We start from the raw sequence: 57,671 nt of genomic DNA, 5'->3' as shown, positions 1-57,671 counted from the left end.
TCGGCCGAGGTCGCGGGTCCCACGTCGCATGAACTTGTCGCGATCTACTTCGACACGCCTGATCTGCGGCTGGCCGCCCGCGGGGTCACGCTGCGGCGGCGCAGGGGCGGCGAGGACGCCGGCTGGCACCTGAAACTGCCGAAGGCGAAAGGCGCCCGCGTCGAGATCGCCTACCCGCTTACACGCAGCGCCAAGGTCGTGCCCCTGGAACTGGTGGAACTGGTGCGCGCCTACACACGAGGCGCGGTTCTCCAGCCCGTCGCCGAGTTGAGGACGCGCCGCACGGCCATACGTTTCGTGGACGGCGAGGGCACATCGCTCGCGGAGGTGGCCGACGATCGGGTGAAGGGCACCGTGTTCGGCGACGAACCCTACGTCGACCGCTGGCGCGAGGTCGAGGTGGAGCTGCTCGGCGGCGACGGGACACTGCTCAACCGGATCGGCCGCAAGATCCGCAAAGCCGGCGCCGAGCCGGCGGGCGCGGCCAACAAGCTGCGGCGGCTGCTCGACGCGAGCCCCTCGGGCACGCTCCTGAAGGAGCGGCTCGCCCCGGACGAGGGATCCGCGGGCGGGGTGGTGGTCGCCTACCTGGCGTCGCAGCTCACCGCGCTGCTGGCCCAGGATCCGCGAGTGCGCCGGGCCGAGGACGACGCCGTGCACCAGATGCGGGTCGCCGCCCGCAGGTCGCGCAGTGCGTTCAAGGCGTTCCGCACGATGCTCGGCGACACCACAGCACTTCAGGATGAACTTAAGTGGCTCGGCACCGTTCTCGGTGAAGTGCGTGACCTTGAGGTGATCCGGGCGAGGTTCGCCAAGCGCCTCAAGACGCTGCCACCGGAACTGGTGGTGGGTCCGGTGGAGAGCCGCCTGGGCTCGGATCTCGAACAGCGGGAGCTCGCCGGCTATGAGCACATCCGCGAGGCCCTGTCGGGTGACCGCTACTTCGCCCTGCTCGACGCCTTCGACGGGCTGCTGGCCGAACCTCCGCTGACCGACAAGGCGTCCCGCTCCGCCGACAAGGCGCTGACCGCCGTCGCGGTGAAGGGCTGGCGGCGCGTGGAGCGGAAGTACGGCGAAGCACGGGCGGCCGAGGACCCGGAGCAGCGCGAGGTGCTCATGCACGATGTGCGCAAGGCCGCCAAGCGTGCGCGCTATACGGCCGAGGCGCTCTCGCCGGTGCTCGGCGGCACGCTGCCGGAGCTGGCCAAGCGGGCTGAGGCCGTACAGGACATCCTGGGGCTGCACCAGGACGGGGTCGTGGCGCAAGAGGTGCTTGAGAAGGAGGCACGGGCGGCTCGTGAGGCCGGGGAGGACACGTTCACCTACGGGGTGCTGACCGGGATCGAGCGGGAGGTCGCCGATCGGGCGCACAAGGACTTTCCACGGGTGTGGGAGGAGACGGTGGGCGTGGTGTCGGGGCTCCTCTAACGGGCGCCGCGGATCACCTGCCCGCCGCGGTGTGCCTTTCCACGCTGACGATCGACCCCCCGCTCCGGTGCAGTACGGCGAACGCCCCTTTCGCCAGCTCCGTGTCGTTCACGTTGCCGCCTTGGCGCCGCTCGGCCAGTCCGCCGATCAGGTCGGGCAGCACCTTGCCGTGTCCGCAGACCACGGCGGGGGTGCCGGTGTCGAAGAGGTTCAGCACCCGGTCGAGGGTGCGGGCGCGGTCGTAGCACTCCTCCAGCAGCAGATCGTCGAGGTGGATCTCCAGCTCGTGCCGCCGGGCGTAGGGCTGGAGGGTCTGCACACATCGCATGGTCGGCGAACTGACCAGTGACAGAGGGAGGAACCCGGTCAGCGCGTCGGCGATGATCTCGGCCTGGTGGCGGCCATTGCTGTCGAGCGGCCGGAGCGAGTCCTCTTGATGCCATTCGGCCCGTGTTCCGGCTGTGGCGTGCCTCAGCAGCACGAAAGGGGTGGTGATGAGCGGCGCCGAGGTCATCTCGCGGAGAAGGCCCGGATCCCACTCATACGTCAGCCGCCGGGCCGCCTCGCGCAAGGGCAGCCACACGATGTCGTCGACCTCGTCCCCGGGCTCGAACCCCCCGCCCGAGCCCGTGCCGTCGAGGATGGGGCGCGCGACCCAGTAGTCGACCCGCTTCAGCCGCGGCCCCTTCAGGTAGTGCACGGGCGTGAGGGGACGGCCGAGGCGTACGGCGATGCCCGTCTCCTCGGCCACTTCCCGCAGCGCGGCGGCGACGACGTGTTCACCCGGTTTGACCTTGCCCTTGGGGAATGTCCAGTCGTCATACCTCGGACGGTGAACCAGCGCCACCTCGGGGTCGCCGGGGTCGCCGCGCCAGATCACGGCACCCGCCGCACGTAAAAGCAGGCCGGGCGCGTTGCCCGGCCCACTGTCAATCGTCATCGATCGTCCTCCATCTCCGGGTGCCGATCAGGTGGCTGTGCACATTGAGATACCGTTCTCCGCCCGGACCTTGGTTGTGGCGGACCCACTCGCCGTCCGAATCGAGCCACCACGTGCTGGTGGTGTCGGCCATGGCGAGGTCGAACAGATCGCTGAGGTAGTCGCGGTGGTTCTGGTCGGTCACCTTGACGAGTGCCTCGACCCGGCGGTCCAGGTTGCGGCGCATGAGGTCGGCGCTGCCGATCCAGATCTCCGCGCGGCGGCCGACGCCGAACTCGTAGATGCGCGAGTGTTCGAGGAACCTTCCGAGGACACTGCGCACCCTGATGTTCTCCGAGAGATCGGGAATGCCGGGGCGGAGGGTGCAGATGCCCCGCACCCAGAGATCGACCTGCACACCCGCGCGTGAGGCCCGGTAGAGGGCATCGATGATCTGTTCGTCCACACACGAGTTGGTCTTGATGCGGATCCGGGCGGAGCGGCCGGCCTTCTGCTGGTTGATCTCGCGCTGGATGCGGGCGAGGATCCCCTCGCGCAGGGAGTGCGGGGCGACCAGCAGCCGCCGGTAGGCGGAGTGGTTGGAATATCCGGTCAGGTGGATGAAGAGATCGGTCACGTCCTCGCCGACCAGCGGGTCGGCGGTGAGCACGCCGAAGTCCTCGTAGAGCCGGGCGGTCTTGGGGTTGTAGTTGCCCGTGCCGATGTGGCAATAGGAGCGCAGTTCGCCGGACGACTCCTGACGCACCACAAGGGCCAGCTTGCAGTGGGTTTTGAGACCCACCATGCCGTAGACCACGTGGCAGCCCGCACGCTCCAGTTTGCGGGCCCAGGAGATGTTGGCGTGCTCGTCGAACCTCGCCTTGATCTCGACGACCACGACGACCTGTTTCCCCGCCTCTGCGGCGTCGATCAACGCGTCGACGATGGGGGACTCGCCGCTGGTGCGGTAGAGGGTCTGCTTGATCGCGAGCACGCTGGGGTCGGCGGCGGCCTGCTCGATGAACCTCTGCACGCTCGTGGCGAAGGAGTCGTACGGGTGGTGCACCAGCACGTCCCGTTCGCGGAGAACGGTGAAGATGTCATCGTCGGCGTGGATCGTTTCGGACGGCACGTACGGGCGGTAACTCAGTTCCCCGCGGTCCAGATCGGCGATCGCGTGGAGCCCGGTGAGGTCGAGGGGGCCGGGCAGTTTGTAGATCTCGTGGGGGGCCACGCCGAGCTCGTCCACCAGGAGGTCCAGCACCTCCGGGGTGATCGTGTCCTCCACCTCAAGCCGGACCGGCGGACCGAAGCGGCGGCGCAGAAGCTCGCGTTCGAGGGCCTGCATGAGGTTTTCGGTCACGTCCTCGTCCACGTCGAGATCCTCGTTGCGCGTCACCCGGAAGACGTGGTGCTGGACGATGTCCATGCCCTTGAAGAGCTGGGAGAGGTGGGCGGCGATGACATCCTCAAGGGGGACGAACCGCTCCTTGGCCGCGGCGACGAACCGGGGCAGCAGCGACGGCACCTTGACCCGGGCGAAGACGGTGTGCGACGTGGCCGGGTTGCGGACGAGGACCGCGAGGTTGAGGGAGAGGCCGGAGATGTAGGGGAAGGGGTGGGATGGGTCGACCGCCAGGGGAGTGAGGACGGGCCGGATGCGCTCCCTGAACAGCTTGCGTAGTTCGGTGCGTTCGTCCCGGTCGAGCTCCTCCCATCGGACGATCTCGATGCCTTCTTCGGCCAGTTGGGGGAGGATCCGTTCGTGGAACTGGGTGGAGTGCCGCTGGGCTAGATCGTCGGCGAGCGCTGCTATGCGGGCCAGCTCTTCACGTGGCTTCATGCCGCTCTTGGTGCGCAAGAGCAGGCCGGTGGCCATCCGGCGTTTGAGCCCCGCGACCCTCACCCGGAAGAACTCATCCAGGTTGCTGGCGAAGATCGCGAGAAACCGCACCCGCTCCAACAGCGGGAGGGACGGGTCTTCGGCCAGCTCAAGCACTCGTTGGTTGAACTTGAGCCAGCTCTCCTCCCGGTTGAGAAATCGATCTTGCGGTAGGGGGAGATCGACTCCTTGCTCAGGTCGTGCGAGTTCGGCGGACATATGACCAGAATGCCCGCCTTGATGGAATGTAGCGTTAACTAGGGCTCAACGGGCCGGGTAGTTTACCGAGTATTTTTCAACCGTTCGTGTGTCCGATCCTCGCTACTGGCCCGTAGTTGATGTGAGTGGTCACGCCTGAGGGTCGGTCTTGGGCTGGGTTTGCTCGGCCAGGCGGGCCTGACGCTCCGCCAGCCGGGCCTCGCGGGCTCGCAGCTTCTCCTCGCGTTTCTCCTGCTCGCGAAGGAGTTTCTCCTGCTCCTTGAGCTCCCGCTCGCGTGCCCTCTCCTGCTCCTTGAGCGCCTTCTCCTGCTCGCGAAGCTCGCGCTCCCTGGCCTTGCCCTGCTCGCGCAGAAGCCGTTCCTGCTCCTTCCGCTCGCGCTCACGGGCCTTCTCCAGCTCGCGGAGGTGGCGCTCGCGCGCCTTCTCCTTCTCCCGCAGCTCTTTTTCCGTCGGCCGGGGAAGTGGCTGTCTCAGCGGCGTTGAGGCGCTTGAGAGGTAGGCGGCCGGAGTGAGGCCGGGCGCCGGGTCCAGCCCGGTCAGGCCGTTCCAGGCGAGGTTCACGAGGTGGGCGGCGACCTCCTCGCGCCCCGGCCTGCGGACCTCCAGCCACCACTGGCCGGTGAGGGCGACCATGCCGACCAGCATCTGCGCGTACATGGGCGCGCGTTTGGGGTCGTAGCCCCGGCCGGCGAACTCGTCGGCCAGCACGTCCTCGACCTGGCTCGCGATGTCGCTGAGCAGGCTCGCGAAGGTGCCGGTGTCGGTCGCGGTGTGGGAGTCGCGGACCAGGATGCGGAACCCGTCGCTGTTCTCCTCGATGTAGCGCAGGAGGGCCAGAGCGGCCCGCTCGAGCTTGACCAGGGCGGGCGAGGCCGCGAGGGCCTCGGTGACCAGGCTGAGCAGGCGCTGCATCTCGCGGTCCACGACGACCGCGTAGACACCTTCCTTGCCGCCGAAGTGTTCGTAGACGACGGGCTTGGACACCATCGCGACGGCGGCGATCTCCTCGATGGAGGTGCCGTCGAACCCCTTCTCCGCGAAGAGCGCCCGGCTCACCTCGATGAGCTGCTCTCGCCGTTCCTTGGCGGACATACGCTTACGCGAACGGGGTTCGGTCACAGTCCCCATAATGGCGGTACCCGCCATAGAGGCGGGAACCGTTCCACTTGTGCTGCTTTGATCACCCAACGCGCTTCGCCGCCAGGCGCTCTGGTGTCGGCCACCGCACATCGGTGGCCCACCCGGCTTGCTCGAACCACCGGATCACGCGGGCGCTGGGGTCGATCTGCCCCTTCAGCGCGCCGTGCCGGGCGCAGGTCGGGTCGGAGTGGTGCAGGTTGTGCCAGGACTCGCCGAAGGACGGGATGGCCAGCCACCACACGTTGCGCGACTTGTCACGCACTTCGAAGGCCTCGTCGCCGAAGACGTGGCAGATGGAGTTGATCGACCAGGTCACGTGGTGCAGCATCGCGATGCGGACCAGGCTGCCCCAGAAGAAGGCCGTGAGCGCTCCCTCGATCGACCAGGTGAAGAGCCCGCCGAGCACGGCGGGGGCGGCGAGGGAGGCGAAGACCAGCCACTTGAAAGAGTGGTGGATCTTGACGATGTCCGGGTCGTTCAGCAGGTCGCGGGCATAGCGCGTGCGATTGGTGCGCTCGCTGGAGAACAGCCAGCCGACGTGGGCGAAGAAGAGGCCCTTGGTGAGAGCCTTCCAGTCGTTGCCGAAACGCCATGGCGAGTGCGGGTCGCCCTCCTTGTCGGAGTACTTGTGGTGGCGGCGGTGCGTGGCCACCCAGTCGATGACGCCCATTTCGAGCGACATGCTGCCGGCGACGGCCATCACGATCTTCAGAGGGCGGTTGGCCTTGAAGGAGCCGTGAGTGAAGTAGCGGTGGAATCCCACCGTCACGCCCAGGCCGGTGAAGATATAGAAGATCCCGCCGATGATCACGTCCGACCAGCCGAGGAAACTCCCCCAGGCCATGGGGATGGCCGCGAGCAGAGCCAGGAAGGGCAGGACGACGAACACGACCAGGAGGACGCGTTCGAAGTTGCTCTTCGGCTCAGGTTCGATCTCAGGCTGTGGGCCAGGGGTGGTGGAACCCTCGCGGTCTGTGGCGATGGTCATGGGCTACCTCGCGTGGTGAATGGTGTGATTGTCCGAGCTACGCAACCGTAACTTACGACAGCGTAAGTTCTGAATCGGCATGCCGCGAATGTGGAGAAGATGACGCTGAGTGGTGGATCCCGTGGTGGTTCCATGCCTTGCGGCGCGCCGAAGGCATCTGCTACGGCCGAAATCAAGGCGCACAGGACGATCGCGGGTCGGTAAGGTGAGGGGGTGACGCCGTCCGGAGAGCGCTTCCGGATGTCGATCCCGGATCGTCTAATTGGCAGGACAACGGGTTTTGGTCCCGTTTGTAGGGGTTCGAGTCCTCTTCCGGGAGCTCATGCAGATGGCAGGGGTGTCGCGCCCGGAGCGTTGGTCTCCGTTCAGCCGCCCGTGTGCCTGAGTCGCACCGGCTCCGCAGTGCTCCGGGGAAGGCGCGGCCCACTCGTCGGCTGTGCCACACTCTCATCGCTTGTCGGCGGCACCGTTTGCCGCACGCTCCCGCCCTCCACGCTGCGGTTTCTCCGGCGAGGCCGGGCTTTCGGGGATCTTCCCTACTACTCGGGCCGGGCACTGGTTTCCACTTCGAGGCAGCCAGGTATCCTCACGATGTCGGGAGGGTTGCGGTGTGCGGGCCAAGGCTGTGGCCGTGACACATCCTGACCAGCCTTCACATCCGCGACGCCGAGGGAGCCAGACGTCCGTGAGTGTGCCGCGCCCGGCCGCAGTCATCGTCCTTGCCGCTGGTGAGGGCAGCAGGATGAAGTCGAAGACCCCGAAGGTCCTCCACGAACTCTGTGGACGTGCCCTCGTCGACCACGTTTTGACCGCCGCCAGAGGCCTCGATCCCGGGCGCCTCCTCGTGGTCGTCGGCCATGAGCGTGAGCGGGTGCGCGCGCACCTCGCCGGCTCCAGCCCCGACGTGGAAACCGTTGTGCAGGAGGAGCAGAGGGGCACGGGCCACGCGGTCCGCATCGTGCTCGAACAGGCCGGGCCGCTCGGCTCCAAGCCCGCGGAGGCGGGGGTCGGCCGCACCGTCCTCGTGACATACGGTGACACCCCGCTGCTGACCGCCGAGACCCTGGCGGCGCTGCTGCGCATGCACGAGACCGATGGCAACGCGGTCACCGTGCTGACGGCGGTGGTGCCCGACCCCACGGGTTACGGAAGGATCATCCGCGACACCACCGGCGCCGTGCTGGAGATCGTCGAGGAGAAGGACGCCACGCCGAGCCAGCGGGCCGTGCGGGAGATGAACTCCGGCACCTACGCCTTCGACGGCGCGCTTCTCGCCGACGCGGTGAAGCGGGTGTCGACCGACAACGCCCAAGGTGAGGAATATCTCACCGACGTGCTCTCCATCCTGCGCGGCGACGGGCACCGGGTCGGGGCGTGCGTCGCCGACGACTACGTCGACGTCGAGGGCGTCAACGACCGTGTCCAGCTCGCCTTCGCGCGGGGAGTGCTCAACTCCCGCCTGCTGGAGCGCCACATGAGAGACGGGGTCACTGTCGTCGATCCCTCGAGCACCTGGGTCGACGTCGGGGTGACCCTTGAGCCCGACGTCGTGATCCACCCCGGCACCCAGCTCCACGGCCGCACCTCCGTCGCCTCCGGCGCGGAGATCGGCCCCGCCACCACGCTCACCGACACCGAGGTGGGCATGGGAGCGATCGTTCGCAACACCGTCGCCGACGGGGCGGTCATCGGCCCCGAGGCGGCAGTCGGTCCCTACTCATACCTGCGTCCCGGCACCGTCCTCGGCCGTAAGGCCAAGGCCGGGGCATATGTTGAAATGAAGAATGCGCAGGTCGGAGAGGGATCCAAGGTTCCCCACCTGACATATGTCGGCGATGCCACCATCGGCGTCGGCGCGAACATCGGCGCTTCAACGATCTTCGTCAACTACGACGGAGTCGAGAAGCACCACACGACTGTGGGCGATCACGCCTTCGTCGGGTGCGACACCATGCTGGTCGCGCCCGTGACGATCGGCGACGGCGCCTACACGGCGGCGGGCTCGACGATCACCGACGAGGTTCCTCCGGGAGCGATCGGGGTTGCCCGCGGCCGGCAGCGCAACATCGAAGGGTGGGTGACCCGCAGACGCGCGGGCACCGCCTCGGCCGAGGCCGCGCTGAAGGCGCGGGCTGAACAGGTCGAAGAGCAATAGGGGAGCACCGCGTGAATGCCAAGCAGAAGGTCAGTCAGAGAAAACTCATGTTCTTCTCGGGACGGGCGTATCCCGAGTTGGCGGAGGAGGTGGCGAGCAACCTCAGCATTGACACTACGCCCACCACACTCCGCGACTTCGCCAACGGCGAGATCTACGCCCGTTACCTTGAGTCGGTCCGCGGATGCGACGCCTTTGTGATCCAGAGCCACACGGCTCCCATCAATAAGTGGATCATGGAGCACCTCATCATGGTCGACGCGCTCAAGCGTGCGTCCGCCGACCGCATCACCGTGGTCATGCCGTTCTTCGGCTACTCCCGGCAGGACAAGAAGGGCAAGGGCCGCGAGCCGATCACCGCCCGGCTTATCGCCGACCTGTTCAAGCAGGCGGGCGCCGACCGGCTCATGTCGATCGACTTGCACACCTCGCAGATCCAGGGCTTCTTCGACGGCCCGGTGGACCACTTGTTCGCCATGCCGGTCCTGGTCAACTACCTCAAAGACAAGATCGACGCCTCGAACGCCATAGTGGTCTCGCCCGACACCGGCCGGGTGCGCCTCGCCGAGCGCTGGGCCGACACCCTCGGCACCCCGGTCGCGTTCATCCACAAGCGCCGCGATCTCGACGTGGCCAACCAGGTCAAGGTGCACGAGGTCGTCGGCAAGGTGCGGGGCCGCACCTGTGTGCTGATCGACGACATGATCGACACCGGTGGCTCCATTTGCAAGGCCGCCGACGCGCTCTACGAGCACGGCGCGACCAACGTCGTGGTGGCCGCCACGCACGCCGTCTTCTCCGACCCCGCGGTCGACCGCCTCAAGAACTCCAACATCTCCGAGGTGATCGTCACCAACACCCTGCCGATCCCGGGCGAGAAGCAGTTCGACAAGCTCACCGTGTTGTCGATCGCGCCGCTGATCGCGCGGGCCATCTCCGAGGTGTTCAACGACGGGTCGGTCACGAGCCTGTTCGAGGGGGACTCCTAGTCCGGTAGGCTTCGAGGGTTGTCCGCGCTCGTAACGCCTTCCGCTAGGGCGGGTGAGGGGGAGCGCGATCATCCTTAAGCCTCCCTAGGAGATGGCCATGGCCGAGGTCCGCATCAACGCCGAGCTGCGCAGTGAGTTCGGCAAGGGCGCCGCTCGCAAGATCCGCCGCGCCGACAAGGTGCCCGCTGTCCTTTACGGGCACGGCATCGAGCCCAAGCACCTGACGCTCCCCGGCCACGAGCTGCTGCTCGCGCTCCGCACGCCCAACGTGCTGATCCGCGTCGCCGGCAACGGTGTGGACGAGCTCGCGCTTCCCAAGGGTGTGCAGCGCGACCCGCTCAAGGGGTTCCTCGAGCACGTCGACCTGCTGCTCGTCAAGCGCGGTGAGAAGGTGACCGTCGAGATCCCGGTGACCGTGACCGGCGACGTGCACTCCGACGGTCTGCTCGACCAGCAGCTCGTCTCCGTGTCGGTCGAGGCCGAGGCCACCCACATCCCGCAGGGCGTCGAGGTCGACGTCGAGGGCCTTGAGGTCGGCACCGCGGTCACCGCCGGTGACCTCAAGCTGCCCAAGGGCGTGACCCTGCAGGCCGAGCCCGAGACCCTCGTGCTCCACGTCATCGCCAAGCCGACCGCCGAGCCGGTCGCCGAGGCCGAGGGTGTGGAGGCCGTCGAGGCTCCGGCCGCGGAGGCCGCTGCGGAGGAGTCCGCCGAATAGGTCGATCCTCGAACGGGGCGGCAGGTGGAGCTTCGGCCCGCCGGTCGCCCCTTCGGGCTTTAGAGCCCGCCCCCGGGTCGGCTTTAGAGCCCGTGCCTGGGTCGGCTTTAGAGGCGGCGTACCGGTCGGCTTTAGAGCTGGCGCGCGGGGTTCGCGGTGGTCCCGGGTGAGCGCCGCGCCGGGTCGTGCGGTAGAAGTCGTGCTGGAGGAAGCTCCGCCGTACCCCCACAAGCCGTGACCTTATAAGCGCCGTGACGCAGGAAAGCAGGGAGTCGTGGACCGCTGGCTGATCGTCGGACTGGGCAACCCGGGTGCCTCATATTCCGGCCACCGGCACAACGCCGGATTCATGGTGCTCGACGAGCTGGCCAAGAGGGCCGGCGCCGGTTTCAAGGTGCACAAGGCTCGCGCCGAGGTGCTGGAGGCGCGTGCCGCAGGGGTGCCCGCCGTGCTGGCCAAGCCGCTCACCTATATGAACCTCTCCGGCGGACCGGTCAAGGCGCTGGCGGATTTCTACAAGGTGCCCGCGGAGCGGGTCATCGTGGTGCACGACGAGCTGGACGTGGCTTACGGCGCGTTGCGCGCCAAGCTGGGCGGCGGCGACAACGGGCACAACGGGCTTAAGTCGATCAGCGCCTCGTTGTCCACCAAGGACTACCTGCGGGTGCGTTTCGGGATCGGCCGTCCTCCCGGCCGCATGGACCCGGCGAAGTTCGTGCTGCAGAACTTCGCGACCGCCGAGCGCAAGGACCTGCCCTTTCTGATCGACCGTGCGGCCGATGTGGTCGAGTCGCTGATCCAGCACGGGCTGCTGCCCACCCAGAACACGTTCCACGCGTCCGACCTTTTCGTGGCTCGCCCGCCCCGCTGACCTTACGGGGGCAACGGGTAAGGACGCGGGGAAAACGCTCACTCCGCGTGGTCGACGTCGCTACCATTCCATGACTGTCTGTTTACGGATGGTTACACGGAGGGTGCGTGAGTGGTCGCGAGGGGGCGACGGCTGCCCGGGTGGCGGGCCGTCCCCAGTGGGAGACCGTCGCCGTCTCGCCGGGGTGGGTGCGGCGTTACCGGATTCAGGCCGTCTGGGTGGACGTCGTGTGTGCTCTGGCCGCCGGGCTGTTCGCGCTTTTCGCGAGGTTCGGGCAGGTCACTCCGTACGTCACGCCCTATGTGGTGATAAGCGGGTGCCTGCCGGTGATGTGGGTCTATGCACTCTCGCTCGGCCGGGTCTACGAGCCGAGGCTGATCGGGGTGGGGCCGGAGGAGTTCCGCCGGGTCCTGCGGTGCGGGGTCACGCTGACCGCCGCGACCGCCGTCGGGGCCTACATGACCAAGATCGAGGTGGCCCGGGGCTATGTGATCCTCGCGTTGCCGCTGGCCACGCTGCTGACGTTGCTCGCCAGATATGGCCTTCGCCGCATGTTGCACGGCAGACGGGCCAGGGGAGCCTGCATGCGCAGGGTGGTGGCGGCCGGCCACCGGGCGTCGGTCACCGAGATCGTGGAACGATTCCGGCGCGAGCGCTATCACGGCATGGAGATCGTGGCCGTCTGCCTGCCGGGGCACGAGCGTGGCGACGTGGCGGGTGTGCCCGTCGCCGGCGATTTCAGCGACCTGCCGCTCGTGGTTGAGCAGGAGCGGGCCGACACGGTGGCCGTGCTGGCCTGCCCCGAACTCGACGGGGTCGCGCTCAGGCGGCTCGCCTGGCGCCTGGAGCGCACGCACACCGAGCTTGTGGTGGCCCCGGCGCTGATGGAGGTGGCGGGGCCCCGCACAACGATCCGGCCCGTCGCCGGCTTGCCGCTCCTGCACGTCGAGCATCCGGAGCTCACCGGCGGCAGGCAATATGCCAAGAACGTCTTCGACAGATGTGTGGCGGCGTCCCTCCTCGTGGTGTTGTCGCCGCTGCTCGTCGGCCTCGCGCTCGCGGTGCGGGCCTCGGGAAGCGGCCCTGTGCTGTTTCGGCAGACGCGTGTCGGGAGGGATGGAATGTTGTTCACCATCTTCAAGTTCCGCACGATGCGCGAGGGGGCCGAGCGGCAACGCGTCGAATTGGTAAGTGACGACGACGGGGTGTTGTTTAAGATTCGGAACGATCCACGGGTGACGCCATTGGGGGCTTTCCTGCGGCGCCATTCCCTTGACGAGTTGCCGCAGTTGATTAATGTGCTTCTAGGCCACATGTCGCTGGTCGGGCCCCGTCCCCCTCTTCCCGAGGAGGTGGCACGTTACGGCGACGACGTGCGCAGGCGGCTGCTGGTGCGACCGGGCATGACGGGGTTGTGGCAAGTGAGTGGCCGGTCTGATCTCTCTTGGGAGGAATCGGTACGGTTGGACCTGCGTTACGTGGAGAATTGGTCTCTCATGATGGATCTTCAGATCCTGTGGAAGACTTGGTCGGCTGTCGCGCGGGGAGCAGGAGCATATTGATGGGCATTGAGGACGATCACAAACTCGCCCGGGATCTGGCGACGGAGGCGGGTGACAAATTGCTTGCCCTGCGCAAGGAGGTCGGATTCGATGATCCGACCGCTTTGCGGAAGGCGGGCGACCGTTCCTCGCACGTTTTCCTCGTCGAGTCGCTGCGGAGGCTGCGCCCCGAGGACCTGATCCTGTCGGAGGAGGCCACCCGGGAGGAGCGGTTCGACGCGCGCAGGCAGTCCGCCGACCGGGTGTGGATCGTCGACCCGCTGGACGGCACACGCGAGTTCGCCGAGGAGGGCCGGGCCGACTGGGCCGTGCACGTGGCGCTGTGGCAGCGGGGCGAGCTCGTCGCCGGCGCCGTGGCGCTGCCCGCGCAGGGCCGCACGCTGTTCACCGGGAACCCGCCGACCCTCCCCACCGCCCCCGAGGGGCCGGTGCGCATCGCGGTCAGCCGCACCAGGCCGCCGGAGTTCGTGCAGCGGCTCGCCCAGGAGATCGGCGGCGTGCTTGTGCCGATCGGCTCGGCGGGCGCGAAGATCTGTGCGGTGCTGACCGGTGAGGTCGAGGCATATGTCCACGCCGGTGGGCAATACGAGTGGGACTCGGCCGCGCCGGTGGCCGTCGCCCAGGCCGCGGGGGCGCACGCGAGCCGTGTCGACGGCTCTGTGCTGGCCTACAACCAGGTTGACCCCTCACTGCCGGATATCCTGGTTTCCCTACCGGAGCTGGCGCCAACGTTGCTCGCCGGAATCCGCGACCGGCGTCAATGATCCAGGTCCCCCTGGCGCCGCCGGTCCGGGCGGGTGACGTGCCTCACCCGGTCGCCACGCGGCCCGGTGGCCCAAGGTCCGCGAAGCCGGCGCAAGCGCTCTGAGATCACCCAGGAGAAGCAGATGCTCCAGTGCGACTACACCACGTCGCAGCTTGACGTCCTCGAGGCCGAGGCGATCCACATCATGCGTGAGGTCGCCGCGGAGTTCGAGCGCCCCGTGTTGTTGTTCTCCGGGGGCAAGGACTCGATCGTGATGCTGCGCATCGCGGAGAAGGCGTTCTGGCCCGCGCCCATCCCCTTTCCCCTCATGCACGTGGACACCGGGCACAACTTCTCCGAGGTGATCGACTACCGCGACCGGCGCGCCGCCGAGCTCGGCGCTCGGCTCGTGGTCGCCTCGGTGCAGGACTCGATCGACGCGGGCCGCGTCGTCGAGGAGACGGGCCGCCGCGCGAGCCGCAACCGGCTGCAGACCACCACCTTGCTCGACGCGATCGAGGAGCACGAGTTCGACGCCGTCTTCGGCGGGGCTCGCCGCGACGAGGAGAAGGCCAGGGCCAAGGAGCGGGTGTTCTCCTTCCGCGACGAGTTCGGCCAGTGGGACCCGAAGAACCAGCGCCCCGAGCTCTGGAACCTCTACAACGCGAAGATCCGCAAGGGTGAGCACATCCGCGTCTTCCCGCTGTCCAACTGGACCGAGCTCGACGTGTGGGACTACATCAGGCGTGAGGGTATCGAGATCCCGTCCATCTACTACGCACACACCCGCAAGGTGTTCGAGCGTGACGGCATGCTCCTGGCCGACCACCCGGTGACCAACCGGGGCGACGACGAGCCGGTCTTCGAGACGGTCGTGCGTTATCGCACGGTGGGCGACATATCCTGCACCGGGGCCGTGCAGTCCGCCGCCGCGACCGTCGAGGAGATCATCACGGAGATCGCGGCCACCCGCATCACCGAGCGCGGTGCCACCCGCGCCGACGACCGCTCTTCGGAGGCGGCGATGGAGGACCGTAAGCGTGAGGGGTACTTCTAGCATGTCCCGTGACATTCCTCACATTCCCCCCTTCGCCCGACCTCACCTTGGAGATCTGTTCTGATGGACATCCTGCGGTTCGCCACAGCCGGATCCGTCGACGATGGCAAGTCGACCCTCATCGGACGGCTGCTCTACGACTCCAAGGCGATCTTCGAAGACCAGCTTGAGGCGGTCGAGCGCACCAGCCGCGACCGCGGCACCGAATACACCGACCTGTCGCTCCTCACCGACGGGCTGCGCGCGGAGCGCGAGCAGGGCATCACCATCGACGTGGCCTACCGCTATTTCGCGACGCCCAAGCGCAAGTTCATCATCGCCGACACACCCGGCCACATTCAGTACACCCGCAACATGGTCACCGGCGCCTCCACCGCCGACCTCGCGATCGTGCTGATCGACGCACGCAAGGGCGTGCTGGAGCAGTCCCGCCGGCACGCGTTCCTCACCTCGCTGCTGCGTGTCCCCCACCTGGTGCTCGCGGTCAACAAGATGGACCTCGTCGACTACTCGCAGGAGCGGTTCGAGGAAATCCGTGAGGAGTTCACCGCGTTCGCGGCGAAACTTAACGTCACCGACCTCACGTTCATCCCGATCTCGGCGCTCCACGGCGACAACGTCGTCTCCCGCTCGGAGAACACCCCCTGGTATCAAGGCACCTCCCTCCTGCACCACCTGGAGAACGTGCACATCGCCTCCGACCGCAACCTGGTCGACGTGCGTTTCCCCGTGCAATATGTGATCCGCCCGCACAACGCCACCGACCCCGGCCTGCACGACTACCGCGGTTATGCCGGACAGGTCTACGGCGGCGTGCTCAAGCCGGGTGACGAGGTGCTCCACCTGCCCTCCGGGCTCACCAGCCGCATCTCCTCCATCGACACCTTCGACGGGCCCGTCACCGAGGCGTTCCCTCCCATGTCGGTGACGATCCGCCTTGAAGACGACATCGACATCTCCCGCGGCGACATGATCTGCCGGCCCAACAACAAGCCGCAGGTCGCCCAGGAGGTCGAGGCGATGGTGTGCTGGATGTCGGAGGCGGCCAAACTCGCCCCTCGCACCAAGCTGACCATCAAGCACACGACACGCACGGCTCGGGCGCTTGTGCGTGACCTGCATTACCGTCTCGACGTCAACACCCTGCACCGGGACGAGTCGGCGTCCGCGCTCAGTCTTAACGAGATCGGGCGGGTGTCGTTGCGCATCACTCAGCCGATGTTCGTGGACGACTATGCTCGCAACCGGCTTACCGGGGGGTTCATCTTGATCGATGAGGCCACCCACAGCACGGTTGGGGCGGGGATGATTCTCGAGTCTCGATAGCCCGCGATACCTGATTTCTGCGCCGCCCGGCACTCCTGACGTCGGTCAGGGGGCCGGGCGGCGCTGTTTTTATGGCCCGGCTTCTTACGGCCCGGCCTTTTACGGCACAGCTTTTACGGCCCGGCTTACACACCCCAGCTCTTACGGCCCGCCTTTTACGGCCCAGCTTTTTTACGGCACAGCCGTCCGCCGGCCGGTGGAGTGGTCGGCCGCCCGATGTCCTCAGGCTGAGGATCGTTGCGAAGCTCGGGTGTGACGGCAGCCGAGGTCCGCATCGATGCCCGGGGAAGACACCCGGCCAAGTGCCGTGGCGGCGGTGAATCGGGCGGTAGCCGTACGGACCTTTGGTAGATCATTTAGCTTTCGTTGGCAGCGATGTGACTCTCCGCGCTAGCGTCGATACATTCCGTGTCCGCGACTTTGGGGAGCCGTGCTCGTGACCACCGTCATGTCGTCCGCACGGGTGATCTTCCTGGGCGGTCTGGGGCGCAGCGGCACCACCCTGCTGGAACGCATGCTGGGGGAGATGCCGGGAGTGCTCGCCCTGGGGGAGGTGGTGCACCTTTGGGCCAGGGGAGTGCTCGCCGACGAGAAGTGCGGCTGCGGAGAGGCGTTCAGCTTGTGTGAGCATTGGCGCAGCGTCGGTGAGCATGCCTTCGGACGGTGGTCCTGCGAGCTCGCCGAGCGGGTGACCGAGCTGCGCGAGCGGGTCGACCGCACCCGGCACATCCCCGCCCTGGCTCGTCAGTTGTGGCGGGTCGGCCGCAGTGGGCCGTCGTTTGAGCCCCGCTTTGAGGCGTGTTCTGAGCCGCGCTCCGAGCCCCGTTTCGAGCCGCGCTTCGAGCCGCGCCGTGCCCGGTCTGTTCCACCGGGCCGGGGCACTCGGCGCATCGGCCGGGCCGCGCCCCCCTGGGAAAGCAACCCCGACCTGGCGGAATATGCCGACATCCACAACCGGCTCTACAGCGCGGCGAGCATGGTCTCCGGGTGTCCCGTCGTGGTCGACTCCAGCAAACACGCCTCGTTGGCGTTCTGCCTGGCCGTCGGCGGGGTCGACCTGCATGTGGTGCAGGTCGTGCGCGATCCGCGGGCCGTCGCCCATTCCTGGTGCCGCAGGGTCGCGAGGCCCGAGGACGGCAGCCTGATGACACGCTGGGCGCCGGCACGCACCTCCGTGCACTGGGGGGTGGAGCACCTCGCCCTCGAACTACTCGCCCGGTGTGGGGTGCCGGTGACCCGCGTGCGCTACGAAGACCTGCTCGACGCCCCTCGCGACACGGTGAGCGGCCTCGCCACAGCCCTCGGTCTGCCCCGCAGGCTGGATTTCCTTGACGACTCCGAGCCCCGCCTGTCGGTGCGCCTGTCGGTGGCCCACACCGCCTCAGGCAATCCCATGCGCTTCACCGTCGGCCGCCTGCCGCTCACGCGCGACGACCGATGGCGCACCGGCCTGTTAGACCGCCACCGCCGCACGGTGACCGCGCTGACGTGGCCGCTGATGGCCCGCTACGGCTATGTCGAGGATGCGGCATGAGCCTTTCCGCGGGGGTGGTGATCCCTACGGTGGGCGACCGTCCCGACCAGCTCACCCGGGCTTTGCGGTCCGTGCTTGACCAGGTCTATCCGGGCCGGGTCGAGGTGATCGTGGTCGTCGACGGCGGCGAGGTTTCCACAGTCGCCCGGCACGTGGCCGACGTGATCGCGCCGTCCTGTCCGGCTGCGCCGTACTCCGCGGGTTCGGCTGTGGGGGTGGCGTGCCCGGCCGGGCTCGTGCGTGTGCTGCCCAATCGGCGGGGGGCGGGTGTGGCCGGCGCTCGCAATACGGGCATCGCGGCGTTGTCCACCGAGCTTGTGGCGTTCTGCGACGACGACGACGAGTGGCTGCCCGGCAAACTGAGCGCACAGGTGTTGGCGTTGACCGCCCGGGAGGGGGCGGAGTTCGTGAGTTGTGCCATCGAGGTGGTTTACGGCTCACGCAGGGTTCCCCGCCTGGCCGGCACGGCGAACGTCACCGCAGGCGACCTGGCGCGGTCGCGCATGATGATGGTGCACTCTTCGACGTTCGTGTTCCGGAGGGGTGCCCTGTGGGTGGATGAGAGCGCTCCCGCCGCCCAGAACGAAGACTGGGACCTCGCCCTTCGCGCCGCCAAACGGCGGAACATCGTGCATGTGGACACACCGCTTGTGCGGGTCCACTGGGGCACGTCGCACTATGTGGCGCGATGGGCCGATCGCATCGCCGGGCTTGAGTGGATGCTCGCCCGGCATCCAGAACTGGCCGTAGATCCGCGCGGCGCGGCGCGGATCTACGGTCAGCTCGCCTTCCACCACGCGGCCCTCGGTCACCGCCGCGCGGCCGGCAGGTGGGCCTGGCGGGCCTTCACCACCCGTAGGGGTGAGCCGAGAGCACCGATAGCACTCGCGGTGGCGGCACGCCTGATCCCGGCACGGGTCGTACTCAACCTGCTCCACACCTGCGGGCGTGGGATCTGATGGTGCATCCGGGTTTGGTCTCTGGGCGGCCTCTCGCGGAGGGAACGCGGCGTGACTGTCCACAGCCTGGGGATGCCGGGCGGCTGGTGGGCCTGTGGGGCGTTCTTCAGCTGTTCCGCATCTGTGGGAGTGGTGTGTGATGCGGCCACTGCGGTCCGCGCACGTGCGTCTTGATCCGGGTCTGGTGCCTAAGCAGCGTCCGTCCGAGGACGCGCAGCGTTCCTGCCCGCAGCCTGTGGAAGTCAGGCGGGTGGCGGTGGCGGGTCTGTGGGTGGACGCCCTTACGGAGCGGCAGGTGGTCGCGCGGGTCATGGAGGCGTTGGAGGCCGGGCGGGGTGGCCACATCGTGACGCCCAACGTCGACATCTGCCGGGCCGCGGCACGGGACACGGGTGCGCGGGAGGTGGTGGCGTCGGCGGACGTCGTGGTGGCCGACGGCATGCCGCTGGTGTGGGCGAGCAAACTGCTGGGCACCCCGCTGCCCGAGCGGGTGACGGGGGCCGATCTCCTGTGGTCGTTGTCCGAGGCCGCGGCCGCCCACGGGATGCCTGTCTACCTCCTTGGCGGTCCGGAGGGGGTGGCCGCGCGTGCGGCGGAGGTGCTGCGGGAGCGGGTGCCGGGGGTGCGGGTGGCGGGGGTGGCGGCTCCGCCGTATGGGTTCGAGCGTTCCGCGGGTGGAGTGGCGGAGGTGCGGGAGGCTTTGACGGCTGCCGGGCCGCGAGTGGTGTTCGTGGGGTTGGGGTTCCCCAAGCAGGACCGGCTGATCGCCGAGCTGCGACCGCACATGCCGGGTGTCTGGTTTATGGGGTGCGGGGCGGCGATCACGTTCGCCGCGGGGGTTGTACGGCGGGCGCCGGAATGGATGCGCCGGGCTGGGTTGGAGTGGTTGTTCCGGCTGCTCAGCGAGCCGGGGCGGCTGGCGCGGCGCTACCTGGTGGATGATCTGCCGTTCGCCGCCCGCCTGATGGTGACGTGCCTGCTGCGGCGCGGCTTCACGAGGTAGAAGTCGTTTAGGGGACCTCTCGGGTCAGAGAGTTGCGCCACAGGAGAGCGAACGAGATCAGGTAAAGGCTGATGGGTGTGATCAGGCCGTCGTAGATGAACATGTAGAAGAGCACCAGGATCATGACAAGGACGCCGGCCAGGCCGATCGGGCTGCGGTCCTTCCAATAGCGGCGGATCGCCCCAAGGAAGAAGACGATGTAGAGAGCCGCCCCGCTGAACCCCTGCGCGATCATCAGATGCCAGAGTTGCCCGTCGCTGCCCATCGGCGGATGCCCGCACGCCGCACACCACGAGGTCTTGCCCGTCGTGATGGAACGGCGGCCCCCTTCGGCGTTGCGGGTGTTGCCATATCCGATGACCGGTGAATGCGCCGCCGCCGCGATGGTGGAGGAGATGGTGAACGCACGGATGTTGTTGCTATGCGGCTTGTCCAGGCGGTTGGTGACCACGTTGTGCAGCGGCGTCAGGAGAAACACCAGCACCCCGCAGACGGCCAACCCGCACAACACCACCCGCGCCCGGCCCCGCAACCGGACAGCCAGGTAGGCCACACTCAGGCCGAGACCGATCCACAGGCCACGATTGAGCGAGTAGACCACCGGGATGGCGGCCAGCGCCAGCACGCCCAACGCCAGGGCTTTCCGCCGGGCTCCGCCGTACGCCCACCAACCCACCACGAACCAGACCAGCAGCACCGACAGATTGCCACCCCAGGCGTTGGCCCACTCGAACGGCGCCTCGGGTCTCGGCAGTGCATATCCGAGCACCCACTGGGTTTGTGCGGCGGTCGGGTGGATCAAATTGCGGACGAATGAGTTGTCGCTGATCCAGTGCGGCAGTACGAGCTCCACCGGTGAGGTGAACTCGAACCACGGGGCGGCGACGCCGAGCAGGCCGCCGGCCACCGTCGTGATGAAGAGTGCTCCCATCCATCGGACGAGGGTGGCCTGAGGGAGTTCACGTTCGCTGAGGTTGCCCAGGTAAAGCACGGTGATCAGGGCCGATACGTAGAGCAGCAGACGCATCGTGTAGCCGATGAAGCGACCTGGCCCGATCTCCACATAAGCGCCAGGAGGCGTTTCGGCCAGCATGACCGCCGATATGGCGTAGCAGGCGAGGAACAGGAGCCACCAGCCGAACCCCGGCGGCAACCGGAGCGGTCGCCGCCGCCACAACGCCACCGCCATCGGGACCGCCACCACGATCGCCGACAGCCCGCCGAAGCCCAGCGCCCACCACAGGGGATAACCGACCAGCAGCGCACAGGCGGGCCAAGCCGCTATCCACGGAGATTTCACGACACGCTCCTGTCGTCGGCCGAGGCCAGGAGCGGGAGGGTGCGGTACGGCGGAGGCGAGGTTGTTCGGGGTGGTGAGAAGGGCGTCGTCGGGTATGGCAGGAGCGGTGTCATTTGTTATACGCGCGCTTTGGGGATCTTCTCGTTGTGGTGGACCGGGCGGGCCCAGTCGGTTGCGGCCCGTGAGGTGCGCACCGGGGGGCGGGAGGCGAGCAGGTCGGCGCCGATCAGAACGGTGCCGATCACGGTCACTTTGTGGCGGGTCAGGTGGCGCGTCGCGGCAGTGACGTCGGTGGAGCGGGTTACGTGTTGGGTCACCAGCAGGACCGCCGCGTCCGCGCGGGCGAGGTCGCCCACGTCGCTGCCCCCGAGCACGGAGAGCGGAGCCGAGCGGCCGAGGGCCTCGGCGAGGGAGTCGACCAAGGGGGCTGGGGCTGGGGCCCGCGGCGGCGTGTAGAGCAGGATGTGGCCGCTTGGGCATGCGGCCACCAGCCACGAGGCCAGCTCGCTCATCGGACCGGCCGGGAAGCCCGCGAGTGCTCCAGAGACCGGCCCGGCGCCGAGGATGTCAGGGCTCGGCCCAGGGCGGCCGGTGAAGGACGTCAGGACCGGGAGTGAGGTCAGCCGTTCGACGTCGGCGGCACTTCGCAGCCGGGTGTCGAGCCGGTCGCGGAGGGTGGCCGCCGCGGCGCCGGTCAGCAGGCCGATCATGAGCCCGCTGCCCAGGTTGAGCGGGAGACTGGGGAAACTCGGGGCTTCGGGAACGCTCGCACCGCCGATCAGCTTGCCCGGTGTGACCACGACCGTCTTCAGTTCGTCGTAGCGCAGGGTCACCGCCCTCAACTGCCGCGACCGGGTGGCCTGCTCCCCGGTGGCGAGGCTGTGCTCCGCCGAACCGCGGGGGATATCCGCCAAGGCGGTCGCGCCTCTGGCGAGGCTGCCCAGGACCTGCCGGCGTTTGCTCATAAGAGCCTTGAGCTGGGCGTTGAGCGTCTCGGTGGCGGTCGCGGCCCGATGGGAGAGATAAGCCTGGGCGAAGGCGTTGGCCTGGGCGGCCGCCGTCTCGGGCCATGGGGTGGTGGCGGAGATGGACAACACGGCGGAGTTGGGCGGGACGGACACGTCGATCAGTGGCGGCTCGCTCGCGTGACCGGCTGTACCGAGGGTGCGCATGGCTTGCTCGGTGACCACGGTCGACTGTGCGATCTGGGATTCGGTGTCGAGGTTGAGCGGTTCGCGCTGGCGGTTGGAGAGCTGGTTGAACTGGTCTTGCACACCGGTCGGGGTGACGAGGACCTGCGCGGTCGCGGTGAAGGCGGGGGTGGCGAATCGTGTGATCGCGACACCGCCGGTGAAGCCGGCGGCCAGGCACAGTAAAAGGATCGCCCATCGCCTGCGGAGCAGGCCCAGACAGTCGCTGAGAGCGTCGGAGGAAGTGCGTGTGGCGATGTCCTGCGGTAGGCGCATGAAGGTGAAATCCCTCTCGGCCGGGCGAGCGCTGGACTCTCCAGTACGACGCTTTACTTTGCGGGCTCGTTAACTATATGACCCTTTCCTGATGTGGGCTGGGACTAACGGAAACTTCTATCGTATTAGTCAGTCTCAGAGAAATCCATAAAACCGATTAAGTGCATGCTTGTCCATGGATTATATGTAGGCGGCGATATTTCCGATCTGTGATTGTGGAACCTTCAGTCCCGCCCGGGGCGTATGCCGTACAGGCGGCGGATGTGGAGCAGCGGCAGCACGTTCTTCACCAGCATCCCGCCCGCCCAGCCAAGTGCGGCGCCGAGGGCATGGTGGGTTGGGACAAGTAAAAGGTCCAGCATGACCGTTGTGGCGAGGGCAAGAAGAAGATTGACCATGCTTGAGGTGGTATGCCCTGCGGATATCAGCACGATATCCGCCATGCCACAGGCGGTGGCCAGCATCATCGTGATGGCGAGTACATAGGCGACAGATGTCCCCATTGTGTAATCCGGCCCGAATAGGCGAAGCATATGCGGAGCGAAAGCCGCATATCCCAGCCAGATCGGCCAGGTCAGCAACACGAGCCATCGGGTGCACCTCTGATAGATCGCCCGTGCTTCTGGCAGGTCGCCGCCCGCGAGTGCACGTGCGAGCCTCGGCTGAGCGGCCTGCGCCAGCCCGCGTCCCGCGAGTTGTCCCACGACCTTGAAGCGTGTCGCCGCCGTATAGATCGCCGCCTCCACCGGCCCCGCCAATGCCGCCACGATCGTGATGTCGACGCGCTGGAAGATCGCCTGAGCCGCGTTCGCCACCGCGCGTGGCCCTGTGTGCCGCCACATCTCACGCATGGCCTGCCGTCGTAGCTCGCGCCGGACTCCAACGAATCCGGATTTGCGCCTGACAAGCACCACCCCTGCCAGAGCCACAACGACGTACGGCACAGCCCAGGCGGCCGGGAGCCACGCCGCCTGGCCGTTCGCCGCGGCCATAGACGCCAGGGCCACCTGACCGAAGGGCAGGGCCAGGCCCTCGAGCAGCACTGTCGCGCCCGTCGTCCCCCACCCTCTGGTGGCGGCGACCAGAATGTCGGCACACACGACGAACGGAAGGACAAGTGCGAAGATCGTGAAGTGCGGCGCCGCATGGACGACCGCCAAGGTCAACGGCACAGTGACACAGCAGGACAACACCAACGGCGGGAGCAGAGCTGCCTGCAGATGCGCCGCTTGTAGGTGGGGTGCCGGATAAGTCGCTCGACAGGCAGTGCCGACCTGGTTGCCCGGCACGGAGTCGGCCGGCGTGAGCACGTCAGCGCCGAGCGCTTCCCCGGACGGTGCACCCGATTGACGCGGCACCCCCGTCGACCGTATGGCCAGGAAATGCACCACCCCAGGGCCCGCGTCCAGTTTGAGGATCTCGGCCACCGTGAGGGTGATCGCCACAGCGGTGAAATATTTCCCGGCCTCCGCCGGGCTGAAGCCGCGGGTCGTCACCACGACCATCACGAACTGCGCGAGCCCATTCGCACCCGCCCCCAGCAACCCTGCCGCGCCGGCGAGCGTCAACCCGCCTCGCTCCGGGGCACCGGGGTCGATCTGGCGGTTGCCGTATAGTCGCGGCGACCATCTCATCCGCGCCACGAAGGGGGCGCCCCCAGCCATGGGGTGAGCTGTGCATCCCACTGCTCGAAATGCTCGTAGAGAGAGTCACGCAGGGAAGCGGGCAACTCCGCACGTCTCGGTCGTGCGTTATGCCGGGCGAACACCGGTGGGCATCCGAAATGGGGGAGTCCGAGGAAGGCGAGCACCCTGTCGTAGGTGGACTCGGGGTCGGCGAAGAACCGATGGCTGTCGATGACCAGCACGCGGTCGCGGCCGATCAAGGGCTCAAGCCGCGCCAGCTGCTGCGCGTAGCACCCGCGCGCAAGGTAGGCGTGGTGCCGGTGGGAGTGGCTGCTGGAGTGGGGCGAGGCGCGGAGGTGCTCCGTCGTGCCGGCGAGCCGCTTGGGCTCCAGCGCCACCGCGCGCTCGAAGGACGGCTCGGTCTCGAAGCCCCTCGCCAGCTCGTGCGCGTGGGCCGATTGTGCGCGTTCGACCGGGTCCCGGACGAGGACGAGCATCTTGACCCCCGGCACCTCCCAGGCGATGCGGTCGGCGGCCAGTGGGTGGAAGAGGTAGTAGGGCGAGGACTCAAACGCCTGCGGGCGTATGCCGTATCTCCGCTGAAGTCTGGCTGCCGTGGTCGTCAGCGGGAAATGCGCGCGATACCAGCTCAACCCCTTGTCGTAGTGCATGTCGAAGTAGTGCACGCCTTTGTGTAAGACGGGTTTGAGGATCAGCGGATGTTGCGCCAGAGCCCGATAGAGGGAGGTGGTGCCGCACCGCTGAGCACCGGCGATCACGAATGACGGCAACATCCGCTGACCGGAGGTGAGCCGTCCCACGGCAAGTGAGACGGCGTGCAGCGAACGCTTCAGAGATCTCACAGATAGCCCTCCTGCCGGTCCACGAGCGGGGTGAGCCAGCTTTGCGGCGGTCCAAGCGGCTCGTAACCTTCGTCGGCGTGCCGCCGGGCAAGGGTGATGAGGTAGTGCAGGGCGGTGTTCCTGGCCTCGGAGGCGGTCACGTCGTATGGCGCGAGCACGCGCACCGCCTGAACCAGCACGGACTCGGCCGCCACCTGGGGAGGCATGCGCTGGAGGGCACGCTGGAAGAAGTGATGCAGCTCGTCGACGCCGAGCGGCACGTCGGTGTCGAAACGTTCCCAATCCCAGACGAGCAGCCGCCCGTCCGGGCCCGCCGCGAAGTTCCACGGGGAGAAGTCGCCGTGCCATGACCAGCCCGCACCACGAAGTCGCCCGACCTCCGCGATCTCCTTGACGGCGCGCACACGCAGGGCTGTGCCCGGCCGGGAACGGAACCTGCGGACGGGGAGAGGGGACAGGGCGAGCACCTCAAGGCCGCGCCAGGTGCCGTGGTAGAGCACTGAGGGGACCGTCACGGCGGAGAGCGTGGCGTAACTCAGCATGTGCAGGGTGGTGGCCTCGGCGCGCACAAGCTCCGCCGTCAGGGCCGTGTCGCCGATCTTGACGAAGGCGATGCGGCTGCCATGCCCGTCGTAGACCTCAAGGACAGGCTTGCGGTTGGCCCGCCGCGCCGACCGCACGTGGAAATCGATGCGCACCGATGTGCCGAGCACCTCCGCGAGATGGCTCGCGATCGTGTCGTCCCCGACCGGAATGCCGGTCGGCCTGCCGAACGGCAGGTGCCACCAGCGGCGGGGCACAAGCCGCCGGGGGACCGAGGAATGAGGCAGGAGCGTGTGCGGGTGGTTGGGGCCCGGCTCCGGGAAAAGCAGGTCGAGCGTCTGTGAAAGATAGGAAAGGCGGCTATGTGCGTCGTTCATGCGTATCTATCCTCGCGCTGCGAAATCACGCCATGAGAGGGGCGAACAAGGTCAGGTGGAGGTGGGCCGGGCCATTGCGGCTCAATTTATAAGGCAAGTCGGAGATCAGTGCGAGGACACAGGTAATCCCATATTGGTTGTCCCGGTAGGGGTGGATTGCGCTTGATCCCTCTCGGCCGATCGGGCGAGGGGCACATTCAAGCGCCATGCCTTACGTTGTGGGATGGCTCAACTATAAGGCCCGGGCCGATAGTCGTCTGCGACTTGGGTCTATTGTGGAGCGAAATCACGGCAAGAGTGTTCTACTCTCGGGGTAAATAGCTGGATTTTATGCAGGAGTCAGCGATAAAGCGGTTTTCCGTGTGAGATATCCACGTGTGCACGCAGATCTCCAGGGCATGGAGATACCTCCGCACTCATCCAGACGCGTACGGCATAGCCGACTTGTGCAAGGTTCCGTGGTCGGGGACGTGGGACGGACAGCGGTCACCGCAGGCCGTCGTCCCTGCCCCGTGAGCTGGGGAGTGCTTCTCCGTGACGGGCGCGGGCGCGGGGATCGCGGGTGAGGGAATGGACGGTTATCCGAATTGAGGGCACCGTTCATATAATTATCGGAGGTGTTCTCGCGGGGCGCCGCGGGTGCGCCAAGAATACCGGCCCTGCGGCCTGGAGGAAAATCAGTCGGCGTCGATGGATCTGCACTCGTAGAATGAGCCGATCGGGGGTGCGGAACAACCCAACAATAACTGATTCCGATATGTGCTCTCCGGGGGAACTTTCGCCGTCATCGCCACCTTTAAACGGTTAGGAGATCCGGCCTGCCCGCACAACGGCAAGATGAATTCCAAGAGAAGGTGACCCCGAAGTCGGTGACGCGGGACCGTCCGCTGGTGGCATGGTAGGACGTCGAGAAAGCGCGCAACGCAGCTGAGGGGAGCTGGGGCGGATGTTTCCATCGGGGTGGAAATCAATAATATCAACATCTATTCATTCATCCGTGACTAAAGCCTCACGGCCGACATCACGCCCGACGCCCCGGCGACCGACAACCGCCAAATCCCTCAAACAATCCCGGCAGGTCGCCGCGCTCGGTGTTCTCGGAGCCGTTGTGCTCGGCGGTTGCGGCGGAGGCGGCGAGGCTGCCATGCCGCCGTCGGCCGCGTCCCCGTCCACCCCCTCCCGGATTGTGCGGTCGCCCGCGGCGACGCCGGGTTGCCAGGTCACCGCCAGGCTCATCCCCTCATGCGGAGCCTGGTGGGGCATCGCTCCGGAGATCTCCGCCGATCGCGGGCCCCGTGCGGCCCTTGCCAGAGCCGAGCGCCGCATGCAGCGCCGGGCCGACATCGTGCACCTTTACCACCACGGGCCGGAGTTGTTCCCCACCGCCGAGGAGATCGCGCTTGCCCGTGATCCGGTGCGCCCTCGCCTCCTTTTCGTCAACTGGAAGCCGTCACTCCGCCACACCTGGGCCGACATCGCCGCCGGCGCGATAGATCGCCGCATCGACCGGCTGGCCGCGCACCTGCGCCGCACCTTTCCGGAGCGTTTCTTCCTCACCATCCACCACGAGCCCGAGAGCGACGTCGCCGCAAGGCCCGGCTCGGGCAAAACCGCCGAGGACTACGCCGCGATGTACCGCCATGTGGTGATGCGCCTCCGCCAGGCCGGGGTGAAGAGCGCGGTGACCGTGATGACCTACATGGGCACCCCCACCTGGGCGGCCAAGCCGTGGTTCGAACGCCTCTACCCCGGAGACGACGTCGTCGACTGGGTGGCCATCGACCCCTATGTCGACAAGCGTGTGCGTGACTTCGACGGGCTGATCAACAGAAAGCACACTAACCTGCCCAACTGGCCGGGCTTCTACCGCTGGATGCAGTGGCGCTTCCCCGGAAAGCCGATCATGATCGCCGAGTGGGGCGTCTTCGAGCGCCACGGCAGCCCCGCACTCAAGGAGCGCTTCTACTCGTCGGTCCGCGCCCAGATTCGCCACTATCCCCAGCTCAAGGCGCTCATCTACTTCGACTCCCGGCGCGCTCCCCGCGGCGACACCCGCTTCGACACCACCCGCCGCGGCGGCCGGGCCTTCAGCGACCTGGCCCGCGATCCATACTTCGCCCTCACCTCGCTGCCCTCCCCAACCCCGTCCCCGACCCGGCGCCTGAGCTGATGTCCGGGTTACGCAGGCTTCCGCCGTAGTCGGTGCCACGGGTGTTCCGAAGGCGGGTGCGGCAAAGCCCGCACAGCCGAGCCCGGCCTCAAAGACCGCGACCCAAGGTCCCTCACGGTGCGGGGTCGAGCTCCGGTGTGGGGTCGGCCTGGCGCGAGCGGGCGCGCTTGCGGACCGGCGGCCAGGCGATCGCGGCGGTCGCGACGGTGGCGGCGAGGATCCACAAGGTGGCCGCGTTGCCGACGCCAAGGAGCTTGAGCGCTGAGGCGAGCAACACAACCGCCAGCATGGCCCGGATGGCCCCCGCGGGAGCCCACGCCGAGACACGAGCCCCCAGATAGACCCCGGGAATGGACCCGATGAGCAGAGACGCCGTGACGTCGAGGTGGAAGTCCCCGAAGAGGAGGTGGCCGATCGCGGCCGAGCTGACGAGCGGCACGGCTTGGACAAGGTCGGTGCCGACGAGTTGGTTGGCCTTGAGCATGGGATAGAGGGCGAGGAGAGCCACGATGATGAGTGAGCCCGAGCCCACCGAGGAGATGCCCACCACCAGGCCCCCGACCATACCGACCAGTACAGTCGGAATCGGGCGCACGGTGATGTCGCTCACCTCGGCCCCGGTCACCCGCCCTTCTTCCCGCAAGGTCATCCACGCCTTGGTCACAAGGCCGATGACGGCGAGGAGGAGTGCGATCCCGAGTGCGGTCTTGACCGCCTGCTGCACCTGGGCGCCGTCGCCGAAGGCGCGGGCCACGAACACCCCGCAGAAGGCGGTGGGCACCGATCCCGCGCACAACCAGCCGACCAGCCGCATGTTGACGGTGCCGCGCCGCATGTGCACGAAGCCGCCGACGGGCTTCATGACGGCGGACGCGACGAGGTCGCTGGAGACGGCGGCGAGCGGCGGCACGTTGAAGAACAACATCATCATCGGCGTCATCAGCGCCCCGCCGCCCATGCCGGTGAGGCCGACGACGACGGCGACGAAGAACGATCCGATGATCAGTGGGATGTCGATCATCTGATCCACCCGCCGCCGACGAGGAGGTCGAGCACCCGCTCGACGGCCTTGTCGACCGGCAGGCCGGTCGTGTCGATCACCAGGTCGGCGTCGTCCGGCTCCTCATAGGGATCGGAGATGCCGGTGAACTCCGGAATCAGCCCGGCTCTGGCCTTGGCGTAGAGGCCCTTGCGGTCGCGCCGTTCGCATTCGGCGAGGGGGGTGGCGACGTGCACAAGCACGAAGTCGGCCCCCACCTCCTCCACCATGTGCCGCACCTCGGCGCGGGTGGCGGCATATGGCGCGATGGGCGCGCAGACGGCGAGCCCGCCGTGGCGGGCGATCTCGGCGGCCACGAAGCCGATGCGCCGGATGTTGAGGTCGCGGTCGGCCTTTCCGAAGGTGAGTCCCGCCGACAGCAGGCGGCGCACCACGTCGCCGTCGAGGTAGGTGAGGGCGCGCCCGCCGCGTTCCAGCAGCGCGTCGCGCAGGCCGCGGGCGATCGTGGACTTGCCGGAGCCGGAAAGGCCGGTGAAGAAGACCACGAGTCCCCGCCGGTGGGGCGGGCCGGGCAGGGTGACGGGTTCGGGGCCGGCCATGTGCTCGGCCGCGCCGTACGCCTCGGCGATGTGCTCGCGCAGCTCCAGATCGACGGAGAGCTCCCGCGGGGCGAGCGGCACCACGGCCACCTGAGTGCCGTCGGGGAGCTTCTCCTTGGCGGCGAGCGCGGCGCGCACGACGGCGGGCCCGCTTTCGCCGAAGGCGAGGGGGAGGAGCAGGATGGTGGCTGAGAGTTCCTCGGCGGTCGCGGTGATCTCGGTGAGGTCGTCGAGGGGGCCGCGCATGGTGACGGCGAGCACGGTGTGCCCGGCGAGGATGCTCCGCATCCTGGCGGGAGGTGTGCGCAGCCGGGCGAAGGGGCCGTGTTCGGCGCTGCCCGCCGCCTCGACGGGCCCGGCGACGGTGCCGTCGCCGGCGCGTTCGGTCACGGTGAGCACGGCGAGAGCCGCGCCCTCTGGGTCACGCAGCGTGACCTGGTCGCCGGGTGCCGCGGGGTGCTCGCCGGGGAGCGTCAGGGTGATCGGGGCCGGCCAGGGGGTGCCGTCGGCCAGGCGGCCGCGCTCATGCACGCTGTCGACGTCGGCCGGGCCGAGGAAACCGGTCAGCGGGTGCAGCGCGCCGGCGAGCAGCAGCTCAAGGTCGGCGAGCTCCCGAGGGTCGGGGGTCCACTCCAGGTGCGCCGTCATCTGCTCCCACATTTCCGATCGACTAAGTCGGATATGCCACTTTACATGAGGGTGGGGCGGTGATTTAAGCCCGCATGTGCCATCTCAGATGAGACGGGCGAAGTGGTCTTGCGGTTTGCGGATCACCATCACGATCTCGTCATGTTCGAGCGAGAGCCGCCCCCGTGACAACTTATGCGCCAGCAGGCACATGGCCCGCGCGGTGCCGGCCCGCCTGCCGTGCAGGGCGGGGCCGCCGACGGCGGTGAGTTCGTCGGTGACCAGCAGGCCGCGGGTCAGGCAGTAGGTGCGCATGCCCTCACGGGCGGTGATCGGCTCGTAGACCGCCGGCAGCGGCCCCACCGCCCCCTTGGGCGCGAACCTCGGCCACAGCAGCCGCCGCAGCCAGAAGGGCGCGACCCGGGCGCAGAACCCGTAGGCCGAGTCGCGGTCGCGCATGCGCACGAAGATCAGGCCTCCCGGGCGCAAGCCGTTCAGTATGCGGTCGAGGACCAGTTCGGTGTGGTGGATGCGCTCTAGCAGGAAGGCCGCGTGCACGATGTCGAACGAGCGCGGCGGGATAGGCACTGAGCGCAGGTCGCCGAGGGCCCAGTGCGCCAGGTTCTCGTCGGCGGCGATCCGCTCCCGCAGGGGAGGGTGGTCCTCGTCGACGCCGCTCACGCGGTCTTCGGCGCGCTCGGAGAGGGATTGTCCGTGCCCGCCCAGCCCGGCCACGAGGATGTCGAGCCGTCTGCCTAGCTGCTCTGTGCGGTGTTCGCGCAAGCGCTGCCGGAAAATTTCGCCTTTGGCGGCGATCGACCAAACCTCAGACATGTGACCCAGCGTAGTCAGACATGCGCGATCGGTAGTGGATATCGCGCATGGGTCCTCGCGAGGGAGGGCTCTGGTGCAAGTAGCCTTGGGGAGTACCCCGGCGATGTTCGTGTTCCGGGGTCTTCGTTGTCGCCGTCGTGGGGCTGTGGGCGTTTCAAAATGACCCTTTCCGGACTTCTTACACCTGTCGTGGCCGATGCGGGGTTGGGGCCCCTGCTCGAAGCCGTGCGCGCCGGTGATGGCACCGATGTCGCGCTGGTGGCGCCCGCCTCTCTGCGGCCCTTCGCCGTGGCCGCGCTGTCCCGGCACGGCGGTGCGGCCGGCCCTCGCCCCGTGCTCGCCGTGACCGCGACCGGCAGGGAGGCCGAGGACCTCGTCGCCGGGCTCACCGACCTGCTCGACCCGGGCACCGTCGCGGTCTTCCCCGCGTGGGAGACGCTGCCGCACGAGCGGCTGTCGCCGCGCAGCGACACCGTCGGCCAGCGCCTCGCGGTGCTGCGCCGCCTCGCCCACCCGATTGAGGGCGACGCCACGGCCGGGCCGCTGCATGTGGTGGTGGCCCCGGTGCGCGCGTTGCTCCAGCCCATCGTCGCCGGGCTCGGCGACCTGCACCCGGTGCGTCTGCGGGCCGGCGATGACGCCGACCTCGACGATGTCGTGTCGCGCCTCGTGGTCAACGGCTACCACCGCGTCGACATGGTGGAAAAGCGCGGTGAGGTCGCCGTGCGCGGCGGCCTGCTCGACGTGTTCCCGCCCACGGAGGAGCACCCGCTGCGCCTTGAGTTCTGGGGCGACTCCATCGAGGAGGTCCGCTGGTTCAAGGTGGCCGACCAGCGGTCACTCGAGGTCGCCGCCGACGGCCTGTTCGCCGCGCCCTGCCGCGAGCTGCTCCTCACCGACGACGTGCGCCGGCGCGCACGAGAGCTGGCCGAGGCCCACCCGGCGCTGGCGGAGATCCTCGACCAGCTCGCCGACGGTGTGCCGGTGGAGGGCATGGAGGCGTTCGCCCCTGTCCTCGCCGGCGAGATGGACCTGCTGATCGACCACCTGCCCGCAGGGGCCGCGGTGTTCGTGTGCGACCCCGAGCGCATCCGCGGCCGGGCCGAGGAGCTGGTGCGCACGAGCCAGGAGTTCCTGGAGGCGTCGTGGATCAACGCGGCGGCCGGCGGCGCCGCCCCGATCGACCTCGGCGCGGCGGCGTTCCGCTCGCTTGAGGAGGTCCGCGAGCACGCCGGGGCGCTCGGCCAGCCGTGGTGGACGATCGCGCCGTTCGCCGACCTCGCCGAGGGGCTGCGGCTCAAGGCCCACGAGGCCGAGTCCTACCGCGGCGACACCCAGCGCGCGCTCGGCGACATCAAGGGCTGGCTCGGCGACGGCCGGGCGATCGTGCTGCTCAGTGAGGGCCCCGGCCCGGCCGAGCGCATGGTGGAGCTGCTTAAGGGCGTCGACGTGCCGGCGCGGCTGGTGCCCGAGCTCGACGTGGCCCCGGGCGCGAGGGTCGTGCACGTCACGCGGGGCCGCCTTGAGCACGGTTTCGTCACCGGCTCGCTGGCCGTGCTGACCCACCTCGACCTCGTCGGCCAGAAGGCCTCGACGAAGGACATGCGCCGCCTGCCCGCGCGGCGGCGCAACGTGGTCGACCCGCTCCAGCTCAAGGTGGGCGACCACGTCGTGCACGAGCAGCACGGCGTGGGCCGCTACATCGAGATGGCGCAGCGCACAGTGCAGGGCGCCACCCGCGAATACCTCGTGATCGAATACGCCAAGGGCGACAGGCTCTACGTGCCGACCGACACACTCGACGAGGTCACCCGCTATGTCGGCGGCGAGGCCCCGACGCTCAACCGCATGGGCGGTGCCGACTGGGCGAAGGCCAAGTCGCGGGCGAAGAAGGCGGTCAAGGAGATCGCCGGGGAGCTCATCCGGCTCTACAGCGCCCGCATGGCCTCCCCCGGCCACCCCTTCGGGGCCGACACCCCTTGGCAGCGCGAGATGGAGGACGCCTTCCCCTACGCCGAGACCGGCGATCAGCTCGCCGCCATCGACGAGGTCAAGCAGGACATGGAGCGTGCCGTCCCGATGGACCGCCTGGTCTGCGGCGACGTCGGCTACGGCAAGACCGAGATCGCGGTGCGGGCGGCGTTCAAGGCGGTGCAGGACGGCAAGCAGGTGGCGGTGCTGGTGCCGACGACGCTGCTTGTGCAGCAGCACATGTCCACGTTCGGCGAGCGGTTCGCGAGTTTCCCGGTCACCGTCAAGGCCGTGTCCCGGTTCCAGACCGACGCCGAGGTGAAGGAGACCCTGGAGGGGCTGCGCGCCGGTGCGGTCGACGCGGTCATCGGCACCCACCGTCTGCTCTCGCCGGAGGTCCGCTTCCGCGACCTCGGGCTCATCATCATCGACGAGGAGCAGCGGTTCGGCGTCGAGCACAAGGAGGCCATGAAGCACCTGCGCACGCAGGTCGACGTGCTCGCCATGTCGGCGACGCCGATCCCGCGCACGCTGGAGATGGGCCTGACCGGCATCCGGGAGATGTCGACGATCCTCACCCCGCCCGAGGAGCGGCACCCGATCCTCACCTTCGTCGGCCCCTACGACGAGAAGCAGATCTCCGCCGCGGTGCGCCGCGAGCTGATGCGGGACGGCCAGGTGTTCTTCGTCCACAACCGGGTGGCCTCGATCAACAAGGTGGCGGCCAGGCTCGCCGAGCTGGTGCCCGAGGCCAAGATCGCCGTGGCGCACGGCCGCATGAACGAAAACCAGCTTGAGAAGATCATGGTGGACTTCTGGGAGCGCGAGTTCGACGTGCTCGTGTCCACCACGATCGTCGAGTCGGGCCTCGACGTGCCCAACGCCAACACGCTGATCGTGGACCGCGCCGACAATTACGGCCTGTCCCAGCTCCACCAGCTTCGCGGCCGCGTGGGCCGCGGCCGGGAGCGCGGCTATGCCTACTTCCTCTACCCGCCGGAGAAGCCGCTCACCGAGACGGCCCACGAGCGCCTCGCCACGATCGCCCAGCACACCGAGATGGGCGCAGGCATGTATGTCGCGATGAAGGACCTGGAGATCCGCGGCGCCGGCAACATCCTCGGGGCCGAGCAGTCGGGCCACATCGCGGGCGTCGGCTTCGATCTCTATGTGCGCATGATGGCCGAGGCCGTGCAGGAGCAGAAGGCCAAGCTCAACGGCGAGGAGGTCGCCGAGGAGCGGCCAGACGTCAAGGTGGAGCTGCCGGTCAACGCCCACATCCCGCACGACTACGTGACCTCCGAGCGGCTGCGCCTGGAGGCCTACCGCCGCATCGCGCTCGTCGCCTCGCAGGACGATCTCGCCGCGGTGCGCGAGGAGCTGACCGACCGCTACGGCAGGCCGCCGGTGCCGGTCGACAATCTGCTGGAGGTCGCGCGTTTCCGGGTGCGGGCCCGCAAGGCGGGACTCACCGATGTCACACTCCAGGGGCAGCAGATCAAGTTCGCCCCGGCGAAGTTGCGCGAGTCTCAGCAGGTGCGGCTCCAGCGGCTCTACAAGAGTGCCCTCTACAAGAGTGCGCTCGACACCCTCCTGGTGCCCGTGCCGAAGACGAAACCGCTGGGCGGACAACCCCTGCGCGACCTGGACCTGCTCAAATGGTGCGGTGATCTGGTCGAGGCCCTCTTCCTCGAACCGATCGTGAAATAGACCGCCTTGATCGGAAGGGAACGTTAGTGAAGTCGATGCGAATCGCTCTGGGGGCCGCGCTGGCCGGGCTGGCGGTTGCGGGCTGCGCTCCGGTGCAGGCCGGCGCCGCCGTGATCGTGGGTGACCAGCGCGTCTCGATGAACGAGCTGACGGACAAGGTCACCGAGTTCGAGGCCGCCGCCGCCAAGGCCGCGCAACAGCCCCAGGTCCCCTCGGTCAAGGACGGCGTCCTGCTGCAGCTCGCGCAGATGAGCCAGTTCTCCCAGGTGCTCAAGAAGGCCGGCGTCTCGGTGACGCCCGGCGAGATCGACGCCTTCATCGGCGCGCAGGGTGGCCCGCAGCAGGTCGAGCAGGTGCTGCTCCAGCGTGTGGTGCCGCCCTCGGAGAACAGGCGTTTCGTCGAGATCTCCCTCGGCGCCAACAAGCTACTCGCGAAATACGGCGGAGGCACCGACGAGGCCGCACTCCAGAAGGGCCAGGCCCAGGTCGCCAAGGACCTTGAGGCAGTCAAGATCACGTTCAACCCGCGTTTCGGCACCCTGGACCCGCAGCGCGGTTTCGTCGACGCCGGCCGCTTCAGCGTCGCGCCCCAGCCGAAGTCCTGATCCATGTCCCTGATCGTCGTCACAACCTCGCCCCGGGTGGCCCCCGGGCTGCTCAGCCACCGGGCGTGGAGCGTGCTGCGCTCGGGCCGGGTGCTCACCGGCTCGGGCGACCATCCGCTCCTGCCCTACCTCGCGGAGGCCGGTGTCGAGGTCGAGGTCGTCGAGCCGCGCCCGGCGGCCCTGCTCGGTGAGGCCGCCGCGGGCGAGGTCGTCTGGCTGGCCATGCCTGAGGGCGAGGAGGACCTGATGCGCGCCGTCGGGCACGCGGCCCTCGCCATGGACGATCCGCCGGCGATCGAGATGCTGCCGGGCTCCTACGACCTTCCGGGGGCGCGGATGCTCGACCTCGTCGGGGTGATGGACCGGCTGCGGCGGGAGTGTCCCTGGGATGCGAAGCAGACGCACGCCTCGCTTGTGCCATACCTCGTCGAGGAGGCATATGAGGTGCTGGAGACGATCGAGGGCGGCGACGAGGCCGAGCTGCGCGAGGAGCTCGGCGACCTGATGTTCCAGGTGGTCTTCCACGCCCGGGTCGCCGCGGAGCGCGACGACGGGTTCGACCTCGACGACGTGGCCGACGTCATCGTGGCCAAGCTGAGACGCCGCCACCCGCACGTGTTCGGCTCGGTCAGCGTGTCCGGCGCCGATGAGGTCGCCGCCAACTGGGACGCGATCAAGGCCGCCGAGCGGGCCGCCAAGGGGCGCGGCTCAGTGCTCGACGGTGTTCCGGCCGGTCAGCCGGCCCTGTCGCTCGCCGCCCAGATGCTTGGCCGCGCCGAGCGCGCGGGGGCGCCCGCAGCTCTGGCGCAGGATGTCGCCCACGGCCTCGGCCATGAGCTTTTCGAGCTTGTACGCCGTGCGCGAGCCGCCGGACTCGACCCAGAAACCGAGCTGCGCGCCGCCGCCCGCGTCTATCGCGAGCGGGTGCGCGAGTGGGAGTCGGGGGAGCCCGAAGCGGGTTGAGGCAGCTCCTCCCGCTCCGCGGGGGAGGGCCGTGGTCCGCCGATCGACGTGCCACCGAAGGCCGATAGGCTGCGGTGGCAAACCGCCCGCCAGGGCCTGGGTCTCCCAGGCTGAGACTGCGACAGGAGCACTCCGTGGCTTCCATCGAGGCCGTTACCGCCCGTGAGATCCTCGACTCCCGAGGCAACCCCACGGTCGAGGTCGAGGTTCTGCTCGACGACCACAGCACCGGCCGTGCCGCCGTGCCGAGTGGTGCTTCCACGGGCCAGTTCGAGGCCGTGGAGCTCCGGGACGGTGACGAGCGCTACGGCGGCAAGGGCGTCGAGAAGGCCGTGCTCGGCGTCACCGACGAGATCGCCGACGAGATCATCGGCCTGGACGCCGAGGAGCAGCGCATCCTCGACCAGATCATGATCGATCTCGACAACACCCCCAACAAGGCGCGTCTCGGCGCCAACGCCATCCTCGGGGTGTCGCTCGCGGTCGCCAAGGCCGCGGCGGAGAGCGCCGACCTGCCGTTGTTCCGCTACCTCGGCGGCCCCAACGCGCACCTGCTGCCCGTGCCGATGATGAACATCCTCAACGGCGGCGCGCACGCCGACAGCAACGTCGACATCCAGGAGTTCATGATCGCGCCGATCGGCGCGACGACGTTCTCCGAGGCCGTGCGCATGGGCACCGAGACCTACCACGCGCTCAAGAGTGTGCTCAAGGGCAAGGGCTATGCCACGGGCCTCGGCGACGAGGGTGGTTTCGCCCCCAGCCTGCCGAGCAACCGCGACGCGCTCGACCTGATCCTCGTCGCGATCGAGAAGGCGGGCTACGTCCCCGGTGAGGACATCGCGCTCGCCCTCGACGTGGCCGCGACCGAGTTCCACAAGGACGGCGTCTACACGATCGACGGCAAGGGCATCGACGCCGACGCGCTGATCGCCTTCTACGCCGACCTGGTCGACTCCTACCCGCTGGTCTCCATCGAGGACCCGCTGGACGAGGACGACTGGACCGGCTGGAAGTCCATCACCTCGGCCCTCGGCGGCAAGGTGCAGATCGTCGGCGACGACCTGTTCGTCACCAACCCCGAGCGGCTCGCGCGCGGCATCGCCGACGGTGCGGCCAACGCGCTGCTGGTCAAGGTCAACCAGATCGGCACGCTCACCGAGACCCTCGACGCCGTCGAGCTGGCTCACCGGTCGGGCTACCGCTGCATGATGAGCCACCGCTCGGGCGAGACCGAGGACACGACGATCGCCGACCTCGCGGTGGCGGTCAACTGCGGCCAGATCAAGACGGGTGCCCCGGCGAGGTCCGACCGCGTGGCGAAATACAACCAGCTGCTGCGCATCGAGGAGCTGCTCGACGACGCGGCGCGTTACGCCGGTCGCGCGGCGTTCCCGCGCTTCCAGCGCTAGCCGCGGCAGCGCCGGTCGCCGTCCCCGGCCCGGCCCGGCCCAAGGTGCTCGCGTGGTTGGATCCCGATCGATTGGGGTGCGCTGCGCGAGTCGCCTTGAAGGTGGGATGTGGTTCGGCGTCTTATATGGGGAGGCGTCTTATATGGGGAGGAGTGCGGCATCTGGCCGCGTGCCAGGGGTCCGCACGGCTTCGCCGTAGACATACACGCCCTCGGGGGAGCACCGCTCCCCCGGGACGGCGGCGGCTGTGAGGGGGCACCGGAGCCATGAGCAAGCGACCGCAGTTGACCGGCCGGGCCGCGGTGCTGGCCCTGGTGGTCTGCGCCATCGCGATGAGCCTGGCCTATCCTGTGCGCGAATACATCGCCCAAAGGCGGCAGATCGCCGAGCTCCAGCAGCAGCGGAACGACGCCCTCAGCGAGCTCAACACCCATGAGCGGCGCAACCTGCAGTTGCAGGACCCGAGCTACCTCAAGCGCGAGGCCAGGCGCAGGCTGCATTATTGCGGGCCCGCGCCGGAGAAGTGCTACGTCGTCCGCGACGACGGCGCGCGGCCGGGACCGGCCGGAGCCGGTCAGGTGCGCGAGATCGAGAAGGCGCCGTGGTATCAAACGCTGTGGGAGTCGATCGAGGCGGCCGACAAGGGCACAGGCCGCAAAGCTCAAACCGGAGAGTCCGAAGGTGGAAGTGGATAGCAAGGACGTGACAGCGGTCGAGCGGCAGCTCGGCCGGCCGCCGCGCGGGCTGCGGGCGGTCGCCCATCGTTGCCCCTGCGGGCTGCCCGACGTGGTCGAGACCTCGCCCCGGCTGCCCGACGGATCGCCGTTCCCCACGCTCTACTACCTCACCTGTCCCAAGGCCGCCTCCGCCATCGGCACCCTCGAAGGATCGGGCCTGATGCGGGAGATGCAGGAGCGCATCGCCGGCGACCCCGAGCTGGCCGCGGCCTATCAGGCCGCCCACGACGACTACATCGCCCGCAGGGACAAGGCCGCCGCCCTTGAGGGCGTCGAGCCGCTGCCCCGCGACATGCAGAGCACCGGAGGCATGCCCACCCGGGTCAAGTGCCTGCACGCGCTGGTCGGGCACGAGCTCGCGGTGCCGGGCGTCAACCCGTTCGGGCGGGAAGCGCTCGACCTGCTGCCGGAGTGGTGGGCGGACGGCCCGTGCGTGTCCGCCGACACCGAATCCGAGCCCGGCCCCTCCTCTTGAAGAGGAGCTTGAGACAGACGACGAAGCCTGGAGGCGACAACGTGAAGCGCGTGGCGGCGATCGACTGCGGCACCAACTCGGTGCGCTTGCTGGTGGCGGACATCGAGGGTGACGGCCTGACCGAGCTCTCCCGGCGCATGGAGATCGTACGGCTCGGCCAGGGCGTCGACCGCACCGGCCGCCTGGCCGCCGAGGCGCTTGACCGCACGTTCACCGCGATGCGCGACTACGCCAAGGTGATCGCCCAGCACGACGCGGAAGCCGTGCGTGTGGTCGCCACCAGCGCGACCCGCGACGCCGCCAACCGCGACGAGTTCGTCGCGGGGGTCAAGGAGATCTTCGGGGTGGAGCCCGAGGTTGTCACCGGGGCCGAGGAGGCACGGCTGTCCTTCGTCGGGGCCACGAAAGATCTGGTCGCGGCCGGGGTTCCCGCGCCTTCGCCGTACCTCGTGGTGGACATCGGCGGCGGGTCCACGGAGTTCGTCGTGGGGGCAGGCGACGTGGACGGCGCGTTGTCGGTGGACATCGGGTGTGTGCGGCTGACCGAGCGCCACCTGAAGGCCGCGGGTGACCCGCCGCCGGCGGAGGCCGTGGCGGCGGTGGCCGCGGACATTGACGCGGCGCTCGACCAGGTCGCCGCGCATGTGCCGGTGGGGGAGGCGCGCACGCTGGTCGGGCTCGCCGGATCGGTCACCACAGTGGCGGGCATCGCCCTTGAGCTGCAGGAATACGACGCCGAGCGGCTGCACCACGCTGTGATCTCGGCGGGCGAGGTGCGCGAGGTCACCGAGCGGCTGATCGCGATGACACACGCGGAGAGGGCCGCGATCTCCGTCATGCACCCCGGCCGGGTCGATGTCATCGGCGCCGGAGCCATGATTCTTAATCAAATCGTGACCAGGTTTGGGTTTGACCGGGTCGTGGTGAGTGAGCATGACATTCTCGACGGGATCGCCTGGTCCCTTGGGTGAAATGTCACGATATGGGAACTTTGTCGCCATGTGTGAGTATTGATCATTAAACCCCTTCCGTGCTTAGGTAATGACGCTTTAAGTGAGGCTTTGCCGTGGGGCCCGGCACAGCAGTGCTGGGGCGGCAACCGTCTCGAAGCAGTTACCTCACGGAACAGGGGATTACATGAAGTCCTCAGCACTGCGGCGTGTATTCGCCCTTGGTGCAGGTGTGACCATGGCTGCGTCCATGGTCGCCGGTGTGCTCTCCGCCCCCGCAGCCGCGGCGAGCGCAAGTGCCAAGAGCAAGCCCATCGTCAAGGTGGGCACGCCGAAAGCATCTCCCAGGAATTACGAGGGCGAGTGCCCTAAGAAGGTCACCTTCTCCTCAACGGTCAAGCTCAAGCTGAAGGGCAAGGCCAAGGTCCAGTACCGCTGGATCTACGACGACGGCAGCAAGAGCGCCGTGCGTTCGTTCACCGCGAGGGGCAAGGGCACCACCAAGTCCTACACCCTCCGCAAGACCGCCAAGTTCACCGGGGACTCCGAGGGCTGGTATGCCCTGCAGGTCGTGGCGCCGCGCAAGGTGACCTCCAAGCGGGGGTACTACAGCGTGACCTGTGAGGCGGACGACCCGGATTACGGTAAGGACCGCGTCGAGGTCAGCCTGTCCGCCGACCAGGGTGGCTACTCCGGTCCGTGTACTCCGACCCAGCCCAAGATCGGTTTCACCGGCACCGTCCGGGTGTACGGCGGGACCGAGTGGGTCACGTACCGCTGGCTCAAGAACGGCGACGTCGTCGACTCGGGCTCGGCCCGCGCGGACGAGTGGACCAAGCTGCAGTACTCCTTCAAGCCGTCCGCCAGCGACAGGGGCTGGGTCTCGCTTGAGGTCGACCACCCGCACTACAAGCGGGTCGTCTCCGACCGCGAGTACTACTCGGTCAAGTGTGAGGGTTCGTCCAACGACGTGTCGGCCAGCGTGAGCGCCCCCGCCGACTACAAGGGCTCCTGCCCGGCGACCCGCACCTTCACCGGCAGCATCACGCACAACGGCTCCGGCAAGGTCTCCTACCAGTGGATCGGCGAGAACTACACCGGTCCGATTCGCGAGCTGGACTTCTCCGGCTGGGGCTCGAGCACCAAGAGCGTCGCCGACGAGCCGGTGAGCACGAGCTCCAACGTGTGGCGCAAGCTGCGTATCCACTCGCCGAAGTACGTCGAGTCGAACGCCGCCACCGCCAAGGTGGAGTGCGAGACGCCTCGCTAAGCTCGCCTGACCCCGGGCCGTGCCCGGCGGGAAAGTGAGTACGGATAGACACGCATGACATGGGATGGGCGGTGCCTTCTGGCGCCGCCCATCTTCGCGTTGGTGGGCCCCGGCCGGTCTTGGCAGGATCGGAGGATGAGCTATGTACTGCCGGGCACCGGCTGGCCCGAGGATCCCGCCTCGCCGAGCACCCCCGTCGCCCGCGACGCGCGGGAGGTGGCCGAGCTGGCCGGCGGCAGCCGTACTCTCGCGGAGTTGACCGCGCGGCAGTCTGTGTGCCGGGCGTGTCCCCGCCTGGTGGAGTGGCGGGAGGAGGTCGCGGACGTCAAGCGGAGGGCCTTCGCCGACGAGGTCTACTGGGGGCGGCCGGTTCCGGGGTGGGGGGAGGAAAATCCGCGCATTCTTCTGGTGGGGCTGGCGCCGGCGGCACATGGGGGTAACCGTACGGGGAGAATTTTCACCGGAGATCGCAGTGGGGACTGGTTGTTCGCCTCCTTGCACCGGGTGGGGCTCGCGGCCCAGGACACCAGCGTGCGGGCGGGGGACGGGCAGCGGCTGATCGGGGCCAGGGTGGCGGCCGCCGTGCGCTGTGCGCCGCCGGCCAACAAGCCCCTGCCGCAGGAGCGTTCCACCTGCGCGCCGTGGCTCCTGCGGGAGCTCGCACTTGTCGCCGGAGGGCTCAAGGTGGTGGTCGCACTGGGGTCTTTCGCCTGGCAGGCGGCATGGGGGGCGCTCAAGGAGGTCGGATACGAGCTGCCGCAGCGGCGGGCGCCGTTCGGGCACGGGGTGGAGGTGGCGGTCACGCGGGGGGCGGAAGAGCTCACGCTGATCGGGTGTTATCACCCAAGCCAGCAGAACACCTTCACCGGGCGTGTCACAGCTCACATGTTGGATGCAATCTTCGCCAGGGCCAGGGATGTTGCGATGTGAAGCGGATCATAGAGGAAAGTTCTGCGATCTTTCTGGGTGAAAGGTCCGACTTGCCTACCGTTTCGAATAAATTTTGCAGAAGTTAATAGGGGGGCGGATTGGCGCCAATGGGCGACCGTCGCGTACGCTTGTGAATGCTTTCACAAGCACTTCAACGGATGGGCATGGCAGTGAACGGCAACGGTAATCACATCCTCATCGTCGGCGGCGGATACGTCGGCCTCTACACGGCATTGAGACTCCAGCGGCGGCTGCGCAAGGAGCTGCGCGATGGAAGTGTGCAGATCACGATCGTCGACCCGCAGTCCTATATGACCTATCAGCCCTTCCTGCCCGAGGCCGCCGCGGGCAACCTCTCGCCCCGCCACGTCGTCGCCCCGCTCCGCCGGGTGCTCCCGCGCGTGCGGATCCTCAACGGCAAGATCACCAAGGTCGACCACGACGCCAAGACCGCCACCTTCGAGCCCATCGAGGGCGAGCCGCGCGACCTCTCCTACGACGTCATCGTGATGGCCGCCGGGTCGGTCTCACGCACCCTGCCCATCCCCGGCCTGACCGACATCGGCATCGGCTTCAAGACCATCGGCGAGGCGATCGGCCTGCGCAACCGGGTGCTGCACCAGATGGACCTCGCCGAGTCCACCGACGACCCCGAGCTGCGCCGCCGCGCCCTCACCTTCGTGGTGGTCGGCGCCGGTTTCGCCGGCGTCGAGGCCCTGGCCGAGCTTGAGGACATGGCCAAGGACTCCACGCGCTACTACAGGAAGATCACGCCCGCGGACCTGCACTGGGTGCTGGTCGAGGCCACCAACCGCGTGCTGCCCGAGGTCGGCCCCGAGATGGGCAAGTGGACCCTCGACCAGCTGCGTGAGCGCGGCATGGACGTGCGCCTGGAGACCCGCCTCGAGTCCTGCGTCGGCGGCGAGGTGCGCCTCTCGGACGGCACGACCTTCGAGGCCGACACCCTCGTCTGGACCGCGGGCGTCAAGCCGAGCACGGTCGTGGCCGACAGCGGCCTGCCCGTCGACGAGCGCGGCCGCGTCAAGACCACGACGCGCCTGACCGTGGCCGGCACCACCGGCGCCTTCGCCGCCGGCGACGCGGCGGGTGTGCCCGACGTGACCAACCCCGGGCAATATTGCGCGCCCAACGCCCAGCACGCGGTGCGCCAGGCCAAGGTGCTCGCCGACAACATCGTCCGCCACCTCAACGGGCAGGAGCTCGTGGAATACCGCCACAAATACGTTGGTTCGGTCGCCGGGCTGGGCTTGCACCAGGGTGTGGCCAACGTCTACGGGGTGAAGCTTCGCGGATTGCCTGCGTGGTTCATGCACCGGACATACCATCTGTCGCGGGTGCCCACGCTAAACCGCAAGGTCCGCGTGGTCGTGGACTGGACCCTCGCGCTCTTCTTCCGCCGCGAGACCATCTCGCTCGGTGAGATCCACCGGCCGCGCGAGTCCTTCAGGGACGCGGTCGCGAGCAACAACCGCTGACCCGCGCGAGTACGGCTCGCATCCACCCGCGTGGGCGTGAGCCGTACCACCCGTGGTGGAGTCGTCGTGCGGCCCTCTCGCAGGGGTGAGTGGAGGAGTGCCAAGGGTGGGGCTGCTCGCTGTCACGGTGGTGGGGGCCGACAGGCCGGAGGTGATCCCCGAGGTGAGCGGTGTGCTCGCGGGGGCGGACCTGGACATCCGCGAGGCGACGATGACGCGGCTCGGGGGATATGCGGTCATGGTGCTTCTGGTGTCCGGCGACGCCTCCGCCGAGGAGGTGCGGCGGCGTGTGGCGCCCTTGCCGGGAGTGGTCGCCACCGTCGTCGGCCTGGGGGAGCGGCTCGGCGGGCAGGACCAGGGCCTCGGATATGTGCTCAGCGTCCACGGCCCCGGGCGTCCCGGTGTGCTCGCCGCGCTCAGTGCCGTGCTCGCCGACGCCGGCGGCCGGATCACCGCGTTCAACGCGGGGCGCAGCGGACGTTCTCACGCGCTTGTGGCCGATGTCTGCCTGCCCGGCCATGTCGATGTAGCCCGCCTGATGTGCAGACTGACGGCGACAGGTGCGGGCTTCGGGTCGGAGATCGCCTTTCGACCGGCGCGGCTGGAGGTTATGTGACCGGCATCGACGTTCCAGAGGGCGGCGATCTTCCTGAGGGCACCGGCGTTTCCCAGGGCGCCGATGTTTCTCAGGGCATCGCGCGCAGGGTGCTCACCGTGCCGCATCCTCTGCTCACCGAGCGGGCCCGCCCCGCCGATCCCGGCGACCCCCGCACGGCGGTCGCGGTGGCCGACCTTCTCGCCACGCTGCGGCGGCTCATGCCGTACACCGGGTTGTCCGCCCCCCAGATTGGCATGCCGCTGCGGATCATCGCCTTCGACGTCTCCCGCCACCCCCACGCCCGTTCGTGCGCGGGTGAGGTCGTGCTTCTCAACCCCCGTCTGGTGGCCGCCTCCCGCTGGGAGCCGGGCCGCGAGGGGTGTGTCTCCGTCCCCGGGTTCGCGGGGGGCACCGTACGCGCCGCGCGGATCAGTGTCCGGGGGGATCTTCCCGGCGGCGCCTCCGTCACCGTTCACGCGGACACCGTTGAGGCGCGTTGTGTGCAACATCAACTCGATCATCTCGACGGCACACTTTTCCTCGATCGTATTAGTGAAGCGGGGGCGTTCCATCCGGCATGGTTAGGCACTGCCGTCCCTGCCCTGACTCGTCCGGAGGCATCACAGCCCGCCCCGATGCGCGGCTCGTGATCATGTGTGGCGCATGATGCGAAGTTGTGCTCCTCGTAAGAGGGTCAGTTACGTATGATTGCGGCGCCCCCGTAGCCCAATGGCAGAGGCAAACCCCTTAAAAGGGTTGACGTGTGGGTTCGAGTCCCACCGGGGGCACCGTCCGGCTTGTCCGTACACGCGCCCGTGACCTGCGAAAACACGGTCACGGGCGCTGTCATGTAGCGGCGGGTAACAAAGCGATGCGGATGGGTGCTCGGGGGGCTGGAGCGAATTCGCGGGGGTGTATTCGTGGTCGACCCCGGTCGTTTTGTAAATCGTTATCTTTCAGCTCTCTCCTCGGGTAACTCGCGCATATGTCCTGATACGCGGCCAAACCTGCCCGCCTTCCGTTTCCAGGCTTGTTGGCGGGCGCAGGGAGTGGAACGGTGTGGGAGCGTTGCAGGGTGCGTGAAGGGACACGCGCGGAGGGCCGGTACGGCGGAGCCGGGCGGTTGGCGGAGTGCGTCCTCTGCCTACCGGTACGGCGGGAGATGCGGCGTTCGCGGCTGAGGTGGTGGGGCCGGAGAAGTCGCTGGTGCGATCGGGAACCACGCAGCGACGCCATGCGTTGGCCATGTCGGCGAGAGCTATGCCTAATCGCTTGCCTCTGAAGGTCGGGCGCGGGAAGCTTTCGCTGGCTCAAGGTGAAGATAGATATCAGCGTGAGACGGCCGCGTGACGCCCGATCCCATAATCTGATCGCGTTTAGGTCGCAGCGTGGAGGCAGCGATGGAGAGTAAGAACCCGGTTTTCCGGCGACAGGCCTACGGCCATCAAGGGGGCGCCGCCCCGGTGCCCAGCTCGGCGCAGCTCCAGGAGATGTACGACTCGCCGTCGTATGTGCAGCCCACCTACCGGACGATGACCATCGACGACGTCGTGGTCCGCTCGTTCATGACCCTCGGCACCCTCGTGGTGACGGGTGCGGCGGCGTGGGTGCTCAACGTCCCGCTCTGGGCCGGTGTGGTGTCCGCCATCATCGGCATCGTGCTCAGCTTCGTCGTGATCTTTAAGCAGAAGGTCAGCCCGCCGCTGGTCCTGGGTTACGCCGCGTTCTACGGCGTGTTCGTGGGTGTCATCAGCCGCACCTTCGAGAGTTTCTACAACGGCATCGTGCTGCAGGCGGTGATCGGCACGGCGCTGGCGTTCGCCGGTGTGCTCGCGGTCTACGCGCTGCGCATCGTGCGGGTCACGCCGAAGCTCGTCCGCTTCGTCGGGGCCGCCGCGGTCGGCGCCCTCGGCCTGATGCTGGTCAACTGGGTCGTCGGCTTCTTTGTGGCGGGTGGCATCGGCATCCGCACCGACAACCCGCTCGGCTGGATCTTCAGCGTCGCGATGATCCTGCTCGGCTGCTTCTTCCTGCTCCTCGACTTCGCCGAGGCGGAGGAGGCGGTCAAGAGCGGTGCTCCGGCGAAATATGCCTGGATGTGCGCGTTCGGCCTCACGCTGACCCTGGTCTGGATCTACCTTGAGGTCCTCCGCCTGATCAGCTACTTCTCGAGCAGCGACTAGTCTCCCACCCGCGCGGCGACCGGCGTCGACATCCGGGCCGCTCTCCGGGAGACGCTCAGCGCACAGGCATGTGGAAGGGCCCCGCCTCGGCGGGGCCCTTCCGGCGTCTCCACGGGGTTTCCACCGTGATCGAAATGGCTACCGGCCCGATCGGGTGAGGCATCTCTAGGGGATTTTCTCCACGAATCTTCGCAAGAGTGAGACATCACTTCTCTGTGGGCGAGGCCTGGTGTTTTCAGGAGAGAACGCCAGATGATCTACGCCGCGTCAGCAAATGGCTGCCCCTTGAGGTCTTGTCATTCCTGGAATCGTGAGGCAGTGTCGAGCCAAGGAGCTTCGTCCGTGGAGGTGCCCATGTCGTTGAACCACTCACCGGAGACGCAGAGCAAACTGATCGCGCGAGTCCCTGTGGTCACGGGACGCGAACTCCCCGAGTGGTTCCAAGCCTTGGACAACGGCCCGTCCTTCATCCGGTGCGGTGAACGAGCCAACTGGCTCGCCGACGAGCACGGTCTGTCCCACGGCTACGCGGCCGCCATCGTGCACGAGCACGAGCGTCGCCGCCGTACCCGTATGGGCTTCGTGTAACCCGAACCCCTGGCCCACGCAGCGCCGATTCCTCGCAACCAGTCCAGGTACACACGTCCAGGTAACACACAGAGTCCCCGAACCCCCCAGCGCCCACACCACACGGTGTGGGCGCATGATTGTTTTATGGAACTAGACAAGGCACGCGAGTTCGTCCGGAGCAATCCCCGGGCGGTGATGTTGACCTATCACCCGGATGGACGGCCGCAGATGTCACCGGTGACCATCGGCATGGACGAAGAGGGCTATGCCGTGGTGAGCACCCGGGAAACCGCGATCAAGACCCGCAACATTCGCCACAATCCCAAGGTGGTGTTCTGCGGGTTCACCGAGAAGTTCTTCGGGCCGTGGGTGCAACTGGAGGGAACCGCGGAGATCGTGCCGCTGCCGGAGGCCATGGAGCACCTGGTCGAGTATTACAGGCGGATCTCCGGCGAACATCCTGACTGGGCGGACTACCGTGCCGCGATGGAACGCGAACGGCGTGTGATCGTCAGGGTGACTCTCGACCGGGCGGGGCCGGACGTCTTCGGCTGAGATGGACCTGTGGAACGGTTACCCGGGGCCGGTGGTCCCGGGTATGCCCGTCCGGGGAACGGCCGCCTGGAACGGTTGCCCGGAGGAGCCCTAGGTCAGCCGCTCAAGCACAAGCGCCATGCCCTGGCCTCCGCCGACGCACATGGCCGCAAGGCCGATGCTCTTGTCGTGGAACGCGAAACTGTTGATCAGGGTGGACGTCATGCGCGCTCCCGACATGCCGAAGGGGTGGCCGACGGCGATGGCGCCGCCGTTGACGTTGAGCCGCTCGATGTCGATGCCAAGCTCCTGATAGCACGGGATGACCTGGGCGGCGAACGACTCGTTGATCTCCACGAGGTCGACGTCCCCGATGGCCATGCCCGCCCTGGACAGGGCACGCCGTGACGCCTCGACCGGGCCCAGCCCCATGATCTCCGGGGAGAGGGCGGACACACCGGTCGACACGATGCGGGCGAGCGGGGTGATGCCGAGCTCGGCGGCTCTGAGGTCGCTCATGATGACGAGTGCCGCCGCCCCGTCGTTGATCGGGCAGCAGTTGCCGGCGGTCACCGTGCCACCGGGGCGGAAAGCCGGTTTGAGCTGCGACACCACCTCGTAGGTCGTGCCCGCGCGGGGGCTGTCGTCCCTGGAGACGACGGTGCCGCCGGGCAACGTGAGCGGGGTGATGTCGTTCTCCCAGAAGCCGTTGGCCAGGGCCTTCTCGGCGAGGTTCTGGGAACGCACGCCGAACTCGTCCTGTTCGCGGCGGGAGATGCCCCTGAGCGCGGCGAGGTTCTCGGCGGTCTGGCCCATGGCGATGTAGAGATCCGGGAGCAGCCCGTCCTCCCGCGGATCGTGCCAGAGGTCACCCCCGCCCTCGGCGCCGAGGGCGGTGCGGGCCTCGGCCTCGGCGAAGACGGGGTTGGTCGTGTCCGGCCACGAATCGGAGTGGCCACGGGCCTCGGCCCGCGTGACCGCCTCGACTCCGGCCGAGATGAACACGTCGCCCTCGCCGGCCTTGATGGCGTGATAGGCCATGCGGGTGGTCTGGAGGGACGAGGCGCAGTATCGGTTGATCGTGACGCCCGGCACCGTGTCGAGCCCGAGCAGCACCGCGACCACACGGGCCAGATTGAAGCCCTGCTCGCCGCCGGGCAACCCGCAGCCCAGCATGAGGTCGTCGATCTCGGCAGGGTCTAGCTGAGGGACCTTGGCGAGGGCCGCCCGGACCATCTGGGCGGTGAGGTCGTCGGGGCGGATGCCGGTGAGCGACCCCTTGAAGGCGCGGCCGATCGGTGACCGCGCCGCCGCGACGATGACTGCCTCGGGCATGTGGCTCTCCTGGGTGAAAGTCGCCTGGAGTGCACTTCCTCCACCTGGCACGACCGATTGCGGGGTGTGTGGTGGTGAGTGGGCGGGTGAAGTGCACGCCGCTGGATGTGCCGGGGAGGAAGAGCACATGTTCCTGATCGCGAGGCTACCAATGGGTAGCCGGGCATTCACCCCTCGGGGCCGGAAAGGCAGCGTGTCATGTCATTTGGAAAAAGCCCCGTCGTGTCATGGCGCATTTTGACAAAGCCCCACGGCCGGCGAGGCCCACCCGGACGGACGCCGGCATAGGAACACCCACGATGGCCGGGCCTAGCCGTACATTCCGGGGAGGCTGGGGCTGCCGTCCTTGACGCCGTGGAGCGTGCCCTTCTCGTCCCGCCAGATTCGCCAGCCCTCCTGGCTGCCGGTGAACCACGCGGGTGGAGGAGACGGGGTGGCGACCCGCTTGCCGCTCGCCAGATCGAACTCGCAGAGAGCGGCCACCGAGTAGAAACCGGACGGCTGCCTCGGCAGCGGCAGCGGCTTGGGGTCGGTCTGGCAGAACGACCAGCCGTGCTGCCCCTTCACCGGCATGGGCCTGCCGCTCGCCATGTCATAAGCGCTGCCCTGGCTCCCGTGCTTGAGGAAGCCCATGCGCTCCATGCCCGTCGGGAAGGCCAGCCACCAGCCCGAACCCGGCACCTGGGCCGCGCCGATCTGGCCCATCACCCGCCCGGTGTCGGCGTCGAGCCGGGCGAATCCGCCGTAGGCGCCCGCCGGGTCGACGGGGCGCACCACCGGGGCGAACGCCGGGCTGCCGCTCGGGTAGACCCGCACCACCGAGGGGCGCATCCAGTTGACCGTGCCGTCGGCGAGCTTGACGGAGAACAGCCCGAAGCCGGATGTGCGCTTCGTGCGGGGATTGGTGTAGGGAGCGAGATAACCGACCAGGTTGTCGCCCGTCGCGCCGAAGGCCCACCCGCCCGACAGGTCGAGGTTCTTGCCCAGGGCCTGGTCGATGGGCTGCTGCCAGATCAGCTTGCCGGTCTTCAACTCGTAGGACTCAAGCACGGGGTTGGCGGCGAGCCGCAGCAGGATCACCCGCCCCGCGTCGGACCACTCGACCTCGGCGACCCCGGGGATCTTCCAGATCGTCTTGCCCGTGGCCGGATCGAGCACCACCACTCGCGCGGCGGACAACGCCGTGTGCTCCGACACGCAGAAATAGGGCCCGCAGCGCTGGGGCCCGAAAGTCGAGTGCACCGGCCGTGTCCACAGCGTGCTTCCGGTGCGGGCGTCGCGGGCGTGCAACGTGGCATTCCACTTGCCCTGCTTGGCGGGGTCTATCGCGGCGATCACCGCCTTCGAGCCCGCCGTGGTGATCGCGGGGGCAGGGACACCCATGCCGGGGAGCCGCCCGGCCATCGTCGCGGGGTGGGTCCACAGTGTCTTGCCCGAGGCCAGGTCGAGGGCCACGGTCGACAGGCTGCCGTCCGGCCTCATCGAGGTTGCGGTCGCGGTGCCGGCCGCGACCGCGACCCGGCTGACCGGGTTGATCGAGGAGTTGGTCCAGGTGGGAAGCTGGGCAGTGGCCGCGTCACTGCCTGCGCACGCGGCCAGGAGCATGACACCGGCGAGTGAGAGGGCCGGAGGCACATAAGGCCGTATCACGGTCATTCCACTCCAAATTGGGGGTGCTGTGACGGCCCGAGCGCGGAGGGTGACCGGCATTAGGCGTTGTCAGGCACAGACCAGGGCATCCGGCGGAGCATCTTCGCCCACCGTCCGTGGGGGCCGAACGCTCGACCGGCGACCCGGGTCGCGGTGACCTCCGTGCCGGATTCCTCCGCGGCCATCGCCGCCGCTAGATGAATCGGTTGTGAGCCTTCGCTGCGCACGGGTTGTGTTTGCGGCCACAACCCCAACGCCGCGCATACAGACGGTAGCACCGCGTAAGCAGCGCGTTGGTAACCTCGGTCAGATGGGTGAAATCCATCGGGTCCGAACATTACGTGGGGATATGTCGCGAACTCCGGGCCCAGGACATCCGCGAAGGCCACCGTACGTCCCCCCGCCTCCACCACGGCGACCGTCTGCGCGGCGGCGAGCTGCCGGCTCCACCGCCGGGTGACCCAGCGCAGCGGCTGGGCGATCGGCCGGACCGTTCCAAGGTCGGGGCAGGTGCCCACCACGACCTCCGCCCCCGCCTCGCGGAGCCGCGCCACCGACGCCGCGAGATGGCGTACGGCTCTCGCCGGCATCTTCTGCGTCGTCACGTCGTTGGCCCCGATAAAGATCACCGCGATGTCGGGCTCCTCCCTGAGCGCGGCGTCCACCTGAGCGACCAGCTCGACCGACGACGCACCCGACTCGCCGAGCACCACGAGCGACACCGGCCGCTCGGACAACGAGGCGAGCCCCTTGGCCAGAACCACCCCGGGGGTCTTGGCCGGGTGGTCCATCCCGAGCCCCACCGACGTGGAATCACCCAGCATGACGAGCTTGACCGGGTCTCCGGGGAACTCGCCGTACACCCCGTCGGCCCTCGGGCCCTTCATGCCGTGCGGCCGTCCGATGACCTTGCGGGCGAGCATTGCCTCCGCGATCAACAGGCCGTAGGCCGTCATGCCCAGCGCCGTCAGCCCGCCCCCGCCGACAGCGGCGGCGGTGGCGATGCGGCGTGCGGCCCGCGCCACACTTGGCGTCCAGATCAAGGGCGGCGCCTCCCTGCCAGGTCACGACGGTAGCGTTTGATGTGAAAAGTAGCCGAGTCCCCTCCACCCCCTGGGGAGCTCGGCCCGAGCTGGCCGACAAACTTCGGCAAGGTTTCTAAGAAGGTGTCCACGCTGTGCGCATTTACGATTCGCTGATTGAGTTGATGGGGAACACCCCGCTGGTCCGCTTGCGCAAGGTGACGGCCGGCCTGCCGGCCCAAGTCGTAGCGAAGGTTGAATATTTCAACCCGGGCGGATCGGTGAAGGACCGCATCGCGGTACGCATGATCGATGCGGCGGAGAAGTCGGGCGCGTTGCGCCCCGGCGGCACGATCGTCGAGCCGACCTCCGGTAACACCGGCATCGGGCTCGCGATGGTCGCGCAGGAGCGGGGCTACCGATGCCTGTTCGTGGTGCCCGACAAGGTGGCGCAGGACAAGATCTCGGTCCTCCGGGCCTATGGGGCGGACGTGGTGGTCTGCCCCACCGCTGTCTCCCCCGACCATCCGGACTCCTACTACTCGGTTTCCGATCGCCTCGCGCGTGAAGTCCCGAACGCCTGGAAACCCGATCAATATTCCAATGCGGAGAACCCCAACTCCCACTACCACTCCACGGGGCCGGAGCTGTGGGAGCAGACCGAGGGGCGGATCACGCACTTCGTCGCGGGGATCGGCACAGGGGGCACGATCAGCGGCACCGGACGTTACCTCAAAGAGGTCTCCGGCGGGCGAGTGAAGATCATCGGTGCCGACCCCGAGGGGTCCGTTTACTCGGGCGGCACCGGTCGTCCGTACCTCGTGGAAGGTGTGGGCGAGGACATCTGGCCCGCGACCTACGACACGACCGTTTGCGATGAGATCATCGCCGTGGCCGACAAGGACTCCTTCGGGATGACCCGGCGGCTCGCCCGTGAGGAGAGCCTGCTCGTCGGCGGCTCCTGCGGCATGGCGGTCGTGGCGGCCCTCCGCGTCGCCGCCACCGCCAAACCCGACGACCTGATCGTCGTCCTGCTGCCGGACGGCGGGCGCGGTTATCTGTCGAAGATCTTCAACGACGAGTGGATGGCCGACTACGGTTTCCTCACCGAGACCAGCGACGAAGGGCTCGTCCGCGACGTCCTCGGCCGCAAGGGCTCGGCCATGCCGGAGTTCGTGCACGTCCACCCGCACGAGACGGTCAACGAGGCCATCGCCATCATGCGGGAGTACAGCGTGTCGCAGCTTCCCGTGATGAAGGAGGAACCGCCGGTCATGGCGGCCGAGGTCGTCGGGTCCATCATCGAGCGCGAACTCCTCGACGGCCTCTATCGGGGGCGTATTCGCGGCGACGATCCCATCTCCGGCCACATGTCCCAGCCCCTTCCCATGATCGGCGCCGGCGAGCCCGTCTCCCGTGCCGTCGAGGCTCTGGAGAAAGCGGACGCCACCGTGGTCCTCGACGACGGCAAGCCCGTCGGCCTCCTCACCAGGCAGGACCTGCTGGGCTTCCTGGCGACCAACGCCTGACGGCCGCGGCGCGCCTCCCGTCCAGGGTGGGCAGGCGCCCCGGCCGCCGGGGTGCCTTACCGTGCTGCCCGCCGGGGTGTGCTGCTGTGCTGTCCGTTGAGGTGCCCCGCCGCGCCGTCCTGCCGTTCCGGTGCCGGGAGGTGCCGGCGGCCGGGCTGCCCTCCAGGCGGTTGCAGCAGGCTTCCGTACGGCCGGTCATAAGCGGCCCAGGCCGCCTCGATGTACGGCGGAGCTCACACGGGGAACTCCGCCATCACCTGCCAGGCGCCCTCGGGGGTGCGCCCGGCGGACAGGCGACCGCCGAGGGCTTCGACGCGTTCGGTCATGCCGACCAGGCCGAAGCCGCCGCCAAGGCGGGAGAACTTGCTGTCGACGGCTGAGCCGTAGTTGCGCACACGCAGGCGGAGCCGGCGTTCGGTCCGGTGGAGGTCGACCTCCACCCAGCCGGTGGCGGGGGCGTGTTTGCGCACGTTGGTGAGGGACTCCTGAAGCACCCGGTGCAGGGTGGTCATCACCTCGGGGGCGAGCTGGGCCTCTGTGACGCCCATGCCGATGTCGAAGGCGACGTTGGGGCCGTTCTCGGAGAAACGTTCGACCAGGACGCGCAGGTCCTGGAACGAGGTCCCGGGGGTGCGTGCGGCCTCGTCGGCCCGGAGCACCCCGACGAGGCGGCGCATGGAGGTAAGGGCGTCGGTGCCTGAGGCGGCGATGGCGTCGAGGGCGGGGAGCACGGCGTCGGGTTTGTATTCGGCGACCGTCCTTGCGGCCTGGGCCTGGACCACGATGCCGGTGATGTGGTGGGCGACTAGATCGTGCAGCTCGCGGGCGAGCTCCAGGCGCTCGGATCGCCGTACGGCCCTGACGGCGCTGCGGCGGCGCTCCTGCTGAAAGCGGAGATATCCCCCGATCCCAGCGGCGCCGGCCCAGCCCACGAAGTGCAGGAACGCGAAGATCAAGTGATTCGTCTCCGCACCGCCCGACCGGGTGGCGGCGGAGACCTGGAGCACGATCATAGACAGCGCGGCGAGGAAGACGGCGTTCCTGATCGGCTCCACCCAGCGGAGCACACCGATGGTCAGAATGCCGATGGCGATGGTTTCCGAGAATCCCGGCAGGCCGTAGGAGCCGTCGATTCCCGCCACGAAGGAGACGATCAACGAAACCACTAGGACGATGAGAAACCCGGCGATCCGCACCCGCCGCCGAAAGATGACGGCGGCGGTGGCGACGATCCCGCTGAAGGCCAGGAGACCTTGGAAAAGGTTAAACCTCACATAGAGCATGTCGAGAAGAAGTGCCATGGCGAGCACACTGATCATCGCCAGCTCGCTGAGCCTTCTGATCCATTCCACGATGCGATGCGTGTCCGCCACGGACATTGAGCTTAGGCCGGAAGTGCAATGCTCATATCAACCGTTCGGCCGACCCTCCCATTGCCCAACCCCACCTTCGGCCGACGTGCGCTAACGCCTCTTTGACGCAAGATTGAAGACGTCGAAGGGGGAAGGAAAAATGACCGTCATCGCGATCGTCGCTCTGGCCGTGGGAACCTTGATCGTCACCCTGTGCGCCCTGGCGGACCCGGTGCTGCTGTCCCGCATCAACGGCGAGGACACCAAGGGGTCGAGTGGCCGGCACATCCCGGTTTCCCGGCACTCGGCCGACGTCGTGCGGCTGCCGCTGCGCGGCGAGAGCGTCTGCGGGACCCAGGCCGCCTGAGAACGATCCCATACAGCCAGGAAATCCACCTACTTTCTGTGACCGGTACGGCACAAGCCGAACGACACGCCAAGTGACCGCAGTTCACCACACCCCCTCTGACCTAGGCTGATGCCTCGGAAAGCACCCACATGCACAAGACCGAGTCGAACCGGGATCGGCTCGGTCGTCATGCACAGTCACTGGGGATCGCCGAAACGCCCCCCGGCGGGGGATAGCGTGGGCGGCATGAACAAAGGTTTCGAGACGCTAGCCATCCACGCAGGTCAGGAAGCAGACCCGCTGACCGGCGCGGTCGTGCCCCCGATCTACGCGACATCCACATACAAGCAAGACGGCGTCGGTGGCCTGCGATCCGGCTACGAATACAGCCGCTCGGCCAATCCCACGAGGACCGCACTCGAAGAGTGCCTCGCCGCCCTGGAAGGCGGTGTCCGGGGACTCGCCTTCGCCTCGGGCCTCGCCGCGGAGGACACCCTGCTGCGCGCGGTGTGCCGTCCCGGCGACCACGTGCTGATCCCGGACGACGCCTACGGCGGCACATACCGGCTCTTCGCCCGGGTGCTTGAGCGCTGGGGCCTCGCCTACACCCCGGTGCCGCTCGGCGACGTCGACGCGGTGCGCGCGGCCATGCGCCCCGAGACCAAGGTCGTCTGGGTGGAGACCCCGACCAACCCGCTGCTCGGCATCGCCGACATGGCGGCGCTCGCGCAGGTCGCCAGGGACGGCGGGGCCAGGCTGGTGGTCGACAACACGTTCGCTTCGCCGTACCTCCAGCAGCCGCTGGCCTTCGGCGCCGACGTGGTGGTGCACTCGACCACGAAATACATGGGCGGGCACTCCGACGTGGTCGGCGGCGCGCTGATCGCGGCCGACAGTGGGCTGGCCGAGGAGCTCGTCTACCACCAGAACGCCATGGGTGCGGTGGCCGGGCCGTTCGACGCGTGGCTGACGCTGCGGGGCATCAAGACCCTCGGGGTGCGCATGGACCGCCACTGCGACAACGCCGAGCGCGTGGTGGAGCTGCTTGAGGCCCACCCGAACGTGGCGTCGGTGCTCTATCCCGGGCTGTCCGGTCACCCCGGGCACGAGGTGGCCGCCAAGCAGATGAGGCGGTTCGGCGGCATGGTCTCCTTCCGGGTCGCCGGGGGAGAGGAGGCCGCGGTGGAGGTGTGCAACAGGGCGCAGTTGTTCACGCTCGGGGAGTCGCTCGGCGGGGTGGAGTCGCTGATCGAGCACCCGGGGCGCATGACGCACGCGTCGGCCGCCGGATCTCCGCTGGAGGTGCCGGGCGACCTCGTGCGGCTGTCGGTGGGCATCGAGTCGGTCGAGGATCTGCTCGCCGACCTGTCGCAGGCCCTGGCTCTGTGACAGGGCATCGAGTCGGTCGAGGATCTGCTCGCCGGCCTGTCGCAGGCCCTGTCTCTGTGACGTGCCGGCCCCGTGATCCGGTGCCGCCGAAACCAAGGGGCTGCGGGGCGGGTGTCAGAACCAGATCATCAGCACCAGGATCACCAGCCAGATCAGCGAGACAATCCCGGCGAGGGTCGCGATCCGGGCCGTCTGCACTTTGAGGTCCGCAGCTCCGGCTTCGCCGTCCGAAGGCTTCGCGGAGAGCACTCGGACGGCGCTGCGCTGATCCCGGTCGATGATCACAAGCAGGACGAGCGCCACGATGAACAAGGTCATCGAGACCGAGAGGTATGGCCGGCCCAGGGAGCTGCCGCCGAGCAGGGCGCCGAAGAGGAAGACACCGAGAGTCCCGACACCGAAGATCCGAGTGGCCCGGTGCAGGTAGCGCACCACATTGACGTCTTTTGCCCGGATATAGCGAGGGGTGGTCATGGTGGTGGCCGTGACCGGGCCGATGGTGAAAATCGCGAAGGCGATGTGGAGCCAGAGCAACACGTGCGGCATGGGCAGAGATTAGCCCCCCGGTGGTCGCACCGGGAGGCCAGGAGATGAAGTCGGGCGATTTCATTGGTCAATTCATTTGACCGCGCCCACCTCGACCTCGGTCGCGGCATGCCCGCTGAGCTGCACGGTCTCCTTATCCTCGCGCGCAACTCCAGTGCGCGAGGCCCCTGAAAGGGAACCGAGTGTCAGCTCGAAGAAGGCACTTGCTAAGCCGATCATTGTGAGAATGAAGATCGCCGCGGCCATGAAATCACTCCTCCCCGTGCCCCGACGAATTACTCATATTTGGAGATCCTTCCCCTACTTATGACGCCTCTACCGCTGAAATGGTTGCCGGTTCTTGTGGACTTCTATGCGGAGACTTTTATGATCATGACCGCATCGTGAATTAGGTCGTGCCCGGCATCTATGGCGATCATGCGGAATCCGGGCTCTGGCGCATGATGCCGATCATGGTCGGAAGGTGCGCCTATCACGGCCCGGCGGACGATGGTGGGAGGCTTCATTGTGAAACACGTCACGAGCACCCCGGGGCTGTGGGTAGTATCGCGGCTGGCTCATTACTCGGTGTGCTGACTCGGGGTGCAACGCGAGCAACGAGGCCGGATCCTGATCGCTGAAGCTCAAAGGGGTGCTAATGGTGGCCGTGAGATACGTCGAGCCATACACCGATGAGTGGCTGACCCAGCCCGCCTTCTATCTGCTCCAGGTCGTCGAGACCCTCGGCGTCGATGTCGTCGACTGGTGGGCGGGACCCTTCGATCCACGCGAGGCGACCCTTCGCATGGTCGACGGGAACGCCTTGGTGTGGGATGAGGAGAGCGGTTGGCGGCTTGGCCGACTCATCGCCGGTGAGCGTGGCCTGAGGTCTGTGCTCACCGATGTCCGCTATCTCGGAGGCGGCCTGCTGCCGCGACCCGACCGCGTGCCGGAGGCCCTGGCCGACGCGCGCCGCGGCATCGGCGGCAGCACTGCCTTCAGACCGTGCTATCGGTCATATCGCCACCGCCGTGACGGCTTCGACATGGCCCTGAGCGAATACGTGTTGAGTTCCGCGGGAGCGATGGCCCCCGTTCGCATGTGACGCCCCGCCGCCGGGGTGACCTTTACCCCGGCGGTCGGATCGAGGACCCGCCACCCCCATGGGCCAATGCTGCCCCGCCCACCGCCGGTCGTGCCGGCCTCGGGTCGTGCCG

At 68.1% G+C, this 57,671-nt stretch carries 50 protein-coding genes and 2 tRNA genes (1 of these 52 running past the window's edge); 34 read left to right on the top strand and 18 right to left on the bottom strand.

Features of this window, described 5'->3' with window-relative positions; genetic code table 11:
* Positions 1-1,428, top strand: partial view of a CYTH and CHAD domain-containing protein gene (locus tag Ssi02_RS17130; protein WP_204026565.1) — the 3' portion only. It extends 69 nt beyond the left edge of the window; the window shows 1,428 of its 1,497 coding nt (coding positions 70-1,497); its start codon lies beyond the left edge, outside the window; the stop codon is at positions 1,426-1,428.
* A 13-nt stretch (positions 1,429-1,441) separates the two neighbouring features.
* On the opposite strand, the gene Ssi02_RS17125 is transcribed toward Ssi02_RS17130, so the two are convergent.
* From Ssi02_RS17125 to Ssi02_RS17110, 4 genes are all read right to left on the bottom strand, one after another.
* Positions 1,442-2,368, bottom strand: coding sequence for an NUDIX hydrolase (locus Ssi02_RS17125; protein WP_204026564.1), 927 nt, complete (start codon positions 2,366-2,368; stop codon positions 1,442-1,444).
* Complete coding sequence (locus tag Ssi02_RS17120; RefSeq protein WP_204026563.1) at positions 2,358-4,448, bottom strand: RNA degradosome polyphosphate kinase; 2,091 nt, start codon at positions 4,446-4,448, stop codon at positions 2,358-2,360. Before Ssi02_RS17120 ends, Ssi02_RS17125 begins: the two co-directional genes overlap by 11 nt.
* Before the next feature lie 129 nt (positions 4,449-4,577).
* The gene (locus tag Ssi02_RS17115) at positions 4,578-5,567 is read right to left on the bottom strand and encodes a TetR/AcrR family transcriptional regulator (protein WP_373870156.1); all 990 of its coding nucleotides are present in this window, start codon (positions 5,565-5,567) and stop codon (positions 4,578-4,580) included.
* 61 nt (positions 5,568-5,628) lie between these two features.
* On the bottom strand, positions 5,629-6,576 hold the full coding sequence (locus Ssi02_RS17110; RefSeq protein WP_204026562.1) for an acyl-CoA desaturase: 948 nt from the start codon (positions 6,574-6,576) through the stop codon (positions 5,629-5,631).
* 247 nt (positions 6,577-6,823) lie between these two features.
* On the opposite strand from Ssi02_RS17110, the gene Ssi02_RS17105 reads away from it, so the two are divergent.
* The 12 genes from Ssi02_RS17105 to Ssi02_RS17050 all read left to right on the top strand — a co-directional run bounded on the left by Ssi02_RS17105 (position 6,824) and on the right by Ssi02_RS17050 (position 19,495).
* Positions 6,824-6,895, top strand: a tRNA-Gln gene (locus Ssi02_RS17105).
* Between the two features lie 366 nt (positions 6,896-7,261).
* Entirely contained in the window at positions 7,262-8,731 is a 1,470-nt protein-coding gene (glmU, locus tag Ssi02_RS17100) for a bifunctional UDP-N-acetylglucosamine diphosphorylase/glucosamine-1-phosphate N-acetyltransferase GlmU (protein ID WP_204026561.1), read from the top strand.
* Positions 8,732-8,742: 11 nt separating this feature from the next.
* On the top strand, positions 8,743-9,720 hold the full coding sequence (locus tag Ssi02_RS17095) for a ribose-phosphate diphosphokinase (RefSeq protein ID WP_204026560.1): 978 nt from the start codon (positions 8,743-8,745) through the stop codon (positions 9,718-9,720).
* 97 nt (positions 9,721-9,817) lie between these two features.
* Positions 9,818-10,438 carry a 50S ribosomal protein L25/general stress protein Ctc gene (locus Ssi02_RS17090; RefSeq protein ID WP_204026559.1) on the top strand — a complete coding sequence of 207 codons (621 nt, stop codon included), beginning with the start codon at positions 9,818-9,820 and terminating at the stop codon, positions 10,436-10,438.
* A gap of 274 nt (positions 10,439-10,712) precedes the next feature.
* Complete coding sequence (gene pth, locus Ssi02_RS17085) at positions 10,713-11,309, top strand: aminoacyl-tRNA hydrolase (RefSeq protein ID WP_204026557.1); 597 nt, start codon at positions 10,713-10,715, stop codon at positions 11,307-11,309.
* Between the two features lie 140 nt (positions 11,310-11,449).
* The gene (locus Ssi02_RS17080) at positions 11,450-12,871 is read left to right on the top strand and encodes a sugar transferase (protein ID WP_204026672.1); all 1,422 of its coding nucleotides are present in this window, start codon (positions 11,450-11,452) and stop codon (positions 12,869-12,871) included.
* Positions 12,871-13,635, top strand: a complete 765-nt coding sequence (locus tag Ssi02_RS17075) for a 3'(2'),5'-bisphosphate nucleotidase CysQ (RefSeq protein ID WP_204026554.1) — start codon at positions 12,871-12,873, stop codon at positions 13,633-13,635. The genes Ssi02_RS17080 and Ssi02_RS17075 overlap by 1 nt, the downstream gene beginning before the upstream one ends.
* Positions 13,636-13,758: 123 nt before the next feature.
* A complete protein-coding gene (gene cysD / locus Ssi02_RS17070) occupies positions 13,759-14,673 on the top strand; it encodes a sulfate adenylyltransferase subunit CysD (RefSeq protein WP_204026552.1) in 915 nt (304 codons plus the stop codon).
* Positions 14,674-14,736: 63 nt separating this feature from the next.
* Complete coding sequence (cysN, locus tag Ssi02_RS17065; RefSeq protein ID WP_204026550.1) at positions 14,737-15,999, top strand: sulfate adenylyltransferase subunit CysN; 1,263 nt, start codon at positions 14,737-14,739, stop codon at positions 15,997-15,999.
* Positions 16,000-16,435: 436 nt separating this feature from the next.
* Positions 16,436-17,533: a sulfotransferase gene (locus tag Ssi02_RS17060; RefSeq protein WP_204026548.1), complete on the top strand. Its 1,098-nt coding sequence runs from the start codon at positions 16,436-16,438 to the stop codon at positions 17,531-17,533.
* Positions 17,530-18,492, top strand: a complete 963-nt coding sequence (locus Ssi02_RS17055; RefSeq protein ID WP_204026547.1) for a glycosyltransferase family A protein — start codon at positions 17,530-17,532, stop codon at positions 18,490-18,492. Before Ssi02_RS17060 ends, Ssi02_RS17055 begins: the two co-directional genes overlap by 4 nt.
* 139 nt (positions 18,493-18,631) lie before the next feature.
* Positions 18,632-19,495: a WecB/TagA/CpsF family glycosyltransferase gene (locus tag Ssi02_RS17050; protein ID WP_204026671.1), complete on the top strand. Its 864-nt coding sequence runs from the start codon at positions 18,632-18,634 to the stop codon at positions 19,493-19,495.
* A 7-nt stretch (positions 19,496-19,502) separates the two neighbouring features.
* Here the strand turns inward: Ssi02_RS17050 and Ssi02_RS17045 are convergent, their stop codons facing one another.
* The 5 genes from Ssi02_RS17045 to Ssi02_RS17030 all read right to left on the bottom strand — a co-directional run bounded on the left by Ssi02_RS17045 (position 19,503) and on the right by Ssi02_RS17030 (position 25,669).
* On the bottom strand, positions 19,503-20,795 hold the full coding sequence (locus tag Ssi02_RS17045) for an O-antigen ligase family protein (RefSeq protein WP_239128980.1): 1,293 nt from the start codon (positions 20,793-20,795) through the stop codon (positions 19,503-19,505).
* A 116-nt stretch (positions 20,796-20,911) separates the two neighbouring features.
* A complete protein-coding gene (locus Ssi02_RS38755; RefSeq protein WP_239128979.1) occupies positions 20,912-22,261 on the bottom strand; it encodes a YveK family protein in 1,350 nt (449 codons plus the stop codon).
* 224 nt (positions 22,262-22,485) lie between these two features.
* Positions 22,486-23,895, bottom strand: coding sequence for a lipopolysaccharide biosynthesis protein (locus Ssi02_RS17040; RefSeq protein WP_204026545.1), 1,410 nt, complete (start codon positions 23,893-23,895; stop codon positions 22,486-22,488).
* Complete coding sequence (locus tag Ssi02_RS17035) at positions 23,892-24,749, bottom strand: sulfotransferase (protein WP_239128978.1); 858 nt, start codon at positions 24,747-24,749, stop codon at positions 23,892-23,894. Before Ssi02_RS17035 ends, Ssi02_RS17040 begins: the two co-directional genes overlap by 4 nt.
* Positions 24,746-25,669, bottom strand: coding sequence for a hypothetical protein (locus tag Ssi02_RS17030; protein ID WP_204026544.1), 924 nt, complete (start codon positions 25,667-25,669; stop codon positions 24,746-24,748). The genes Ssi02_RS17035 and Ssi02_RS17030 overlap by 4 nt, the downstream gene beginning before the upstream one ends.
* Before the next feature lie 1,144 nt (positions 25,670-26,813).
* On the opposite strand from Ssi02_RS17030, the gene Ssi02_RS17025 reads away from it, so the two are divergent.
* Positions 26,814-27,839, top strand: a complete 1,026-nt coding sequence (locus Ssi02_RS17025; RefSeq protein WP_204026543.1) for a glycoside hydrolase family 26 protein — start codon at positions 26,814-26,816, stop codon at positions 27,837-27,839.
* 112 nt (positions 27,840-27,951) lie between these two features.
* Here Ssi02_RS17025 and Ssi02_RS17020 read toward each other — a convergent pair whose 3' ends face one another.
* The 3 genes from Ssi02_RS17020 to Ssi02_RS17010 all read right to left on the bottom strand — a co-directional run bounded on the left by Ssi02_RS17020 (position 27,952) and on the right by Ssi02_RS17010 (position 30,899).
* A complete protein-coding gene (locus tag Ssi02_RS17020; protein WP_204026542.1) occupies positions 27,952-28,860 on the bottom strand; it encodes a sulfite exporter TauE/SafE family protein in 909 nt (302 codons plus the stop codon).
* A complete protein-coding gene (gene cysC / locus Ssi02_RS17015) occupies positions 28,857-30,086 on the bottom strand; it encodes an adenylyl-sulfate kinase (protein WP_204026541.1) in 1,230 nt (409 codons plus the stop codon). Before cysC ends, Ssi02_RS17020 begins: the two co-directional genes overlap by 4 nt.
* A gap of 84 nt (positions 30,087-30,170) precedes the next feature.
* Positions 30,171-30,899 carry a class I SAM-dependent methyltransferase gene (locus Ssi02_RS17010; protein ID WP_204026539.1) on the bottom strand — a complete coding sequence of 243 codons (729 nt, stop codon included), beginning with the start codon at positions 30,897-30,899 and terminating at the stop codon, positions 30,171-30,173.
* A 159-nt stretch (positions 30,900-31,058) separates the two neighbouring features.
* On the opposite strand from Ssi02_RS17010, the gene mfd reads away from it, so the two are divergent.
* The 16 genes from mfd (at position 31,059) to Ssi02_RS16930 (ending at position 47,324) form a co-directional block, all read left to right on the top strand.
* Positions 31,059-34,580, top strand: coding sequence for a transcription-repair coupling factor (gene mfd, locus Ssi02_RS17005; RefSeq protein ID WP_204026537.1), 3,522 nt, complete (start codon positions 31,059-31,061; stop codon positions 34,578-34,580).
* Positions 34,581-34,606: 26 nt separating this feature from the next.
* A complete protein-coding gene (locus Ssi02_RS17000; protein WP_204026535.1) occupies positions 34,607-35,185 on the top strand; it encodes a hypothetical protein in 579 nt (192 codons plus the stop codon).
* A gap of 3 nt (positions 35,186-35,188) precedes the next feature.
* Complete coding sequence (locus Ssi02_RS16995; RefSeq protein WP_204026533.1) at positions 35,189-36,148, top strand: nucleoside triphosphate pyrophosphohydrolase; 960 nt, start codon at positions 35,189-35,191, stop codon at positions 36,146-36,148.
* Positions 36,149-36,282: 134 nt separating this feature from the next.
* Positions 36,283-37,560, top strand: a complete 1,278-nt coding sequence (gene eno, locus Ssi02_RS16990) for a phosphopyruvate hydratase (RefSeq protein ID WP_204026531.1) — start codon at positions 36,283-36,285, stop codon at positions 37,558-37,560.
* A 266-nt stretch (positions 37,561-37,826) separates the two neighbouring features.
* On the top strand, positions 37,827-38,255 hold the full coding sequence (locus tag Ssi02_RS16985) for an FtsB family cell division protein (RefSeq protein ID WP_204026529.1): 429 nt from the start codon (positions 37,827-37,829) through the stop codon (positions 38,253-38,255).
* The gene (locus Ssi02_RS16980; RefSeq protein WP_204026527.1) at positions 38,248-38,772 is read left to right on the top strand and encodes a DUF501 domain-containing protein; all 525 of its coding nucleotides are present in this window, start codon (positions 38,248-38,250) and stop codon (positions 38,770-38,772) included. Before Ssi02_RS16985 ends, Ssi02_RS16980 begins: the two co-directional genes overlap by 8 nt.
* A gap of 41 nt (positions 38,773-38,813) precedes the next feature.
* Positions 38,814-39,743 carry a Ppx/GppA phosphatase family protein gene (locus tag Ssi02_RS16975; RefSeq protein ID WP_204026668.1) on the top strand — a complete coding sequence of 310 codons (930 nt, stop codon included), beginning with the start codon at positions 38,814-38,816 and terminating at the stop codon, positions 39,741-39,743.
* A 217-nt stretch (positions 39,744-39,960) separates the two neighbouring features.
* Positions 39,961-40,992, top strand: a complete 1,032-nt coding sequence (locus Ssi02_RS16970) for a hypothetical protein (protein ID WP_204026525.1) — start codon at positions 39,961-39,963, stop codon at positions 40,990-40,992.
* A 135-nt stretch (positions 40,993-41,127) separates the two neighbouring features.
* Complete coding sequence (locus Ssi02_RS16965) at positions 41,128-41,922, top strand: uracil-DNA glycosylase (RefSeq protein WP_204026522.1); 795 nt, start codon at positions 41,128-41,130, stop codon at positions 41,920-41,922.
* A gap of 164 nt (positions 41,923-42,086) precedes the next feature.
* Positions 42,087-43,418 carry an NAD(P)/FAD-dependent oxidoreductase gene (locus tag Ssi02_RS16960; RefSeq protein ID WP_204026666.1) on the top strand — a complete coding sequence of 444 codons (1,332 nt, stop codon included), beginning with the start codon at positions 42,087-42,089 and terminating at the stop codon, positions 43,416-43,418.
* A 106-nt stretch (positions 43,419-43,524) separates the two neighbouring features.
* Positions 43,525-44,034, top strand: a complete 510-nt coding sequence (locus Ssi02_RS16955; protein WP_204026520.1) for an ACT domain-containing protein — start codon at positions 43,525-43,527, stop codon at positions 44,032-44,034.
* Positions 44,031-44,666: a peptide deformylase gene (locus tag Ssi02_RS16950; RefSeq protein WP_204026518.1), complete on the top strand. Its 636-nt coding sequence runs from the start codon at positions 44,031-44,033 to the stop codon at positions 44,664-44,666. Before Ssi02_RS16955 ends, Ssi02_RS16950 begins: the two co-directional genes overlap by 4 nt.
* 65 nt (positions 44,667-44,731) lie before the next feature.
* Positions 44,732-44,804: transfer RNA gene (locus Ssi02_RS16945), tRNA-Leu, on the top strand.
* A 612-nt stretch (positions 44,805-45,416) separates the two neighbouring features.
* Complete coding sequence (locus Ssi02_RS16940) at positions 45,417-46,199, top strand: Bax inhibitor-1/YccA family protein (RefSeq protein ID WP_204026516.1); 783 nt, start codon at positions 45,417-45,419, stop codon at positions 46,197-46,199.
* A gap of 354 nt (positions 46,200-46,553) precedes the next feature.
* A complete protein-coding gene (locus Ssi02_RS16935; RefSeq protein WP_204026664.1) occupies positions 46,554-46,787 on the top strand; it encodes a DUF4287 domain-containing protein in 234 nt (77 codons plus the stop codon).
* A 126-nt stretch (positions 46,788-46,913) separates the two neighbouring features.
* Complete coding sequence (locus Ssi02_RS16930; protein ID WP_204026514.1) at positions 46,914-47,324, top strand: PPOX class F420-dependent oxidoreductase; 411 nt, start codon at positions 46,914-46,916, stop codon at positions 47,322-47,324.
* A 90-nt stretch (positions 47,325-47,414) separates the two neighbouring features.
* Here Ssi02_RS16930 and Ssi02_RS16925 read toward each other — a convergent pair whose 3' ends face one another.
* The 3 genes from Ssi02_RS16925 to Ssi02_RS16915 form a co-directional block, all read right to left on the bottom strand.
* Positions 47,415-48,638 carry an acetyl-CoA C-acetyltransferase gene (locus Ssi02_RS16925; protein WP_204026512.1) on the bottom strand — a complete coding sequence of 408 codons (1,224 nt, stop codon included), beginning with the start codon at positions 48,636-48,638 and terminating at the stop codon, positions 47,415-47,417.
* A 309-nt stretch (positions 48,639-48,947) separates the two neighbouring features.
* Positions 48,948-50,294, bottom strand: coding sequence for an outer membrane protein assembly factor BamB family protein (locus Ssi02_RS16920; protein WP_204026510.1), 1,347 nt, complete (start codon positions 50,292-50,294; stop codon positions 48,948-48,950).
* A 53-nt stretch (positions 50,295-50,347) separates the two neighbouring features.
* Positions 50,348-51,331 carry an SGNH/GDSL hydrolase family protein gene (locus Ssi02_RS16915; RefSeq protein ID WP_239128977.1) on the bottom strand — a complete coding sequence of 328 codons (984 nt, stop codon included), beginning with the start codon at positions 51,329-51,331 and terminating at the stop codon, positions 50,348-50,350.
* 134 nt (positions 51,332-51,465) lie between these two features.
* On the opposite strand from Ssi02_RS16915, the gene Ssi02_RS16910 reads away from it, so the two are divergent.
* Entirely contained in the window at positions 51,466-52,839 is a 1,374-nt protein-coding gene (locus Ssi02_RS16910) for a cystathionine beta-synthase (protein WP_204026508.1), read from the top strand.
* A 233-nt stretch (positions 52,840-53,072) separates the two neighbouring features.
* Here Ssi02_RS16910 and Ssi02_RS16905 read toward each other — a convergent pair whose 3' ends face one another.
* Positions 53,073-54,218, bottom strand: a complete 1,146-nt coding sequence (locus tag Ssi02_RS16905; RefSeq protein ID WP_373870154.1) for a sensor histidine kinase — start codon at positions 54,216-54,218, stop codon at positions 53,073-53,075.
* Positions 54,219-54,351: 133 nt separating this feature from the next.
* Between Ssi02_RS16905 and Ssi02_RS16900 the strand changes: the two genes are divergently transcribed.
* Both Ssi02_RS16900 and Ssi02_RS16895 read left to right on the top strand, forming a co-directional pair.
* Positions 54,352-54,558, top strand: coding sequence for a hypothetical protein (locus tag Ssi02_RS16900; protein ID WP_204026504.1), 207 nt, complete (start codon positions 54,352-54,354; stop codon positions 54,556-54,558).
* A gap of 228 nt (positions 54,559-54,786) precedes the next feature.
* Entirely contained in the window at positions 54,787-55,929 is a 1,143-nt protein-coding gene (locus Ssi02_RS16895; protein WP_204026502.1) for a cystathionine gamma-synthase, read from the top strand.
* 114 nt (positions 55,930-56,043) lie between these two features.
* On the opposite strand, the gene Ssi02_RS16890 is transcribed toward Ssi02_RS16895, so the two are convergent.
* Entirely contained in the window at positions 56,044-56,475 is a 432-nt protein-coding gene (locus tag Ssi02_RS16890; protein ID WP_204026500.1) for a DUF2269 family protein, read from the bottom strand.
* Between the two features lie 72 nt (positions 56,476-56,547).
* Complete coding sequence (locus tag Ssi02_RS16885) at positions 56,548-56,721, bottom strand: hypothetical protein (protein WP_204026498.1); 174 nt, start codon at positions 56,719-56,721, stop codon at positions 56,548-56,550.
* A 391-nt stretch (positions 56,722-57,112) separates the two neighbouring features.
* Between Ssi02_RS16885 and Ssi02_RS16880 the strand changes: the two genes are divergently transcribed.
* Positions 57,113-57,559: a DUF6292 family protein gene (locus Ssi02_RS16880; protein WP_239128976.1), complete on the top strand. Its 447-nt coding sequence runs from the start codon at positions 57,113-57,115 to the stop codon at positions 57,557-57,559.
* Positions 57,560-57,671: the final 112 nt, after the last annotated feature.

Origin of the sequence: Sinosporangium siamense, from assembly GCF_016863435.1 — a bacterium.
In the GTDB taxonomy this organism is placed as follows: domain Bacteria; phylum Actinomycetota; class Actinomycetes; order Streptosporangiales; family Streptosporangiaceae; genus Sinosporangium; species Sinosporangium siamense.
Note: the sequence above shows the minus strand (reverse complement) of the source record. Positions and strands in the feature narration are given on the sequence as shown.

Coding starts and splice junctions, on each gene's coding strand:
- Ssi02_RS17125 (WP_204026564.1), bottom strand. CDS start 2,368: ATGACGATTGACAGTGGGCCGGGCAACGCGCCCGGCCTGCTTTTACGT.
- Ssi02_RS17120 (WP_204026563.1), bottom strand. CDS start 4,448: ATGTCCGCCGAACTCGCACGACCTGAGCAAGGAGTCGATCTCCCCCTA.
- Ssi02_RS17110 (WP_204026562.1), bottom strand. CDS start 6,576: ATGACCATCGCCACAGACCGCGAGGGTTCCACCACCCCTGGCCCACAG.
- Ssi02_RS17090 (WP_204026559.1), top strand. CDS start 9,818: ATGGCCGAGGTCCGCATCAACGCCGAGCTGCGCAGTGAGTTCGGCAAG.
- Ssi02_RS17075 (WP_204026554.1), top strand. CDS start 12,871: ATGGGCATTGAGGACGATCACAAACTCGCCCGGGATCTGGCGACGGAG.
- cysD (WP_204026552.1), top strand. CDS start 13,759: ATGCTCCAGTGCGACTACACCACGTCGCAGCTTGACGTCCTCGAGGCC.
- cysN (WP_204026550.1), top strand. CDS start 14,737: ATGGACATCCTGCGGTTCGCCACAGCCGGATCCGTCGACGATGGCAAG.
- Ssi02_RS17055 (WP_204026547.1), top strand. CDS start 17,530: ATGAGCCTTTCCGCGGGGGTGGTGATCCCTACGGTGGGCGACCGTCCC.
- Ssi02_RS17050 (WP_204026671.1), top strand. CDS start 18,632: ATGCGGCCACTGCGGTCCGCGCACGTGCGTCTTGATCCGGGTCTGGTG.
- Ssi02_RS38755 (WP_239128979.1), bottom strand. CDS start 22,261: ATGCGCCTACCGCAGGACATCGCCACACGCACTTCCTCCGACGCTCTC.
- Ssi02_RS17040 (WP_204026545.1), bottom strand. CDS start 23,895: ATGAGATGGTCGCCGCGACTATACGGCAACCGCCAGATCGACCCCGGT.
- Ssi02_RS17030 (WP_204026544.1), bottom strand. CDS start 25,669: ATGAACGACGCACATAGCCGCCTTTCCTATCTTTCACAGACGCTCGAC.
- Ssi02_RS17025 (WP_204026543.1), top strand. CDS start 26,814: ATGCCGCCGTCGGCCGCGTCCCCGTCCACCCCCTCCCGGATTGTGCGG.
- Ssi02_RS17020 (WP_204026542.1), bottom strand. CDS start 28,860: ATGATCGACATCCCACTGATCATCGGATCGTTCTTCGTCGCCGTCGTC.
- cysC (WP_204026541.1), bottom strand. CDS start 30,086: ATGACGGCGCACCTGGAGTGGACCCCCGACCCTCGGGAGCTCGCCGAC.
- Ssi02_RS17010 (WP_204026539.1), bottom strand. CDS start 30,899: ATGTCTGAGGTTTGGTCGATCGCCGCCAAAGGCGAAATTTTCCGGCAG.
- mfd (WP_204026537.1), top strand. CDS start 31,059: ATGACCCTTTCCGGACTTCTTACACCTGTCGTGGCCGATGCGGGGTTG.
- Ssi02_RS16995 (WP_204026533.1), top strand. CDS start 35,189: ATGTCCCTGATCGTCGTCACAACCTCGCCCCGGGTGGCCCCCGGGCTG.
- Ssi02_RS16985 (WP_204026529.1), top strand. CDS start 37,827: ATGAGCAAGCGACCGCAGTTGACCGGCCGGGCCGCGGTGCTGGCCCTG.
- Ssi02_RS16970 (WP_204026525.1), top strand. CDS start 39,961: ATGGCTGCGTCCATGGTCGCCGGTGTGCTCTCCGCCCCCGCAGCCGCG.
- Ssi02_RS16965 (WP_204026522.1), top strand. CDS start 41,128: ATGAGCTATGTACTGCCGGGCACCGGCTGGCCCGAGGATCCCGCCTCG.
- Ssi02_RS16960 (WP_204026666.1), top strand. CDS start 42,087: ATGGCAGTGAACGGCAACGGTAATCACATCCTCATCGTCGGCGGCGGA.
- Ssi02_RS16940 (WP_204026516.1), top strand. CDS start 45,417: ATGGAGAGTAAGAACCCGGTTTTCCGGCGACAGGCCTACGGCCATCAA.
- Ssi02_RS16935 (WP_204026664.1), top strand. CDS start 46,554: ATGTCGTTGAACCACTCACCGGAGACGCAGAGCAAACTGATCGCGCGA.
- Ssi02_RS16930 (WP_204026514.1), top strand. CDS start 46,914: ATGGAACTAGACAAGGCACGCGAGTTCGTCCGGAGCAATCCCCGGGCG.
- Ssi02_RS16925 (WP_204026512.1), bottom strand. CDS start 48,638: ATGCCCGAGGCAGTCATCGTCGCGGCGGCGCGGTCACCGATCGGCCGC.
- Ssi02_RS16920 (WP_204026510.1), bottom strand. CDS start 50,294: ATGACCGTGATACGGCCTTATGTGCCTCCGGCCCTCTCACTCGCCGGT.
- Ssi02_RS16905 (WP_373870154.1), bottom strand. CDS start 54,218: ATGTCCGTGGCGGACACGCATCGCATCGTGGAATGGATCAGAAGGCTC.
- Ssi02_RS16900 (WP_204026504.1), top strand. CDS start 54,352: ATGACCGTCATCGCGATCGTCGCTCTGGCCGTGGGAACCTTGATCGTC.
- Ssi02_RS16895 (WP_204026502.1), top strand. CDS start 54,787: ATGAACAAAGGTTTCGAGACGCTAGCCATCCACGCAGGTCAGGAAGCA.
- Ssi02_RS16890 (WP_204026500.1), bottom strand. CDS start 56,475: ATGCCGCACGTGTTGCTCTGGCTCCACATCGCCTTCGCGATTTTCACC.
- Ssi02_RS16885 (WP_204026498.1), bottom strand. CDS start 56,721: ATGGCCGCGGCGATCTTCATTCTCACAATGATCGGCTTAGCAAGTGCC.
- Ssi02_RS16880 (WP_239128976.1), top strand. CDS start 57,113: ATGGTGGCCGTGAGATACGTCGAGCCATACACCGATGAGTGGCTGACC.